Raw genomic sequence first — 54,509 nt, forward strand, 5'->3', positions numbered from 1 at the left:
GGGAGTCGTTTGTCGGCATCTTTTCCAAGGGAAAATCCGAGTCGCTCCGGCAAGAGCGGATGCGAACGGCCAATATCGACGACAAATTGCAGGACCTGATCGCCAAATCCGATGTGATCGTGAAGCTGTTGCAAGGGCAGCTGACTGTGCTGGAAGAGCAACGCGTAAAGGTCGAGGATAACCTGACAGGCACGCTGGACGATCGCGAGGCAACCGTGGCCGAACTGGAAGCACTGCGGGCCGAGATCCAGGGCATGGACCCGGCGATTATCACGCTGGAAAACAAGATCAGTGTCGAACAGGACGCCGCCGCGCGCACCCAGCTGGAAACTCAGCTGGCCGAGCTGAACAAGCAATACAACGCCAAGGTTCAGGAAGAGCAGGTCAAGTTGGCCAAGTCTCAGACGCTGGAGCGTTATATCGAAAAGGGTAAGACCTGGGTCGATTCACTGCAGAACCAGGCGGCGACGCAGATGGTGCTGATCAACAAGCTGCAGACAGACACGCAGCAGCGCGTGGTGCTGTATGACGCCCTGACCAAATCGCTGAAAACCGCGCAGCAGCAGGACGTGGCCCACCGCATCAACGAGATCGGTGTGCAGACGGACCAAGAGGCGCAGACGGCGATGGCCGCCATCGGCACCGCGACCAACCAGAAGATGGCCGACATGCTTGAGGCACACGAGGACCACATGGTCTTTGCTCGCGACGTGCTGGAGAAAAAGGCCAAGGCGGATGAACGCTTTGCCCGCCGGTTTGCCTCGATTGTCGAGAAGCATGACAAGAATTTGTATGGCGGATGAGGTGGTTCAACCTCTAATCTCGGAAGTTCTTCTTTTGCCTTGGCGGTTTCAGCAATGCCGCACAAACGGGTGTAATAAATCTGCCAATGAGTAACCCCACCAAAGACCATGTTGGCCTGACCGACACTTTCGCCTCGCGCCGGTATTTCCGCAAATTCGAGGTGATCACCGTCCACCTGTTGCGCGTGGCGGCGACGATGGAGGCCGAGGGCGCGATTAGCAAGCAAGAGGTGCGGATCGTGTCGCGCTACCTCTCGGGGCTGCTCTACACCTTTCGCGCGCTTAGCATGAAATACCTGCTGGTTGGGCGCGATACGGGGCGGTTCTTTGGCAGCCTCGCCATGGACAAGCGCGACAGCGGGTTTCCGGTGGCTGCCGAGTTGCTGACCATGGCCAATGACGCGCAACAGGCGCAGGTGCATTTGGCGAATATGCCCTCGGAAGATGACCTGAAAACCGACATGGTCCGCACGATCATTGGCGACCGGGAAATTCCAACCAAGCTGCAATTTGCGCTGTCGCAAAGGCTTTATTACGAAGAGTTGCTTAAGGGTCAGTTGTTCTGGGCCCGCAACGATCCCGAATGTCACTGGATCGGGAATGAGGGCGAGCGGCGCAAGTTCTTGATCCACTGGGCGGTCTATGACAGTCAGGTCAACCTGCCCGTCATCTATCTGATGCAGCTGGAGGACACAGGCAAAACCGCCCTGCCCAAGGACCAACGCCGCTGGCCCGAGGTGCAGGCACATCTGATGGCGCAATCGCTGGGCGGTCTGAAATTGGTGACCATCGCCAAGGGCTTTGATCAAGATTTCGATGACCTGCATCCCAAACACCTTCGTCGAATCCATGTGGGGCCGATGTATTCCTCGGCCTATACCGAACAATCCGGCCCTTTGCGGCAGGTGTTGGAGGATGCGCAATCTCCGCAAGGGCAGGATTGGGCGCTGGCCTGGACAACCGAAGAGCTGCACAGCGAAGAGGTCATCGAGGAGCGCGCGGGCTGGTTTTCAACTGTCGAGCGCGAGGTCTTTGCGCTGGATCCTTTCGGCGGGCAGGGGGCCGAAACCGGCGCCACCCGCACCCAACGGTCGATCATCCTGCCACAGCGCCCGTTTCAGGTGCTGGCCGAACGTAACCCGCCGGGGTTTGCAGATGTGCGCAAGTTCGTCGTCAGCAATGCCGGGCAGGTATTGAGGTACTAATTTTCGCCTTCGGCGAGAGTATTTTTGAAAAGATGAAGCAAGGGCGGTTTGTTAGATGAGTTTGACGTCAGATCAGATGGAATTGCGCGAAGACGACATTCGCAAGCATTATCCGGCAGCGACCGCTTTGCTGAACGGGTTCGAACACGCGCCGCGGATCGCCAAAGCCGTGGAATCTACCGTTGAACGCTCACCAGGTGTTTCGACTGGTCGGCGGTTTCGCTCGACGACACCGGGGTTGGTGACACGCCGGACCGTGCGCGCAGACGGGGTGCATCTGGTTGAGAGGATCGAAGCCTCGGACGATGGTGACGCCTTGGTTTCGCCGCCGCAGGCAACTGCACAACAGGCGATCCGCCGCGCCATCGCAATCGCTTTGGCCGTGGCCGACACTTATGCGGAACAGACCCCGCTTGCGGATCTGAAACGCGCAAACCTTGCCGGGGATCTGCCCGCCGCGCGGAAGACCGAGTTTTCGGAGGTTCTGACAGCCGAAGCGCTGATCACGATGCACACGTTCGGCAATGCGCTGGCCTATCTGTTGTCCTCGCATCTGGGTGAGACCACGGTTGATATTGGTGAGATCGAAGAGGTCCTGACAGACAACGGCCAACTTGCCCTGCACGGCGCGTTGTGGGAACTGGACCAGACGCTGGCCAAATACGCCTCGGACGATGCCCACCTGATCGCCGCCACCAGTGCCTATGCCGAGCAACTGATGGAGAAGTCAGCCCTGCGCGCAGGGTCCGCAGGTTACCTGGCCCCGTTCCAGAACGCAGCCTGGCATATCGAGGCCGATGATCTGACGATCCGGGGGTTCGAGCCGGCCTCCAAGGCCAAATCCACCACCTTGACCATGACGTTCAAGAAGCCGAACGAAGTGGTCGGCAACCATATCGCCAAATATCAGGCGATGAAGCTGGCCAAGATGGTGATGGCCTATGATTTCGACCGCCGCCTGAACCCGTTTGCGGAACTTGGCGGGTTCATCTTCACCTTCATGGGTGACGGCAAACCGGGCACCGGCAAGACCACGCTGATCCAGATGATGGCCGGGCTGATCAACGAGTATTGCCAGAACGCGGGCTATCCGTTCCGCTATCAGAACCTGAGCACCGACAATATCGACAGCTATCAGGGCAAATCCGGCCAGAACGCCAAGGCGTTTATCAACACGATCATCGACCCGTCGGTCATCGGGTTCGGCACCATCGACGATATCGACCAGCTGGCGGGTAAGCGCGGTGACCGTCAGTCGTCAGCCGGGCAACTGGAAATCACCGCCGTTCTGATGGAGAGCTTTGCCGGTGCCAACACCGTCGTGCGCGGCAACTGCACCTTTGGCATGTTCTCGAACTACCCTGAGAATGTGGACGACGCCCTGCGCCAGCGGGCGGGCGCGCGGTTTCTGGTGGACGGGCCGCAAACGCGTGAGGATTACATCGACATCCTGCACCTGCTGATGGGTCGCAACCACGACATCCCGCTGGGCGAACACGAGGCTTACGCCGCGCAGGAAATCAAAAAGGCCGTCGCCGCCAGTTTCGAAAGCCATTCCCGCCCGCATGAGGATGCTTTGTTGCAGGTCTATGACCGGGTCTCGGGCGAGATCGGTCAGATGGACACAATCGCCAAGCTGGGTACCTACCTCAAGGCGATCCAACAGGCGGATGAACGGTTCACCGGCCGTGCGATCAAGAACATCACCGACGCGGTCAAGGTCCGCGCGATGGATTTCGAACTGCCCGACGAGTGGATGGAAAACCCCGACCTGTTTCTGTTCCGCGACTATGACACCAAGAAAGCGATGATCGAGGACCTGCGCCAGCCGATCACGGTGGACATGGTGATACAGGAGATCAACCGCTACGCCGACAGCGAATTCCGCTATGCCGACAAGAGCGACGAGGTCGCCATCGAAAACGCGGTGCGCGAGATGGGCCGGATGGAAGAAGCCAAGCGGCGGTATTTGGAGGGGAAGGGGTGACGAAAGAACGTCCTCAAAAAGTCCAAAACACCATTAGCAATCCAGTTTTTTGGGGAGTATCAACTAGCGCGCTGCTATTGCTAGTTGTTGTAGGGCTGAGTTTCTCACCTGCTTGCTCTCAAGTTGTTGAACACGCCGCCACATGCCCGACAAAATGGCAATACCTAGTTCAAGCACCCCCAAACGAACTGGGCGATGCACTTGCTGGAATAGCTGGAACTTTAGCGTTTGTCTGGATAATTGTGACCGTCTCGCTTCAATCGAGGGAACTTCGACACCAAAGATCAGAGCTAGCTTTGATGCGACAAGAATACGAAAAAACCTCTGGTGCTTTGGAGTTGCAAGCAGCAATTATGCAAAAAGAGGGCAAGGTTGTTCAGGAACAACGTCACGATGCATTAGCAGAGTCTCTAATTGCTAAATTCAAGACTGACTTGCCAGCGATGCCTTCAGTTTTCGTCACGTGGATTTTCACAAAAAGGAATTCAAATGACAATCAGGAGACAAAGGTTAAAATTTTTGACTTCCAAAATTTAGAAGTCACTGACGAAGACGTGAGAAAGATCTCCGTTTCTTGTAACCTTGTTAGAATGTACTGTTTTTCGGAGCAAATGGACAAACCGGAAGAGCAACACGTTTGCCTAGTGAAGCCTAAACTTACTCCTCTTCACCACACCCTACTGGCAGCAGTCGGACGAATTCTTGAAGAAGAGCCGAATTGTTCTGCTGCGATGCGCGTCAGAATACGAGGTTTAAGGCTGCCAGAATTGAAAGAGTCATTGCAGCGATTGGTAGACTACAAAGATTATTGGAGTGATGAAGTGTTCTTCGACGAGGACACAGACCAATGATCCGCCTCATCAAAAAAGGCCTGATGTTTGGCAACCTCATCCACATCTCCAGCCCGGCTCTGGTCGAGCGGTATAACCGCGCATTGCAGCATCTGGCGGGCAAGACCACGGCGCTGACGGATTTTCATGTCGATATCTCGGGCTATTCGCCGGAGGTGGGGATTGAGCTGGAGGACGATCTCTACCTCAACCCCAACGGGGTCAACCGGCAGTTCATCCTGCTGACGACCGAGCAGAAACGCGCGCCTTTGCTGAACGTCAAATTCTCGACCTCGCGCGATATCCTGCGCGAATTCATCGAGATGAACGAGGCACAGCTGTTTGCCCTGACCGCCACTGATGCGGTGGCCGGAGAGCTGGTGAATTCGGTCTTCAAACTTAGCAGTCCCCGCGATCTGTTCAATCTGCGCAAGATCGAGATTGAGGCCGACACCGCAGGCGGCACCTTGCGCAAGGCGCAGCAGCTGGCGGGCATGATCGAACAATTCAAAACCGCCGAGGACGCCTGGTTCGACGATGTGCTGATCGCGAAGATGATAGAAACGGCCAAGGAAACCGGCGACGTCACGCGCAACCCCGTCCATCTGCGCCACACGGATTTTGAGCAACGCAATTTCTGGACGGCGCATTTCGGCGGGCTGTACCTGTTCCCGGATCTGGACCACCCGGCGGCGATCTGCATGGGTGACAAGCCTGACGATTTGCCGATCAAATACGTTTTTGACCCGTCGCAGCGGAACCAGATTGCAAAGTTTCTGGATTACAATGATCTGGTCGAACCCATCGTTAAGGCGCGCGGCGTGGATGAGGCCGCGATCCTGCAGCAGAAGATGGATTTCCTGACTGTCGACGCGGCAGCGGATGCAGATGTCGACCTGACCGGACTGGACCGAAGCGATATGCGGCGGTTGGCGCGCAATCACTCGGATCGCTTGCCCAAAGCCTATCACGGCCTTGCGCAACTGCTGCGCTGGGCAAGCGATGGGGGGCCGTGGCCGCGTATCACGTCGGATCATCCGGCTTATTTCTACACTTTGCGCGCCGCTGACACGCCGAACCGTGATCTGGTGAACATGCTGCTGGCCGAACTGGCCCCGCTGGACCCGCGCCAGATGTTCATTTGCCACAAAGAGCTGTTCTATAGCACCTATTCCAGATGGCCCGAGAGCAAGAAAGCCTATGTTGCCGACTTCCTCGCGCGCGAGTATCAGGTGGACAAGCAAGGGGCCCGTGCCGCGCTGTTCGGCCATGAGCCGGATATGAGCGGAGAAGACCGGGTCAGCGATGACATAATCGCGCGTGTTGGTCCGTGGGGTTCGGTAAGGAAAGGCTGAAATGTTCGGGTTATTGCGCCTTTTGCTGATCTTGTTGGTGATCCAGTCGATCGCCTATGTCGCGCTGTCTTTCTACTCGCGCGGGATACGCCGTCGCAAACTGGAAAGCTGGTGGGATGAGAAGGGCAAGACAGGCAACAAGGACGCTTTTGTCGAACGCGGATTGCATCTGTATGACAATTCGTTCCGGCGCAAACTGATCCTGGGTGTCTATATTGTGCCATGGGTGGCGATTGGCGCGCTGATCTACATCGTGAATTACATGTGAGGGTTTAGGCATGGCCTACGTGAAATGGGCGTTCATCATCATCTTCTGGGGAACGATCGCGGCGGTCCTGCAATACTCGCTGCCGCAACATGATGTTGTGCGTATCGTAAACACCTACGAAGAGCGGCAGGATCTGAACGACTGGACACGGATTTTCTGGTCCGAACCCGAAGACCAATCCACCAGCCTGTCCAACCGGGATGTGCAATTCATTCAGGCTGTGCGCGAAAATGGCAAGCCGATCGTGTACCGAAACGAAGACACCGGGTGGGGGTGGCCACCCTACTTCAAGTTCGACACAGCGAACCTTTACACCGAAGCCAATGATGCGAAATCGACCAAGGAAAACCCGAAATGGGTGGTCGTGACCCATTACGGGTGGCGCAACGAGTTCATGTCGATCTTTCCCAACGCCATTTTCATCAAACATGTGGAAGGGCCGGATGTGCAGGTCATTCCCTGGTTCAACATCATTTTCCTGACAATTTTCGCCGCGCTGGTCTGGGCGGTTTGGGTGCGCTGGCGCAGGTTCCGAAAGGCCCGAATTGATCCGATGATCGAGAATGTGGAAGACGGCTTTTATGCGGCCGGTGACGCGATTGAAGAACGCCGAAACAGATTTCAGCGCTGGCTGGACAGCTGGAAATCGAAATAGGCCTTAACGTCACGGGCGTGTTTGTGGCACGCCCATTGGACCAAAGATATCGGCTACCTGACAACAAATTCTGCGTGCAAGGCGCCCGCCGCTTTGATGGTTTTCAAAATGTCGATCATATCCTGGGGTGATACCCCCAGCGCGTTCAGACCTGCGACAACCTCGGACAGGGTCGTTGCTTCGGGGATTTCGGCAAGGCCGGTTCCTTCTTCCTCTTCGATGCCTGCAATAGTGCGCGGAACGACCACTGTTTCGCCCCTGGCAAACGGATTGGGTTGCACGGCAATCGGTGCTTCCTGAACTGTCAGGGTCAGATTACCCTGAGAGACAGCCACACGCGATATCCGAACCTCTTGTCCCATAACAATGGTGCCAGACCGCTGATCGACTACCACACGCGCCTTTGCTTCCGGCTCGACCAGAATATTCTCGATACGCCCGATGGCATGGGCCGTTGACACTGCCTGAGTTGCAGCAATGTTGAGTTCAACCGTGCCTGAATCGCGCATGATTGCCACAGCTCTGTTGAACTCGGTGTTTATGGCAAACTCAATTCGCGCGGCCGTGGTGAAATCAGGCTCTCTCAATGCCAGGCGCATTTGGGTCAGAGTTGACAAGTCGAACTCAATTTCACGCTCAACACGCGCGCCGGACGGGATCACACCCGAAGTCGGCACCCCACGCACGACCGACGCGGCCTCTCCTTCAGCGGAAACGCCACCTGCAAGGATTGTACCCTGTGCAACCGCATAGATTTGCCCGTCTGCTGCGTTCAGTGGGGTCATAACCAGCGTCCCCCCCAACAGGCTGTTTGAATCGCCTATCGCCGAAACCGTTACATCAATTTGGCCGCCGACTCTGGCAAAAGGCGGCAGACTGGCTGTCACCAGAACGGCTGCCACATTCTTGGGCCGGAAATCCTCGCCCGTTACGTTGACACCCAAACGCTCCAGGATGTTGGACATGATCTCTTCGGTGAAAGGAGAGTTGCGCAATCCGTCACCGGTTCCGTTCAAACCGACAACCAGGCCATAACCAACAAGATCATTACCTCGGACACCGTCGAAATCGACGAGGTCCTTGAGGCGGATTGCCCCCGCCCAGGCCATACCGGGGAGAAGTATCAGGAGAAGTATCAGCACCCTCATCTCAGGAAATTCACCAGCGAAAGGTTCGCATTGCGAACGGTTACCGAATAGAGACTTTCCAACTGAAACTGCACCGTTTGCAATTTCGCCGCTGTTTCATAAGGATCGACCGCGATCAGTTCGTTCCGGCTGAATTCCAGACTGGTTCGGGCCATCGAATTTCGCGTAGCGGCTTGTTCGATGCGGCCCTCGGCGCTGCCGACCTGGGCCCGCAAGTTTACTGTGGCATCCTGTGCGTTCGCCAGATCGACACCCAGCTGGGTGAACAGGGCGGTGCGCTGGTCGGAAGAAAGAGCCAACGTATTGTCGGTGGCTAATGCCGCTATTGCAACATCCCTCAGGGCCGCCTTGAATGCCGGGTCGGTTGCCGTGAGTGGCAGCGTAACGCTTTCATTTTCCGAGATCTGCATAGGAGAGAGTGTGGTGCTCGCGCCCTGATAAATCATGGCGTCAAACCCCGCAGGGCTGTTGAACCATGTGTCGGCAGCCAAGCGTATGTCGGCGACGGTCACAGCCCCCGTCAGTTGTGTCTTCAACGCAGCCAACAGCGTGTCAGTCGAGGGCAGTGGCGAGACATCCGTGGCTGTACCCGAAAACAGACTGCGCCCACCAACTCGCGTGTTGAGCGCCGATACCATCGTGTCGAGCTCATTCCTGGCATGATCTGACGCCTGCGCATGATTTACCGGCTGATTGGCCGTTCCGTAGGCCAACAGAGACGCGGTCATTTCGCCAACCGAATCTCCAAATGTCTTCAGGCTCAACTGCATGGCATCCGTGAACAGGGCCGCTTCGGCTGTGGCGATGCCAAAGGCGTCAAGCCTGGCAAGCGAACGGTCCAGATCCAGGATCTGAGAGTAATCTCCGCCAAGCCGACCAGATATATCCTGCACTTTGCCGGTGGACATCTCGTAAGAGAGAGTTTCAATCTGTGTTTTGATTTCAGTGGCGCGGGTGCGAAGGGTCATACCGCGCGCCAGATCGCCGATGGCAGTCAAGTTCATGCTCATAACCTCAGAAGCGTTTCCATAAGCTCATCGACGACCGAGATGACACGCGCGTTTGCTGCGTATGTCTGTTCGATCTGCATGAGGCGCTGTAATTCCTGATCCGTATCGACGCCTTGTTCGGCCTCAATCTGTGACATTTGTTGTTGGCTGTTGCTGGCAAAAGCCTTCCGCTGCTCCGCAGCGTGAGATTGCGCCCCGGCTTTCGACATAAGCGCCTCGGTCAACTCGGCGGCGCGCATGTTTCCAGTGCCAAACAGCCCGCCAGGTACGGCGCGCGCGTCATTCAGAATGGCACCGAAAGCACGCAGTTGCGACGCTTGCCCGGGATCGCCCGGTGTTGCGGCACCCAGCCCCGCGCGGAGCTTCCAGCTGTCGCCGCTGTTGTCGGGGTCCGCAACCGAATTCAGCGAAATGCGCGATGACAGCCCGACAAAGGTAGTCGGGTCGAACCGATTTCCGTTATCTGTGAACAGACCGGGATCTGTCGCAAGTGCTGTGGGATCCAAGCCTGGCGTTTCAAATCGTTCGAAAAGATCGCGGGCAACGGTATCAAGCTGCAACTGTGCTTCAACAGTCAATTCATCACGGACCAAAAACTGGGCTGCCAATGCGCCACCGCGGATTTGCGCAGTGTCCCCGCTGGTGCGCACCGGATTGCCGTTCATAGCCAATCCGGACAGCAGACCATTTGCGACCGTCATGTGGGGTTTCGTCTCACCGGTCGTGGAAAAGGTGAACTCGGACGCTTTGCCTTCCAGAAGTATCAACCCGCCGTCTGAATAGAGGGACACCTGATCGTTGGCACGTGGCACAACGTTGACCGGGATCAAAGTATTGACCTGATCGATCAGGACTTGCCGTTGATCCAACAAGGCCCCGATATCGCCGCCGGAATTTTGAATGGCCGGAATCTTTGCGTTCAGAACTTCGATATCTTTCAGAACCAGGTTCAGGCTTTCGATCTGAGCGCCTATCTTGCGGTCCGCGTTCGAGCGTGCCTGTCGCACGCCCTCAGAAACCGCATTCAGCTCTGCCGCAAGATCGCTCGCCGCGCGCGCCACTTGATCAAGTCTTTCGATCGAGTCGGGGAGACTGGCTGCGGTGATGAAGCTGTTTTCCAAGGCAGACATACGGCTGGCAAGGGATGGAGTGCTGTCTGCTGTTCCCAAATAGTTTTCGAACCGTGAACGGAAATCCGAAATGGTGGACTGAAAGGCAAGCTCGGCGTCTGAAGACCGTCTGTCGGCCGTCAGAACCGGATCCTGATGCCGGATTACCCCAACCGCACGCACGCCATTGCCAGATATGGGACTTGTCGCCAGTTCAAGGGACCTGCGCGCATAGCCCGGTGTCAGGGCATTCGCGATATTCCCCGACACTACAGCGGCCCCGCGACTGGCCGCTGTCAGCCCGCCCAATGCGTTATTGAGTGCCGTCGACATATTCATGAGGCCGCTCCTTTCCTTTGGTCAGTGCCTGGATCAGCGCTTCAGGTTGGTCGTTTCCTGAAGCATCTCGTCCACCGTCTGGATCACCGTGGCGCTGGATGAATAGGCGCGTTGTGTCTGGATCAGGGATGTCAGCTCGGTTGCCACATCCGTGGTGGATTCTTCGCGTGCGAAGGAAACGATATCACCGGTTGGGCCTTCGCCCGCGTTCCACAGAAAGAACGTGCCGCTTTCGCGGGATGGCGCGTAGGTTTGACTGTCCAGTGCCGTCAGGCCATTGGGGTTAGGAACATCGGCCAGCGGGATCTGGAACATTCGGCGGCTGACGCCGGTATCGTAGAATGCATAGACATAGCCACTTTCATCGACCTGAACGCCGGTCATCGTACCAACGGCAGAGCCATCCCGCGTGATTGAAACTGGCGCGAAGGTGTCGGACAGCTGAGTAATGCCATCGGAATCGCCGATCAGTCCGATATTGACCTCCATCGGGCCGCCAGCGACATTGACCATGACACTGCCGGTTACCGGATCGTAAGCGCCACCGGATACAGGAGTGACGCTGGCCAGCGTACCACCAGCCGTTCGATTATCGGTAAAGGTCAAAGTGTATTCCCCGATAATCGCGCCACCGGATGCTGAATCGCGCAGAACCATGGTCCATTCATTGCTGCTGCCAGTTGCGGGAACGGTCGGGATCAGCTGAATATCAATACTTTCGGATTTCCCAAGATTGTCGAAATACTCGACCGATAAAGGCTGTGTGTCGCCCGGCGCACTCGCATCTGTTGCCGTTGCGGGAAGGTTCATACGCAGGTTCATCTTTGTCGTTGGGGCACCGGACAACTGATTGACGCTCAACTGAATTGGTTCAAGCGCGGCGGGCGTGTCGCGTGGAACGGGCGGGATGGACCCGTCTGCCGCAGCACGCCATCCCAAAAGAACAAGGCCGGATTCGGTCACCAGATATCCTTCGTCGTTGGTCCGGAAGGAACCCGTGGTCGTCAGCAACATCTCGTTCGAATTTGCGCCGACCTGCGAGCTGGATCGTACCGGCAACATGCCGCGTCCGCGCACTGCAAGATCGGTAGAGTTGCTGGTGGTCACCAGTGATCCGCGCTGATCAATCATGCGCTGGCTGGTCGTGCGCACGCCCCCTGCCGAGTAACTGCCACCCTGGCCAGACGTGACCATCGAATGAAAGTCAGTTTCCACTCGTTTGTATCCGTAGGTCGAAGAGTTTGCGATGTTGTCGGAAATCGTTGCCAACCTGTTGGCGTTGGCCTTCAACGCCGCCACACCGGCATTCAGCGAAGAGGAAATTGTCATTGGCGCGCCCTTCTGTTGCGTCAAGCTTCGATGCAACAGGTAACGCGCTGCCCCTTAACAGCGCGCTAACAGGTAAAATGCGTTCTATCCTTTAGGGTCGCCGCAGAAATATCACTTCGATTCTGTTGTTCCGAACCGCCATCGGATTGTCGGTGAAGAGTTTTCGGTCAGCATGACCTGTGACGCGATCCATCCGGCTTGCCGCTACGCCTTTGTCCTGTAACAGCTGGCGGACTGATTGCGCCCGGGCAGTGGACAGTTCCCAGGCGGTATTGCGAACCTGCACAACAGGAGATGCGCTGACATGGCCTGTGACAGCAATCGGGTTGGTCACGAGATCCGAAGAACGCGCTATGATCAAAGCAAGCGCCCGCAAGATCCCGGTTGGTTTCCCTGAACCGGGGTCGAACAGTGGCTGGGTGTCCGTATCGAATAGCTCAACAACGAATCCTTCGTCGGTGACGCGTGTCACGATATGCCTGAGAAGCTTGTCCGACACCTCGCTTTCACCGGTTCGCCCCAAAAGCTGAGCTTCAAGCGTCGAGAAGTCTTCGGTGTCACCTTTGCCACCACCGATGGCATCCAAACCGGTTGACCCGCGTGCCTGACGGGATTCAGTTGCGTGTTTGGTGCTGGCCCCGGCACCATCCCGCAGCAATGTCTTTTCCGACAACATGCTGTCGCCGCCAAAAGCACCGTCTCCGCCGCCGGATTCGGGGCTCAGGGGGATTGTCGGGGCGAAGTAATCCGCCAACCCTTTGCGTTGCTGTTCAGTTGTCGCGTTCAGCAGCCACATCAACATGAAGAAGGCCATCATGGCCGTGACAAAGTCGGCATATGCAACTTTCCACGCACCGCCGTGGTGACCATCACCACCCGACACACGCTTCTTCTTGATGATGATTGGCGCCGCATTGGTCTGCGCACCCATCTCCACCACCTATATTATCACCCGACTTTTTGCCTAGCAGCGCAGGTCTTAAGGTGGCCTTAATACTTAAAACTGTTTGGAATTCTGCCTAGCGTGGCAAGCTGATCGATGCACGACGCAGTATCAATGACAAGCGGTTAAAGCTGTTTTCGATTCCCTCAGCTTCCGGTTTGGCAAAAAAGGCGTCCAATTCCTCGTGAACGCGAACGGCCTGATCCAGCAGCGGATCAGACCCTTCGGCGTATAGCCCGGCCTTGATCATCACTTCTGACTGCTCGTAACTGCCCACGAGTTTTCGGGTTTCTGTGATCATCTGGTTCTCGGCCTCGGATGCGGCTCCCGGCAGGCTCCGCGACACAGATCTGCTGACGTCAATGGCCGGGAAACGCCCCCGTTCGGCGATGTCGCGGCTGAGTACAATGTGCCCGTCCAAAACGCCGCGCAGAATGTCAGCGATGGGTTCATCCATGTCCGAGCCGGCCACCAAAACGCTGAATACCGCGGTAATATCCCCCTGTTCCTGCGTTCCGGGACCTGCGCGTTCGCAAAGACTGGCGATCAGGGGGGTGACAGAGGGTGGATATCCCCGCAAAGACGGGGATTCCCCCATAGAAACAGCGATTTCACGATGCGCCTCGGCGAAGCGGGTCACGGAATCAGCCAGAAAAAGAACGTTCAAACCCAGATCCCGCAGATACTCGGCTGTCGACATGGCCGACCAGGCACACCGCCTGCGCGCCAATGCCGACTGGTCAGAGGTGGCGGCCACCACGATTGTGCGTTTCATGGCTTCGGGGCCAATGGCCTGCGCGACAAATTCATTCACCTCGCGTCCGCGCTCGCCAATCAGAGCGACTACGACGACATCGGCCTGCATGGACCGGGCCAGTGTGGAAAGCAGGGTCGACTTACCGACACCCGACCCGGCAAACAACCCCACCCGCTGCCCGCGTACGACGGGCAACACAGTGTTGAGAACCGACAAGCCGGTGGCCATCCTCTGCCCCAAAGGTTTGCGTGCCACGGCTGGTGGAGGGGCCTGCATGATATCGCGCGTCTGCGATCCGCTCAGCAACGGTTTTCCATCCAAGGGTCTGCCAAAGGGGTCGATTACCCGTCCAAGCCAGTGCAATCCTGGTGCAAAATCTGGTGATGGGTCAAGGTAGACGCGATCCCCCAGGCTCACGCCGTCGGGCGCCGCATTGGGAAGCATTTTGATATGGCCAGAACCGACATGAAGCACCTCGCCCGCAAGATCGGACCCGACGCGCCGCCGCAATGTCAGCAAATCCCCGACCCGGGCATGCGTGTTCAAACCACCGATTTCGATCAGACCCTGTGCGACGCCGGTAACCAGCCCCACGTGACGGACTGCGGTCATCCTGTCGAGTTCGTGTTTCAGAAGTACCGGGTCGAGATCAGACATCGTGGAGTCTCCAACTGAGTTCTGAAAACGGTTTCTAAAGGAATCAGGGTTAAGCCTTGATTGAAATTGATCGAGGGAGAAGCCCCGATGTTCTATGACCTGAACGTCTTTAAGACAGCGTACGCAATGGCAACCCATGCCGGGCAACGGCAAGCGGTCATTGCACGCAACATGGCCAATGCGGATACGCCGGGCTATCAGCCGCGCGATATCGAGGCCTTTCAGAAAGCTTTCGAAACCACCGGGCATGACGTGACCATGGACGCCACGCGGCCGGGCCATCTGCATGGCAGTATCGGTGCGCAAAACTGGGCTGAGGTTGAAGCTGTCCCATCAGGTGATCCCAATGGCAATGGTGTGTCGCTTGAGGAAGAGATGCTTAAATCGGTCGAGGTCAAACGACAGCACGACCGAGCGCTGGCGATCTACAAATCCTCAATGGACATTCTGCGCACCAGTTTGGGTCGCGGATAAGGGGCGGCAGGTATGAGCGATTTTTCCCATTCCCTTGTTGCGTCAGCCAGTGCTTTGCGCGCGCAATCCGCGCGGTTGCGGCATGTGTCCGAAAACATCTCGAACGCGGACACGCCCGGCTATCGACGCAAAACCGTACCGTTTGAAACCGTGCAGAAAAACGGTGGGGACATGGTGCAGGCTGGCCGTGTGACGCTTGACCAGCGTTCGCTGAGCCGCATCTACGACCCCGGTCATCCGTTGGCAGATGAAAGTGGTCACTACCAGGGCTCAAACGTCGATTTGATGATTGAAATCGCGGACGCCCGGGAAGCCCAGCGCAGTTATGAGGCCAACCTAAAGATGTTTGATCAGACGCGGCAGATGTCGTCGTCGCTGATGGAATTGCTCAGAAAATAAGGACTGCCAGAATGGATATCCGATCACTCAACGCCGCGCAGAATTATGCCGGCGCACGCTCTGCCACACAGGCCGATCCCGATCATGGCGGGGCGGCACAAGGATTGAGGGCGACCTTTCAGGACTTTGCAGCCACGCTCAGACACAGCGAACAGATGTCTCAGTCTGCTATGGTCGGTCAGGCTGATCCCCATGCACTGGTTCAGGCGCTGGCCCAGACCGAACTGGCGGTAGAAACCGCAGTGATCGTCCGCAACAAAGTGGTCGAAGCCTATCAGGAAATCCTGAGAATGCCGGTCTGACCCGATGCTCAGCGAAGGGCTTTTTTATGACATCGTTCGTCAGGCGTTGTGGGTTGCGGTCATTACATCCGTCCCGATCCTTGCCGTGGCTCTGGTTTCTGGCCTGATTGTCGGTCTGTTCCAGGCGCTGACCTCGATACAAGAGATGACCCTGACCTTCGTTCCCAAATTGATCGCCATTGTCATCGTGTTCTGGATTTCGATGGGGTTCATGACTCAGACCCTTGTTACGTTTTTTACCGGAACGCTTGTTCCCTTGATTGCAGGAGGCCGCTGATGGACACGGCTTACGTCACCCTGTCCCGCCAGTCCGGGCTGATGAATGAAATGCGGCTGGTGGCGAATAACATCGCAAACGCAAACACGACCGGATATCGACAGCAGGGGCTGGTGTTTTCGGAATACGTGCGCGACATTCCGAACAATCCGTCCCTCTCCATGAGCCGGGCCGAGGCGCGCAACACATCGTTGCAACAAGGTGTGCTTACGAAAACCGGAGGGCAGTTTGATTTCGCCATCGAAGGGGACGGGTTTTTCATGGTTGAAACCCCGGATGGCAACCGGCTGACGCGTGCGGGCAGCTTCTCGCCAAATGCCGAAGGCGATCTGGTTGCGATGGATGGTGCGCGTGTTCTGGATGCCAACGGTGCCCCGGTCTTTATCCCACCCGATGCAGCTACGATTGATGTCGGCAGTGATGGGACGTTGAGTGTCAACGGCCAATTTCTGGGCCAGTTGGGCGTTTTCAATGTCGCTGATCCGCAGGAGCTGATCCGCGAAGGAAATACGCGGTTTCGTGCCAATGGTGCGATAAACCCGGTTGATGAACCCGTTGTTTTGCATCGCTTTCTCGAAGGTTCAAACGTCAATGCCATTCAGCAGGTGACCCGCTTGGTGGAAATCCAGCGCGCCTATGAGCTGGGACAAAGCTTTCTTGACAGCGAAGACGAACGCGTGCGCGGGGCGCTCAAGGCGCTGATGCGCTGAACGGTAAAAGGAGAGTTTGACATGCGAGCCCTGAAAATTGCCGCCACCGGAATGACCGCGCAACAGATGCGGGTCGAAACGATTTCGAACAACCTGGCAAACATGAACACCACCGGCTACAATGCCCGTCGGGCCGAATTTGCCGATTTGCATTATCAACAGATGGCGCGCGCCGGAACCGTAAACGCCTCGGACGGAACAGTATTGCCGACGGGTATTCAACTTGGTCTGGGTGTGCGGCCCGCAGCTGTTACCGTGCAACTGGAACAAGGTGCTTTGTCAGCCACCGGCAGTGATCTGGACGTGGCGATTGAGGGGCGCGGATATCTGGAAGTCACGCTGCCCAGCGGTCAGTCCGCGTATACGCGTGACGGCAGCCTCAAGCGGTCGGCAGAGGGTCTGATTGTAACCTCCGATGGTTATGCGGTTTCGCCGGAACTCACCGTTCCCGACGACGCACGGTCAATTTCGATCAATGCCGCGGGTGAGGTCTATGCTTATTTCGACGACTCTCCCGAGGGGCAGTTGCTGGGTGAGTTTGTCCTTGCCAGCTTTTCGAACGCCAAGGGGCTGGAAGCCATTGGCAGCAATCTGTTCAAGGAGACCGAGGCGTCGGGTGCCCCGGTGCTGGGAACTCCGGGAAGTGATGGGCTGGGCACATTGCGGCAGGGTTATCTGGAAGACAGCTCGGTCGACGCAGTGCGCGAGGTAACCGAACTTATCGAGGCGCAGCGCGGCTATGAGATGAATGCCAAAGTCATCTCGGCTGTGGATCAAATGATGAGCGCGACAACGCAGGTGCGATGATGCGAGGGATCGGCATATGTTTGGCACTACTGGCTCCAATCACAGCACAGGCTGACATTGTGGTTCCAACCCGCACGATCCGGGCCAAGGAAATCATTTCTGCAACTGACTTGAAAACAAGCCCGACGGATGTCTTAGGCGCGGTGACTGACCCTGATTTTCTGATCGGGCAAGAGGCGCGGGTGGCACTGTATCCCGGCAGGCCGGTCCGAGAAGTTGATGTAGGCCCTCCCGCCATCGTTGACCGCAACGATCTGGTCGTCCTGATATTCGACCGCCAAGCCTTGTCGATAACCGCGGAAGGCCGCGCCTTGGGGCGTGGCGCTGCTGGGGATCGCATCCGGGTCATGAACCTGTCGTCCAGAACAACTGTAACCGGCCAAATCCGCGCGGATGGCCAAGTCGAGGTTAAGTAATGACCGGACTGTCGAAAACTCTCCTTCTTATAGCTTTGTCCTTGGCCGCGTGTGGTCGTCTGGATCATCTTGGCAAGCCCCCGAGTTTTACACCAAACGAAGAATCTCCCGAGCAGGTTGCCATGCTGTGGCCGGGTCTGCCTTTGCACACGCAACCACAACGCACCGTTGACCGCTCATCTCTTTGGAGCGGAGGGCAGCAATCGTTGCTGGGCGACCAGCGGGCGATCAAGAAAGGTGACATACTAACAGTTGTCATCGAGCTGGATGAAAAAGCTGAGATATCAAACAACACCAGACGGTCCAGATCAGGCTCGGAAAACCTTGAGGTTCCTGGCCTCTTTGGTTTGCCCCAGCGCGTGCAAAAACACTTACCTGACGGGGCATCGCTGGATGAAGCCGTGTCCATCGAAGCGGATTCCACAAGTTCCGGACGGGGATCTGTGAGGCGAAACGAGAAACTAACCCTGCGTGTCGCCGCGACGGTTCTGGATGTTCTGCCGAACGGGGTTCTTTCGATTTCCGGCTCGCAGGAGTTGCGGGTCAACTTTGAGCTGCGCGAGCTTTTGGTGGCCGGGTATGTCCGCCCTCAGGATATCTCGCGACAAAACGAAGTCACCTACGACAAGATCGCCTCGGCGCGGGTGTCTTATGGTGGAAGAGGTCAGATTACAGATGTCCAGCAACCCCGATACGGCCAGCAAGTTCTTGACTCACTCTTGCCGTTCTGAGGTGCGACCGTGATTGCAAAACTGGTTCCAGTCGTTTTCCTGATTGCCGGCCTGGGTGCGGGTGTCGGTGCCGGGCTATTTCTGTCACCTTCGGGCAAGCCCGACAAAACAGCCGCCGAAAAAGAAGTGGCAAAAGAAGAGAAGGCCGGTCACGAGAAGTCTGAAAAGTCCAAGGAAAAAAAGCCGGCCTATGGGTATCTAAAGTTGACCAAACATTTTGTCGTTCCGGTGGTTGGGGATGACGAAATCGAAGCGATGGTCACTTTGTCCCTCAGCCTTGAGGCGAACACAGCAATTCAAGAAACTTTTTATTCCATTGAGCCCAAGTTGCGGGATGGCTTTCTTCAGGTTCTGTTTGATCACGCAAATACCGGGGGATTTAATGGGACGTTCACAGAATCCCGGAATCTGGATGTCTTGCGTAAGTCCTTGTTGGAAGTGGCGAAAAAAGAACTGGGCGAAGATGTTTCAAAAGTGCTGATCATGAGCGTGAACCGTCAAGATACCTGACGAAGGTCGCTTCACGGTACAGATCCGGTCAGCATTAACGGGTTTGCTTTCGGGCAACGGCCTGCCGATGGCTTTTCAGCTGCTGCTCCCGCAGGGTTGCGACGGCTTGTTTGCGGCCAAACGCAATTCTGAGCGCCTCCAGACCGGCCAGTTTCTGAGCGCGCGTTTGGGCAAGTCGCATGTTCAACGCGCGGCGCGTGGCAGATTCCCAGCTATTCCAAAGAATGTCGGCCCCGGATATCCGATATCCTTCTGTCCAACCGCTGGCTTTGCGCACCTGGTCAAGCTGATGATCCAGTTTCGCCAATTGGTTCTGAATTCTGGCCTCGGCCTCGAGGATTGGGCGGAGTGTCTGAAAATGCTTCTGGAAAGCGACGTCGGCTATTTTGTCCAGCCCGCTTAACTGAGTGTCCTTCATCGGATCTGCTCCTTTGCACGTTTCCGCATCGCTTCGGCGAACCTGATTGCAGCGGCAACGGGGCGAAAATGTTCTTCGGTGATCTCCTGCCCGATGTCGACAGTTGCGTGAAGCGCACGCGCCGTCGGAGGATCCGAGCGGATCGGAACGCCGGCCTGAGCCGCAGCGGAACGGATGGAAACGGCTACTGCATCCACACCTTTGGCGACACAAACAGGTGCGCTGCCAGTAGCCCTGGTCCACTTCAGTGCAACGGCAAAATGGGTGGGGTTTACGATAACAACATCCGCGCCCGGAACATCTGCCATCATCTGGCTGGAGGCGATCTCCTGTGCACGTTGACGGCGGTGTTGCTTTACATACGGGTCGCCTTCGGCGTCCTTAGTTTCATCCTGGATCTCTTTGCGCGACATGCGGTTCTTGCGCATGTGCTCGGCGTATTGCCACAGAAAGTCGATAACGCCGATGCCGAGTGCGATGGCAACCACAATGAACAGGAAGCGAAACAACAGGTTCATCATCAGCAGTATGGATGACTTTGCCGGGGCCGCGCTGGCAGACAGAATTTCGGCCAGATTCGACTTGATGAACAGTGCGAGGCACAGGCTGTAGATCGCCAGTTTGGTTGCACTCTTGGCGAACTCGAACAAGCCACCGCGCCCGAACTTGTTTTTGGCATTCGAAACAAGGGAAATCCGCGAAAGCTTTGGTTTCAGTTTGCTGGGGGCGAACACCAGCGTGCGTTGGGCAATCAGGTTTAGCAGAACGGCCACCGCGGGCAGGCAGAAAAGCACGGCAATGGGTGGTAACGCGCCACTCAGAATTTCGGCAACCGTCGCTGTCGCAGGTCCCATGTTCAGAAGGTTCGCGATCTGGTCGGATTGGTCGATCAGGACCATGAACAGAGTTCCCAATTGCGCGACGGCGTACTGACCTGCTGCCAACAATGCGATCAGCAGTCCGGTATATGCCGCGACTACCGACAAGTCGCTGGACTTGGGAACCTCTCCCTTTTCACGGGCTTTCTGGAGCTTTTGCGGCGTCGGCTCGTATGACTTGTCGCTGTCGTCATCGGCACCGCTCATCGCTGGCCTCCGATCGGGTTCATGAAGAAGGCAATCAGCGCGTCAGACCAAACAGAGAGGATCAATGGTGCGCCCGCAAACAGCAAAAACAGCCCAGCAAACGTTATTGCTGGCGCGCCCACGAAGGCGACCATCAATTGCGGCATGGCCCGGTTGATAACCCCAAGTGCAAGATTGTAGATCAACGAGGCGATGACGAATGGCGTTGCCAGTGAGAAGGCCAACCCAAAGCTGCGTGAGATTTGTCGCACACCCCAATGGGACAAATCTGCCGAGCTTGGCACCAACCCTATGGGGAATAGGGCATAACTCTGGATCAGGAATTGCGCGGCCCGTACGTGCAAGCCCATGATGACGGCAAGCGTCAACCCCGCGATCGTTAGCAGATATCCCATCGCCGGAACAGGATCAGCGGCCGCCGCGCCAAGCAATTGTGACAATGACGTGGATTGTGCGGCAATGGATCCGGCTGTTTGCAGCGCCAAAACAAACAGCCGCAGCCCTGTTCCAAGCGCCAGTCCAATCAGGATTTCTGTCCCAACCAACCGCCCCAGCGTCCACAGGCTGGGAGACAGGTCCAGAGGTTGGGTTGCCGGAAAAATGATCAGGGTAAAGGCGACGGAAATCCCCAGTTTCATCCGTGTTGGAATGCTGCGTTCACCGAATGCGGGCAGCAGTGAAACCAGAGCAGAGACGCGCAGAAACACCGCAACGGCCGGCCAGAGCGGTTCGGCCAGCTGCGTCAACAATTCTGGCGGCAACGCGATCACGCGGGAACAGTTCCTACCAGCGCGGGTTTGGCTTCCAATCCGATTTCCTCAAAGGACAGAACCGGGTTTGAAACGCCGCGCGCATACATAATCGTACGCAACAATCGGCGTCGCCGGGACGAGGTCACGACCGCAGGAAACAGACCGTTATCCGCAGATCTGGCGATGCTGCTGACCATGCCATCGGCCAGCTTGTTAAAAAGGTTAGGCGGTAGCGCGACATCCAACCCGGCACTGGGCGCGTCGACCTGGTAGGTGGTGAACGTTTCCTCCCATTCGGGGGCCAGTTGGATTAGCGGAATCGAGCCATCCTCACGCTTCATGTCTGCGACCAGTTGAAAGCCGAGACGCTGGCGAACCAATTCGCAGATGCCTTCAGGTTGGGTGGTTGTCAGCCGCGCTTCGGCCACGCTTTCGAGGATCAGAACCATGTTCCGGATCGAAACCCGTTCCTCAAGAAGCAGTCGCAGAACGGCGTGCAATGTGTCGATTGGCACTTTGTCGGGGATCAATTCATCCAGCAATTTGCGGTTTGCTGCAGCCCGAACTGGGTCGCTCAGACGGGTCATTTCGGTCAGCAGGCGGCGCAGGGATTTCAAGGTCAGCAGGCGTGAGAAGTTCTGTTTGATGATCTCAAGCAGGTGCGTGGCCAGAATCTCAGGCGGTGAGACTATGGTGGCCCCGTTCAACGTTGCGTCCTCCTGATGTTTGGGCAGGATCCAGCGGGCAGGCGCGCCGTAAACCGGCTCGGTCACGTCATTGCCTTCGGGCAACAGATCGAACCCGTCCTGAACCAGAGCCAGAACCAGATCGGGGTTCAGAACACCGCGCGCCTGTTCGACCCCCTGAACCTTGATCACATAGGTTCCGGTTGGCAGGTCGGCTCGATCAGTCAAACGAATTTCGGGCAGGATCAAACCAAAGGTGGACGCCACGTAGGTGCGCATATTGGCGATGCGGGCATCCAATCCGGTTCCGGGATTCAAAACCAAGCTTACCAGATCGGGTGCGAATTCAAGGTGCACGTCATCCAGATCCAGAATATCTCCAATAGCCTGCGAGACCGGCACCTCGGTTTCGGTCGCCTGCGACTGCAATGACGGGTCCGTTTTTTTCTGCTTTTTCCGAATTGTGTAGGCCGCGTATCCAAGCACAGCTGCACCGAGGATGAACGGCAGGAAAGGCAGGCCGGGCACCAGCGCAAACAGGACCATCAGAACCGCCACGGTAGACAGCGCAGCCGGATGCCGCCCGAGTTGCGAGAAAATGGCATTGTCGGTGGCACCCTGTGTTCCGCCGCGCGCCAGCAGCAATGCAGAGGCAATTGAGATGATAACGGCGGGGATCTGCGAGACCAGACCATCACCGACCGTCAGGATTGCATATGTCTCGAACGCCGAAGCCACCGGCATTCCGTGCACGATCACCCCCATGACCAAACCCATAACAAGGTTCAGAAGAGTGATCAGAAGACCGGCAACGGCATCGCCTTTTACAAATTTCGACGCACCGTCGAGCGAGCCGAAAAACGTTGTTTCCTGCTGTTCGCGTTCCCGCCGTTCCTTGGCTTGCTGATGGTCGATGGCCCCGGCTGACATGTCGCTGTCGATGGCAAGCTGCTTGCCCGGCATCCCGTCCAAGGCAAAGCGCGCGCCGACCTCGGCCATACGGGCGGCCCCTTTGGTGATGACCATGAAGTTCACGATCAGAAGCACGCCAAAAACCACAAGGCCCAGAAAGATGCTGCCGCCCATGACGAAATTGGCGAACCCTTCAATTACGTCACCCGCTGCGTTGGGTCCGGTATGCCCTTGACCGATGATCAGTTTGGTCGAAGAGACGTTCAGCGACAGGCGCAGCATCAGCGATGCCAGCAGGATCGTTGGGAAGGACGAGAAATCCAGTGGACGTTCGATGAATAGCGTCAGAGTGAAAATCAGGATGGCCAGCGCGAAAGAGGCGGCTAGCCCAACGTCCAGCACCCCGGCGGGCATGGGCAGGATCATCATGACGATGACGGTCATCAGCGCCAGCGCCAGCAGGACAGTGGGTGAAAACAGGGACCGGATGTCAAACTGGGGCACGCAGGTTTCCTAGTTGAAAGGGATGAAGGCAGTAACTGTGCCGTTGGTCGGCACCAGAGAGCCCAGGGCAGTGGTGGCGGGTGTGGCCACTAGCATCGGAATCAAGGGCGCTCCGGCTCTTGTGAACGGATTGCGTGACATACCAGAAAACCCCTGTGAGGGCGGGTTATCCAACTGGGCCATCACTGTCTGGAACCGACCACGATAAGCCTCGGCCAGAGCATTCGTGCGGGAATGATACGCCCCGGCCGCAGCAGGCCACGAACCAAGCTCGAAATAAAGGTCTTTCAGGAAGCGGGCGGCGTAGGTTGCGTTCGCATCCGGATCGAACATCGCATCGATCGAGCGGAAGGCCTTGCCATGCCAGCGATAATTGACCTGGAAACACCCGACGTCAAAGCTGCGAGAGCCCGCTTTGAAAATTTTGAAAACATAGGCCTTGGCCTCGGCCTCGGACTTGAACCAATACCCGTGACCTTCGGCATTTATCGCCCAAGGCCAGGGCTGCAACTGCCCGTCTATCTGTCGACCGGTTTCGACGCGGGTTATGGCGCGCAGCACGTCCAGTGGAACATCTTCGGACAGTGCCGCACGGCGCGCGGCCTGATCACAAAGCCCGCCTGTTTGTGCTGCGTGCATGGCGGAACCCGCCTGCGCCAACAGCACATGCAGTATCATGAAAGCAATCGGTATTCTGTGAATTGGCATTCTGCCGGTCCGGGATTCTGGTGTTCCCGGCCAAGCTAGACACCGATCGGTTTACAGAGGGTTATCGCAGCCTCAGTTTCGGTCGATCCTGCGCCCGAAAACAACGCTTGTATTGGTGCGCAGGACGCCGGGGATCTTCGCCAGATCGTCCACCAGAATGTCCAGATCCTCCAGCCTCGGGGCATCTGCGGTCAGCATCAGATCGAATTCGCCATTGATCGACAGACACAGTTTGACCTCGGGATAGGCCTCGAGCCGTTTAAGGATCCGGTTGGTTTCCTTCTGCTGCACTTCCAGCATGACGATGACCTGCACTTTGGGCGTGTCTTCTGTGGACCCAAGGCGCACGGTGTATCCCGTGATTACGCCGCGATGTTCCAGACGACTGATCCGTTCATGCACGGTCGTGCGGGCCACACCCAGCGATGCCGCGATCTGCGTGGTCGAGGCACGTGCATTGGCTTGCAGGGCGGCGATGATGCGGCGGTCAAGCTGGTCCATTGGGGCTCCGGTTTGCGTCAAGTCCGGGTTTAGATCAGATGGACATCCTTTCTCAAGGCTCACGCGGCATGCGTGGGTGCAGGTCGTCGATAATGATCGGGTGCGCGTGCGGGCCCGCCCCGGCCAGATGCGGGTGATTTGGTGGTAGATCGGGGTGATTGTGAACAACCGGTTCCTGATCGTCACGCGGCCAAAGGCTGACTGCCACAACCACGCCTGCCATGGACAGAACAGACATACTGCCGAGCGCGACAGTCGGCCCATAGACGGTCATTATCCACCCAGCCAGCGGATACAGCACCAACCAGCAACCGTGTGACAGAGTAAACTGTGCGGCAAAGACGGCGGGGCGGTCTTCGGGATGGGCCGAACGGGTCAACAAACGACCCGAAGGCGTAAGGGTTGTAGAATACCCAAATCCGGTAAAGGCCCAAAAAACGGCAAGGACACCCAGCGTAAGTGGGATCGTCGCGGTCAGAACCGAGGCGACGGCCATAGCGCCCGACGCAAGAATGGCTCCGGACAGCATAACCTTGCGATCCTCAATCCGATCCAGCAGGCGGGGCAGAGTAAACGCCGCCAGCATCGACCCGCCGCCAAATCCGGCCAGTGCAATGGCCACGGCGCTTTCTGACAGGCCAAGGGTGGCCCGCACGATGACCACTGTGTTGACGATTACCATCGAACTCAGCGCTGCGGCGCTCCAGTTAAGCGCAAGCAGCCCCCTCAGCCGGGGCGTTTTCAGGTAGATGCGAATTCCGCGTGTCGTGCGGTCATAGATTCCGCGTGGTTTGCTGGGCTTGGGCGAGGGCAGGACGACCGAGACCACCAGCAATGCCGAAGCAACAAACCCCAGCGCCGTGCCCCAGAACAGGCTGTTGAAGCTGACCAGCAACAGAAGGGCCGCGGCAAACATCGGGCTCAGCAGGCTTTCCATGTCGTAGGCAAGACGTGACAGCGACAAAGCGCGGGTATATTCGTTTTCGTCCGGCAAGACGTCAGGGATCGTTGCCTGAAAGGCGGGCGTAAAGCCTGCCGAGGCGGATTGTAGCACGAAGATCAGCACATAGATTTGCCAGACCTCGGTCACGAAAGGCAGGCATACAGCGACTGCGGCGCGGATCAGGTCCAGAAGAACCAGCATTTTCCGACGGTCCAGCCGCTCGGCAAATGCAGCGGCCAGGGGGGCCACGGTGACATAGGCCACCATCTTGATCGTTAGCGCGGTGCCCAGCACAAGGCCAGCAGCGTCCCCGGCCAGATCAAAGGCCAGCAGCCCAAGCGCGACTGTGGCCAGCCCGGTTCCGGTCAGGGCGACGATCTGGGCAGCAAACAGGTGGCGGTAGGTCCGGTTTTTTAGAATGCTCAGCATGGTTCAGAGGTATTTCGTAATGGCTTTGAAATCCTCGATCCCGCCGCTATCGCCATCGGAAGACAGGCAATGGTCGATGTGATCATGGATCAAGGCGCGCTTGGCGTTGGTGACCGCTTTTTCAACGGCAAACAGCTGTTGGGCGATGTCAGAACAGGGCGCCTGACCTTCAAGCATGGCAATGACCTTTGCCAGATGCCCGTGGGCCCGTTTCAGCCTTGCCGTGATATGCGGATGCGACTCGCGGGGTACATTTGTCATGATGTATCCTTATCCCCCCCATGAGGATATTGTCAATCTTGTTGCGGGGATTTGCCCGTGACTTTTGGACGGCGTTGAGTTTATGGACCAAACCGCCTATCTCGGAGGCGATATCGCACAAAGGAATAGTCGGGTGGCGAACCATTTGTACAAAAACGACCTGCCGGACGGGCTGGATCTGGGCCTTGTTGTGGCCATTGACTGTGAAACCATGGGTCTGAACCCACATCGGGACCGCTTGTGCGTGATTCAGATGTCGGGTGGTGACGGCAACAGCCATATCGTGCAGGTGGAAAAAGGCCAGACTGAGGCGCCGAACCTATGTGCCATGCTGGAAAACCCTGACATTCTGAAGCTGTTCCATTTCGGGCGCTTCGACATCGCCGCCATGTACCATACATTTGGTGCTCTGGCCGCGCCGGTCTATTGCACCAAGATCGCCAGCCGCCTGGTGCGGACCTATACGGACCGGCATGGGCTCAAGAACCTGTGCCAGGAACTCATCAGTGTCGATATTTCCAAACAGCAACAAATGAGCGACTGGGGCGCAGTCTCACTTACGGACGCTCAATTGGATTATGCTGCGTCTGACGTTCTTTATCTGCATCAGCTGCGCGATGCGCTAAACATTCGGCTGGCTCGCGAGGACCGGACTGAAATGGCGCAGGCCTGTTTTGACTTCCTGCCGATGCGTGCGAAACTGGACCTCGCCGGTTGGCCCGAAACGGATATCTTTGCGCACTCATGACCGATACCGAAGCATTCCTGAAAACCGCCCGTCAGGTGGTGACTGACGAAGCCCGCGCGCTGGACGTACTTGCCGACAGTCTGGACGCGCATTTTGCTGAAGCCGTGCAGCTGATCCTTCAGGCCACCGGGCGCATCATCATCAGCGGTATCGGCAAGTCAGGCCACATAGGTCACAAGATCGCGGCCACGCTGGCCAGCACCGGAACGCCTGCCTATTTCGTGCATCCGGCCGAGGCCAGCCATGGTGATCTTGGCATGGTCTCCAAGGGTGATGTGGTTCTGGCGATTTCGAATTCGGGCGAGGCACCGGAACTTGCCAATCTGCTGGCCTTTACGCGCCGCTTTGGCATTCCGCTGATTGGATTGTCCAGCAAACCTGACAGCACATTGATGAAACAGGCCGACGTACATCTTCTGATCCCGTCGATGGGCGAGGCCTGCGGTTTTGGTATGGTGCCGTCGATCTCGACGACGCTGACCCTTGCCATGGGGGATGCACTGGCGATTGCCCTCATGAAATACCGCGATTTCCGGCCCGAGGATTTCCGTGCCTTCCATCCCGGTGGCAAACTGGGTGCGCAGTTGAGTACGGTGCGCGACCTGATGCACTCGGATATACCGGTGGTTCAATCAGGCACTCCAATGGGTGAAGCATTGTTGGTAATGAGCCAAAAGGGCTTTGGTGTGGTTGGTGTCACAGGTGAAAGCGGGCAATTGTTGGGTATTGTCACTGACGGCGACCTCAGGCGTCATATGCAAGGTTTGCTGGATCTTAGCGTGGATCAGGTCATGACCCTAAACCCTCGCACGATCGGGCCTGATGAACTGGCGGAACGGGCAGTTGCGTTGATGACGATGCAAACACCCAAGATCACGTGTCTTTTTGTTGTGGACCCTGACACCGGCGGCAAGGCCCAAGGTATCTTGCACATCCACGACTGCCTGCGTATCGGTCTGGGCTGAGGGAGGCTGAGGTGGACAGATATTCCCGCATGGTACAGTTCCTGAAGGTTCTGTTGCCGCTCGCGGCTATTGTGATGTTGTCCACGGTATTCCTGCTGTCCCGCAGCATCGAAACAAACGTTTCCGTGCCCTTCGCGCAAAAAGACATTGATGAGAGACTGGCGCAACAGGTAGTAACGCGACCGGATTACCGCGGAACGACCCGCAAGGGAGAGACCGTGCATATCGAGGCTGTGCAAGCCACGCAGGGCACCGAGGCGTCGGTTCCGACAGCATCCGAGTTTCGCGGCCGCTTTGGTCTGCTCAATGGCGGAACAATTACGCTGGATTCGAATTCCGGCCTGATCCGTCCGGATAATGGAACAGCAACCTTTGTTGGTGACGTGGTCATCACCACGGCGGATGGGCTCAAGGTCACGACGGATCTGCTCAATACCTCGTTGGACGAAATCCGGGGCGACACGCCGGGGCAGGTGAACGGAACCGGTCCGATCGGTAATTTTTCCGCGGGGCGCATGACCTTTGGCACTGAAAAAACGGACGGGCCGGTCCATATTGTTTTTACAGACGGTGTGAAGCTGGTATACGAGCCTGAAAAAGCAGAAAGATAACTTGTGTTCGATTTTCGATTTGTTCCTTTGTGCCTCGCCTTGATCGCGGGCGCCGTGCCCGTGACCGCGCAAGAGGCGCAGGTGGCTTTTGGGTCCGCGAATGCCGATCCGAGCCTGCCGGTCGAGGTGACATCGGAAACCCTGAACGTCAATCAAGAGGACGGATCGGCAGAATTCATCGGAAATGTCATCGTCGTTCAGGGTGAAATGCGCCTGACTGCCGAACGCGTGCTTGTTATCTACAATCAGGAACGCTCGGCGATCGAGCGAATGGAAGCGACCGAGAATGTGGTTCTGGTCAGCCCGCCGGATGCAGCGGAAGGCGACTGGGCTGAATACAAGATCGGCTCGGGTGAGATTGTCATGAAAGGCAACGTCCTGCTGACACAAGGCCCAAGCATCATCAGTGGCGATCAGATGAACGCCAACCTGACATCCGGTACGGCGACCATGACCGGGCGGGTCAAAACGATCTTGCAGCAGGGAAACAACTGATGGCGCTTCCCGACCTGAAACTGACCGAGGGCAGTTCCGGGCTGCGCATCGAGAAACTGCGGAAGTCCTATCGAAAAAAGACGGTGATCCGCGATGTCTCGATGACGCTGGGCCGGTCCGAAGTGGTGGCGCTGCTGGGGCCGAACGGGTCAGGTAAGACCACAACGTTCTATTCAGTTGCGGGGCTTGTGTTCCCCGAAGCGGGAAAAGTCACGATAGACGGCCAGAATGTAACTACGTTACCCATGTATCGGCGCGCGCGTCTCGGGATCGGGTATTTGCCACAGGAGATGTCGATCTTTCGCGGCATGAGCGTCGAGGACAACATTGCTGCCGTTCTGGATATCACGGTTTCTCATGCACATAAGCGCAAAGAGCGTTTGGAAGAGCTGTTGTCTGACTTCTCGATCGAACACTTGCGCAGGGCCCCGGCTCTGGCGTTGTCAGGCGGCGAGCGCCGCCGGGTCGAGATCGCGCGCTGTTTGGCCGCAGACCCCAAATACCTGCTGCTGGATGAACCGTTTGCAGGCGTTGACCCGATCAGTGTCGGGGATATTCGCCATCTGGTCGCGGATCTGAAAAAACGCGGTATTGGTGTGCTGATCACCGATCACAACGTCCGGGAAACGCTGGAAATTGTCGACCGGGCCTATATCCTGCATGACGGTCAGGTTTTGATGTCCGGCACACCTGATGAGGTTGTCGAAAACGAGAATGTGCGCCGCGTCTATCTGGGCGAGAATTTCCGCATTTCATAACCTTGCGCGGAGTTGTGCCAATTGCATGGTGGAAATCGCGTATATACACATCTGTTTTGATTGACTCTTCCCTCGTCTCTTGCCTCAATTGGCTTATGGCATTTACCCGGTTCCAGTCTGGATCTCGATGTCCCTTCTTCGAAGGGCTGGAAACAAGGCAACCGCGGAAAATGTCTCGACCCCCCACCCGATAAAAACAAGCCCGCCGCGTTCCGCGGCGTCAGAATGGGTGTGAATTGTGAAGGAGATCACATGCGTTACCAAATCAGCGGAAAACAGATCGACATCGGTTCGGCATTGCAGACACACGTGCAGACCGAACTGAATGAGGTCGTGGGCAAGTATGCGCAGCGGCCTACGGATGCCAACGTCGTCTTTTCCCGTTCGGCGCATGAATATGTATGCGAAACAACGGTGCACCTTTCCACTGGCCTGACGGCTCAGGCCAAGGCCCATGCAACCGAGATCTACGCGGCGTTTGAGGCGTGCTGCGGTAAAATGGAGAAACAGTTGCGTCGCTACAAGCGCCGCCTGAAGGACCACCACAAGGATCGGGTTGAACCGGTTGAACTCTTTGGGGCGTCCTCTTATATCCTCGCTTCAAACGAATCGGAGTCGGCCGATGAACCCGAATCGCTACAGCCCATGATTGTGGCCGAGATGGAAACAAAAATCCCATCTTTGAGCGTTGGAGAGGCCGTTATGCAAATGGAACTTGCCGGTGCGCCAGTGCTGGTGTTCAGAAATGAAAACAAGGACGGATTGAATGTCGTTTATCGTCGCGAAGACGGTAATATCGGCTGGATTGATCCGTAACAGGCAAGGATACGGGGCTGCACCCGCTGATGCGGGTGCGTGCCATGGAGCGTGATCATGGAGCTTTCGAGCATACTGAAGCCCGAAGCGGTGCGTGTATTGTCCGCGGCTTCCAGCAAGAAGCGGCTGTTTCAGGAAATCGGTGACGTCGCTGCAGCGACGCTGGGTATCGATCCTCAGGAAGCGGTTGATTTCCTGCTGGAACGGGAAAGCCTTGGGCCTACCGGAGTCGGCCATGGTGTGGCGCTGCCGCACGCGCGCCTGCCCGAGCTTGATTCGGTTTCAGGTGTTTTTGTCATGCTTGAGAAGCCCATCGATTTCGGTTCGGTTGATCGCCAGCCTGTGGACATTGCCTTCGCGCTGTTTGCACCGGAAGAGGCGGGTGTTGATCACCTCAAAGCTCTGGCGCTGGTGTCTCGCACATTGCGGGATACTTCGGTTTGCACCAAGCTCCGGGCGAACCCTGATCCGGTAAAGCTCTATGCGATCCTGACTGAGGCGCAGTCTATGCAAGCCGCCTGATTAACAAAAAAAGCCCCCGAAAACCGGGGGCTTTTTTCTTTTCATTTGACCGGATCAACCACCGGTTCCCATTTCCAGCGTCCACCAGATTTTACCACCGCCTTCCTGATGCCAGGCGAATCCCATTTGGGTGGCTTTGGCGTCCATGATGACAGACCTTGGTCCAGGTTCCTGCATCCATGCGGCAAGTGTTTCCGTCTCGGTCTCGTAGGTTTCGGAAATGGCTTCCCCCAGGAACGTTCCGAAATAGCCGACACGCGCTGCCCGGTCGATTGGTGATGAACCGTCTGACCCAAAATGCCAGGGCCGGTTCTGCCGCGACATATCCTTCGAATGTGTCGCTGCCGCTGCGTTCAGCTGCGCGTTCAGCTGTACGGGCTGCAACCCCTGAGCCTGACGCAAAGCATTGACCGAATCAAGCATGCGGAACTGCAGCTTTTCCGGATTGCCGCGGATCTTGTACACGGTCGGCAATGGGCGACCATCAGATCCCAGAGTGGTTGAGCCAGTGTTGGTACATGCCGCAAGTGCGACAAAGCAAATCAACAGTAAAGAAACGATGCGCGTCATGTTCGACCTGATTATTGTATCACAACAGGGCATAGCGCGCCTGCTTGTTCTGAGCAAACGCGCAATGGCCACAACTTGCGTGATTCTGCCGGTTTGGTTTGCGACTGAAGCATTCTGGCAATAGAATGCCTCTGATTTCAGACCTCACCTAAACACAGGACCCGTCGTCATGGTCAAAAAGCGCATTCATTCGCCCACCCGCAGGGGGTTTCTGGCAGGGGCTACCGCCACTCTGGCTACACCGGCACTGGCGCAATATATCCCGGGCGACCCGCTGCGCCCTGCACCCGAAACCGAACCGGCAGTTCGACGCAACGTATCCGGGTTCCGGGCATTGGATTGGCAACCGTATTTTTCGAACACCAGAAATGGCGCCATACTGGTCGACACCGTCTCAAGAGCGCTGCATTACTGGTCGGATGACCAAACAGTCTATAAATTGTACCCGTCGTCGGTTCCGCTGACCGAAGAACTCACCCGGCGCGGGCGCACCAGTGTGATCCGCAAGGTCGAAGGCCCAAGCTGGTCTCCGACGCCGTCGATGAAGAAGAGAAATCCGGAATGGCCGGACTACATTCCTCCGGGTCCTGATAACCCATTGGGAACACACGCTTTATACCTAAGCTGGAAGTATTATCGCATTCACGGGACGCACGATACACGCAAAATCGGCCGAAGATCTTCGAACGGCTGCATCGGCCTTTTCAACGAAGACATCGCCGAGCTGTTTTTGATGGCGAAGGTTGGCACGCAAGTGTTGCTAATTTGACGACATTTTCGTGTACGAACCCGCTCACCGGTCAAGTTGCAATTGCATTCCCGCTCTAATGCTGATTAGAAAAAACTACGAGGTAAGTCTTAGATGTGCGGCTCCGGATATTGGAACCGTGCAAATTCTGGAGGTTAATATGAAGAAACTCGTTCTCGCCGCAGCTCTGACTGCAGCAGCTTCGACTGCATATGCTGGCAACCTGGAAGAGCCGGTTGTTGAAGCACCAGTTGTTGTTGAAGAAACTCAGGGTTCGTCGCAGGGCATTCTGCTGCCGCTGATCCTGCTGGTCGTTGTTGCTGCTGCTGTTGCTGCAAGCTAATCCGACACGGAATTCATGAAAAAGGCGGTGGAGCAATCCACCGCCTTTTTTAATTCCAACAGGTCTTCAAGCCTGTTGCGCGCCGGGGGGATACTGACAGGCCAGTATCAAGCCGAGCTTGACGTTCTCATAGGAAATGCGGGTTGCGTTCTGGAAACGCTTTACGCCAGCCACCCGCACAAATTATCTTCGATCACCTTTCCAAGTGCCGCGATATGGGCGCCGTCATCGTTAAGGCATGGAATATAGGTAAACGTCTCGCCGCCTGCTTCTTCGAAGCTCTCTTTGATTTCTTCGTTAATCTCTTCCAGCGTTTCGATGCAGTCCGCAGAAAACGCCGGGGCAATAACAGCAATGTTCTTTTTGCCTAGCTTCGCCAGGTCGGCCACGTGATCCACAGTGTAAGGTTTCAACCATTCTTCGGGGCCAAAGCGCGACTGGAAGGTCGATACCAATTGATCATCCGTCCAGCCCAATCGCTCCTTTAACAGCCTCGTCGTTTTAGCACACTGACAGTGATAGGGATCGCCCTGCTGCAAATACCGCTCGGGCATCCCATGATATGAGCAGACCAGAATGTCGGGTTTTGTTTCCATAGCCTCGTATGCACGTTCAACTGACTGTGCCAGCGCATCGATATAAATAGGTTCATCGAAATAGGCCGGAACGGTTCGCGTGGCGGGCTGCCAGGCTTCGTCCATCAGCGCGCGAAAGAACTGGTCGTTGGCGGTGGCCGTCGTTGCGCCAGCGTATTGAGGGTAAAGCGGAAAGAACAAGATGCGATCGCACCCTGCCGCTACCATCTCGCGCACTTTGGATTTGGTCGACGGGTTGCCGTAACGCATACAGAAATCGACCATGACCTGATCACCGTATCGTGCGTGCATCGCCTGGCTCAGCTTGGCGGTCTGGTCCTTGGTGATGGTCATCAGCGGGCTTTCGCCTTTTTCCTGGTTCCAGATCGATTTGTAAGCCTCGCCGGAACTGAAAGGTCGCTTGGTCAGGATGATCGCCTGTAGAATCGGTTGCCATTTCCACTTTGGATAATCGATGACACGCTGGTCCGACAAAAACTCATTCAGATATCGGCGCATCGGCCAATATGTGTAGTCGTCCGGCGTGCCCAGATTGGCCAGCAATATGCCGACGCGCCCCATCCTGATCTTGGGGTGATCCGTAGGAGCGTGAGCGGGTCGCGTGGCATCAAACATATGAGGCTTCCTGAATTTCTTGCGTTAGGGCCTGAAATAAGGGGATTTGGTCGCGCGTCAATCGGGCAGTTTGCCCTCGTCCGTGCGCAAGGCGTCAGCCAAACGTGCTTGCGCTGACCCAGGACGCAGTGGTTTGGGTTGACTTTCGTGGGGGGACCATCCGGTCAGGCAGATCAGTTCAAACGTGGCTGCCAGACGTCCCGATGCTGTGGTGAAATGAGACGCGTAAATGTTTTGCGCGGCCTCAAATACTGCGCCTTTGGTCGGGTGTTTCAGTCGCCCGGATAGCGCATTGGCCTCACCCATATGCCGCAGATCGTGCATCAGGTGCCAGATGTCACGGTACTCAGCCGTGAGCGGCACCGAGTCTGCGACTGGCAAGGCCAGACCGGCCCGCTGCAACAAACCGCCGAAGTCTCGCAACCCGGCCATCGGGGCGATGCGGGGGCTGAGGCCACCGGTAACGTCAATCTCGGCCTGACCCAACGCCGCGCGCAATTCGTGCAACGTTTCGCCGCCCAGACAAACAACCAGCAACAACCCGTCGGGTTTCAGCGCGCGGTGGCATTGGATTAACTGACCCACCGGATCGTTTGCGCAGTGCAGTGTCATGGCGTGGATAACAAGGTCATGGGCGCCGGGTTGCAGTGCCAGCACGTCGTCATCCGCAATGATCGAGGCTTCGGGAAACGCGTCCGTCCAAAGCTGCGGGTATGCGGTCACGATCGCTGCCGCCGTAAAGGTTTTGTTAACCATGGAGAGCCGATCCTGAACCTCGTCCATCGCGGCGCGGTGCAGAAAAAGGGCGTCATCCTGCACGCGGCTGCGATGACGCAGAATGGCGGCACGGTCAAAAAGTGAGGGTGCAATGGGTTCGGGCAGTTTCATAGCTGGCAAGTATCGCATCGCGCAACGGATTCAAACCGCACTTGCGCTGATTTATCCACCACGTTGCATGGGGTGCGGCGACCTGACCGAGTCCGATTTTGGCCTGTGTGGCCCATGTTGGCGGGAAACGCCATTCATTGGCGGCACGGTCTGTGAAAGTTGCGGTCTGCCCCTGATCGGGGGGCAGGACGAGTTTCGGACCGAGTGCGATGATTGCCTGAAGACCGCGCGCCCCTGGAGGGCAGGACGCGCCGCGCTTTTGTATGACGGCAAGGCGCGGTCACTGATCCTGGCGTTGAAACATGGTGATCGGCCCGAACTGGCCCGCCCTGCCGCGCAGTGGATGGTGCAGGCAGGGCGCCCATTGTTGCGACCGGATATGGTGATTGTTCCGGTTCCATTGCATTGGTCTCGGTTGCTGAAAAGGCGATACAACCAGTCAGCACTGTTGGCGCAGAACCTGGGGCGCGAGACAGGATTGGAATGTGTGCCCGATCTGTTGATTCGCAAAAACAAGACGCCGGTACTGGACGGCAAAACAGCTGCCGAGCGGGCACAGATTTTGGGCGACGCGATATGCCTTCACCCCCGAAAAGCCCGCCATCTGACGGGCCGGAACGTTTTGCTGGTAGACGATGTGATGACGTCCGGGGCAACACTGGCCGCATGCACTCGTGCCTGTCAGGCGGCGGGGGCAAATCATATTTTCGTGTTGGCTCTGGCGCGCGTTGCCAAGGATGCCTAATTCGCCCAAGATTGCGCGAAATCCGAAGGGAACGGAAAATGAAGTCGGTAGAGATCTATACATCGCCACTGTGCGGGTATTGTCATGCAGCCAAACGCCTGCTGAAGCAGAAAGGTGTCGAGTTCAAGGAGATCGACGTGCTGATGCACCCCAAACGCAAACCTGAAATGATTCAACGTGCCGGAGGCAAACGCACGGTCCCCCAGATTTTCATCGGCGCTACGCATGTCGGCGGTTGCGATGATTTGTACGAGTTGGAGCGTCAGGGCAAGCTTGACCGTCTGCTTGCGGCCTGATGAAAACCGCGCTGCTGCAAATCACCTCGTCGGACGATCCGGCAGAAAACCTCGGGATGGTCCGAGGCATGATGGCCAAAGCGGCAGAACAGGGCGCCCGCTTTGTTCTGACGCCAGAGGTTACGAATTGCGTTTCGACCAGCACCACACGGCAGCGCGCGGTTTTACAACATGAAGAAGATGACATCACCTTGGCGGGCCTGCGCGAACAGGCTGCTGATCTGGGTGTTTGGCTTCTGATCGGCTCGTTGGGGCTCAAGACTCATGACAATGACGGTCGTTTTGCCAATCGTTGCTTTATGATCGGACCGCAAGGTCAGATCGTGGCGCGGTATGACAAAATCCATATGTTCGATGTGCAGGTCACTGAGACCGAGACGTTCCGCGAATCAAAGAATTACCGCCCAGGCGAAAAAGCGGTTATCGCAGAAACGGATTTCGGCAAGGTTGGTCTGACCATCTGTTACGATATCCGCTTTCCATATTTGCACGCGGCACTGGCGCAGGCGGGCGTGCGCATTCTGACCGTCCCGGCCGCGTTCTCGCCGGTCACAGGTGCCGCGCATTGGGAAGCCTTGCTGCGCGCACGTGCAATCGAAACCGGGTGTTGGGTGCTGGCCCCGGCCCAAACAGGGGAACATCCAAAAACCGGCGGTAAAACACGCTATACTCACGGTCACAGCATGGTCGTCGACCCGTGGGGAAAGGTGCTGATCGACGCAGGGACCGATCCAGGCATTCACATTTTCGATTTGGATGATAGTTCTGTGACTGAGGCACGGCGACGTGTCCCTTCACTGCACCACCGCCGTTCCTTCGACGGACCCTGACAGAACGGAACAATGACAGACGACACCAATGCCCTTGCGGTCACGCTGTTCAGCGAGATCCTGACCGCCGACCAGCTATTGCGGAACCGGCTTAGCCGGGTGCTGCCCAAGGGCATGGAAATCTCGCATTTCTCGGTTCTGAACCACCTGGCTTTTGTCGCGGATGAGCGTAGCCCGGCGCAGCTGGCCAACACGTTCCACGTGACCCGAGGGGCGATGACCAACACCTTGGCCAAGCTGGAATGGGCTGGATACATCCACATCCGACCCGATTGGGACGATGCCCGCCGCAAGATGGTCGCGATCAGCCCCGCCGGTAAACGCGCGCGGGATCAGGCGATTTCCTCGATTGCTCCGTTGATCAACCGCGTGGTCGGAGAGTTGGGGGACGACCGTGTTCGGTCGACATTGCCAGTGCTGCGCGATCTGAGAAAACAGCTGGAAGGGGAATAACCCTCAGCCCGGCTTCACACTCGCCGTCACATAGTTCACGCTTAGATCCCGGTCCGAGATCGACCAACTCCAGAGGATCGGGTTGAAGACGAACCCCTTGCGGTCCACCGGGTCCATCCCCGCCTGACGCAGCAGGTCGAACAACTCATCAGGGGTGATGAACTTGTTCCACTCATGCGTGCCGCGCGGCAGCCAGCGCATGACGACCTCGGCCCCGAAAATGGCCATGGCATAGGATTTCGGGTTGCGGTTGATGGTTGAGCAGATCAGCAGCCCACCCGGCTTGAGCAATTGTTGCGAGGCGGTCAGGAAACCCTGTGGGTCGGCCACATGCTCGACCACTTCCATGTTCAGGACCACGTCGAACTGCTCACCTGCGGCGGCCATGTCTTCGGCTGTGGTGTGGCGATAGTCGATCTCCAAACCGGATTGCTCGGCATGGATACGCGCAACAGGCAGGTTGCCTCCGGCGGCATCGGCCCCGACGACCTCGGCCCCCAGACGTGCCATGGGTTCGCTTAGCAGACCACCGCCACAACCGATATCCAGCAGGCGCAGCCCTTCGAACGGATTTCGCGCTTTCAGATCACGGTCGAATTCACCGGCAATCTGCTGTGTGATATAATCCAAACGGCAAGGATTCAGCATGTGCAACGGTTTGAATTTCCCATGAGGATCCCACCATTCCGCCGCCATCGCTTCGAATTTTGCGATCTCGGATGGATCCACCGTGTTCGGATGCGCTTGCATTCCTGTCTCCGTATGCTCTTTTACGCTTAAGGACTATATAGGGCCATAATGGACAAGTACCCGGACCAAAAGCGCGCAGTTCAATATCTGTACCCGCCGATCGATCCGTTCGACCAGCGTATGGTCGATATGGGCGACGGGCACCGTATCTATGTGGAACAATGCGGTAACCCCGAAGGCATACCGGTGGTGATCCTGCATGGCGGCCCAGGCGGTGGCTGCAGCCCCGCAATGCGGCGTTATTTTGATCCACAGGCCTACAGGGTGATTCTATTTGATCAGCGTGGGTGTGGCCGGTCTCGCCCCACGGCTTCGGTTGAAAACAACACGACATGGCATTTGGTGGCCGATATTGAACGGTTGCGCGACCTGTTCGAGATTGATGAATGGATTGTTTTTGGCGGCAGCTGGGGCGCGACCCTTGCGTTGATCTACGCGCAGTCGCATCCAGACCGGGTCAGCCGATTGGTGCTGCGCGGTGTGTTCCTGGCAACTGACGCTGAACTTGACTGGTTTTATGGCGGCGGAGCGGGACGTTTCTGGCCGGAACAGTGGCAGAAATTTACCTCACTGTTGCCCGAGGTGGAGCTGAAGGACACCATCACCGCCTACAATAAACGCCTGTTCTCGGGGGACCGCGCGACCGAGACCCTGTATGCGCGGGCATGGTCGCACTGGGAAAATGCGCTGGCGTCGATCCACACGAACGGATCAGTGGGCGAAAGCCCCGGCGAATACGCCCGTACATTTGCCCGGCTCGAGAATCACTATTTCTACAATAAGGCGTTCCTGGAAACGGATGGGCAGATTCTAGATCAAATGGACCGGATTGCTCATATCCCGGGTCACATCGTGCAGGGGCGATACGACATGATTTGCCCGCCGCAGGCCGCCTGGTCGCTGAGCGAACGCTGGCCGAATGCCGAGATCAAGATGGTACGTCAGGCCGGTCATGCGCTTTCTGAACCCGGGATCAGCGCAGAACTCATCCGGATCATGGATCGCGTGGCGGAGGGTTTGGCATGACTCGCATCGACCGCCGTGCCTTGTTTGCCTCGGGTGCCGCCGCCGCGCTGCTTGCCGCGACAGGCGCGTCCCTGGCGGACAGACCTGAGAAAGGCGGCACGCTGCGATTGGCCGTACCGCGCGACGACAGTCTTGAGCAGGTGGCGCGCGGTGCGGTTTTCGACACGCTGACCGAGATCGCCCCGGATGGCACTTTGCGGGGCGAGCTTGCGACGGGCTGGCAAACCGACGCCGATGCGAGGGTCTGGAGCTTTGATCTGCGCAACGATGCGGTGTTCCACGACGGCGCGTCTTTGGACATCGCAGATGTTGCGGCCGTATTGGCCGAGGTCGGGCATACCGAGGCATTGACCGCCAACCGTTTGCGGCTGGAACTGGCCGAGGCAAATCCGGGCCTTCCATTCCTTTTGGCAGAAAGTCGTTTTATCATTGCCCGCAATGGCGAAGGCGTCACGCCGCTACACAACGCCAATGGCACGGGTTGTTATCGTGTCGAACGCGCCGAAGACGGGCGGCATTTCCTGGGTCGCCGTGTTTTGGGACATTACAAGGACGGTCAGGCCGGTTGGGTCGATGCATTCGAAGTGATCGTTATTCCCGATGCCCGTGTCCGCGCCGAGGCATTGCGTGATGGCTATGTCGATGTCGCCGCCTTCCCCGATTCGTCAGAGATCCGCGGTACGCGCGGTCTTCGCTATTATCCTTCCGAGACCGATATGGCGCTGGCCGTCTCTGGGGCGGTGGGATTGCCGCGGCAGATTGCAGGACGCACGGTTCTGGACGACGGTCGTATCGCTGAACGGTGGTGGATCGTGTAATTCCGGGTGACACTTCTGTCGGGGGTTGCAGACTCGGATCATCCTGCGTATATGCAGTTTCAACAGCGGCGCGTTGGACTTCCGGTCCAAGGCTCCACCGGAAAATTCGACGGGCCGCGCGCCCGTTTTTTTGTGCCCGATTGACAGGGTAGAGAACCTGATGACAAACGACCTGATAGCCAAAGCTGCCATTGACCGGCGACTTGCCGAGATCATCACCCCGGTGATCGAAGATTTGGGGTATGAGCTGGTCCGTGTCCGGCTGATGAGTGGCAAGCAGACCACGCTGCAAATCATGGCTGACAAACCCGAAGGCGGCATCGAAGTGGATGACTGCGCCGAGATTTCGAATGCGGTCAGCGCCACCCTGGATGTCGAGGACCCGATCCTCGACGCCTATACGCTTGAGGTGTCCAGCCCCGGTATCGACCGCCCCCTGACGCGCCTCAAGGATTTTGAGACTTTTGAGGGGTATGAGGCCAAGATCGAAACCTCTGAACTGATCGATGGCCGCCGCCGGTTCAAAGGGGAACTGGCCGGGATCGAAGGAGAAGAGGTTCTGATCAATATTCCCGAAGGGTCCGAGACGATCACAATCGGCCTGCAATTCGACTGGCTGAGTGATGCCAAGCTGGTCCTGACCGATGATCTGATTAAGGAAATGCTGCGCCAGCGCAAAGATGCGGGCGCCCTGAACGAAAAAGCTTTCGACGAGATTGAGACCGAAGGGTCCGAAGAGGAGACGAACTGATGGCAATTACCTCAGCCAACCAGCTGGAGCTGCTGCAGACTGCCGAGGCCGTGGCCCGCGAAAAGATGATCGACCCCGGTCTGGTTGTCGAAGCGATGGAGGAATCGCTCGCCCGCGCTGCCAAGAGCCGCTACGGCGCCGAGATGGACATTCGCGTGTCGATCGACCGCAAGACCGGCAAGGCGACATTCACCCGTGTGCGCACCGTGGTCGAGGATGACGAGCTTGAGAACTATCAGGCCGAATTCACCGTCGAACAAGCCAAACAGTACATGGAAGACCCGCAGGTCGGTGACGTTTTTGTTGAAGAAGTGCCGCCGGTCGAAATGGGCCGGATTGCGGCGCAGTCCGCCAAGCAAGTGATCCTGCAAAAGGTCCGCGAAGCCGAGCGTGATCGTCAGTATGAGGAATTCAAGGATCGTGCGGGCACCATCATCAACGGTGCCGTCAAGCGCGAAGAATTCGGCAATGTCATCGTCGATCTCGGCGGTGCCGAGGCTGTTCTGCGCCGCAATGACAAGATCGGTCGCGAAAGCTATCGCCCGAATGATCGTGTGCGCGCGTATATCAAGGAAGTCCGCCGCGAAGTGCGTGGCCACCAGATCTTCCTGTCGCGTACCGCGCCAGAGTTCATGGCCGAGCTGTTCAAGATGGAAGTGCCGGAAATCTATGACGGTATCATCGAGGTCAAGGCCGTGGCCCGTGACCCCGGTTCTCGCGCCAAAATCGCCGTGATCTCGTATGACGGCTCGATCGACCCTGTTGGCGCCTGCGTTGGTATGCGCGGCAGCCGCGTGCAGGCCGTTGTGAACGAACTGCAGGGTGAGAAGATTGACATCATCCCGTGGAACGAAGACCAACCGACCTTCCTGGTGAACGCGCTGCAACCTGCCGAGGTTTCGAAGGTTGTTCTGGACGAAGAAGCAGGCAAGATCGAGGTTGTCGTTCCGGAAGAGCAGTTGTCTCTTGCAATCGGTCGTCGCGGTCAGAACGTGCGTCTGGCAAGCCAACTGACCGGGCTGGATATCGACATCATGACCGAAGCTGAAGAATCGGCGCGTCGTCAGAAGGAATTCGAATCTCGTACCAAACTGTTCATGGACAGTCTGGATCTGGACGAGTTCTTTGCGCAACTGCTGGTTTCCGAAGGCTTCACCAACCTCGAAGAAGTTGCCTATGTCGAGATTGATGAACTTCTGGTCATTGACGGCGTCGACGAAGGCACTGCGCAGGAACTTCAGACCCGGGCGCGCGAGTTCCTGGAAGCCCAGGCCAAAGCCGCTCTGGATGCGGCGCGCGCACTGGGTGCCGAGGACAGCCTCATTGAATTCGAAGGCCTGACCCCCCAGATGGTAGAGGCGCTGGCCAAGGACGATGTGAAGACGCTGGAAGATTTCGCAACCTGTGCAGACTGGGAACTGGCCGGTGGCTGGACCACGGTCGACGGTGAACGCGTCAAGGATGATGGCGTGCTGGAGCCCTTTGGCGTCACGCTCGAAGAAGCACAAGACATGGTCATGACTGCGCGTATCCTGTTGGGTTGGGTTGATCCGGCCGAGTTGGAGCAGGCGGAAGAAGACATCGACGGCGACGCAGCAGACGAGGAGGTCGAGGCCTGATCTCAGGTCTCGGGTGGCGCGTATGGGTCGCGGTGGCGTCCATAAGGATCGGTCTGACGGACCCGAACGCAAGTGCATCGCCACAGGCGAGGTTCAGCCTAAATATGGCTTGATCCGCTTTGTGACGGGCCCGGACGGTCAGGTCTTTCCGGATGTCGCGGCAAAGTTGCCGGGACGGGGCGTTTATGTGGCGGCGGATCGTGCTGCGCTGGACAAGGCCATTGGTAAGAAACTGTTTGCGCGGGGGTTCAAGGCACAGGTGACTGTGCCTCAGAACCTCGCGACAGAAGTTGAAAAGCAGATCGCGCGCCGTGTGATTGAGTTGCTCAGTCTGGCGCGCAAGTCCGGCGACGCGGTTGCCGGGTATGAAAAGGTCAAGTCGTGGCTGGACCGGGAAGAGGCTCAGGTGCTGATTCAGGCCACTGATGGATCGGGGCGCGGCAAGTCGAAGCTCAGTACGCCGCACTTCGGAAAATACATCGGTTGGCTGACGGCAGACGAATTAGGGCAGGCATTTGGGCGCCAAACGGTGATTCATGCGGCCTTGGCCTCTGGCGGACTCGCCAAACGTGTTGTAGAGGAAGCGCAGCGCCTGCGTGGCTTGCGCGAAACGGATGACGGCGGCAAGGGCCGCGCGGAAGGGTAAGAAGCTTTATGAGCGATAGTGACGGCAAAAAGACATTGGGTCTTCGTGGCGGGGCACGCCCCGGAAATGTGAAACAGAGTTTCAGCCACGGACGCACCAAGAATGTCGTGGTGGAAACCAAACGCAAGCGCGTAGTGGTCCCCAAGCCGGGCGCGGCAAAGCCGGGTGGCGGTGCCGCCCCTTCGGGTGATCCGTCGCGTCGTCCCGCAGGTATTTCCGACGCGGAAATGGCGCGCCGTATGAAGGCTTTGCAGGCTGCCAAGGCCCGCGAGGTCGAAGAGGCCGCTGAACGCGAAGCCGCTGAAAAGGCACGCGAAGAAGAGCGCGTGCGCCGCCGTGCGGAACAGGAAGCGAAAGAGCGCGAGCAGCGTGAAGCCGAAGAGCGCGCGCGTCAGAAAGCCGAAGATGAAGAGCGCAAGCGCGTGGAGGCTGAAGAAGAAGCCAAGCGTGCCGCTGTTGCTGCTGCCGCTTCGCCGGCCCCTGAAGAAGCCAAAGCTGCACGCAGCCCGGCCAGCAAACCTGCGCCTGCTGCCGCACCTCGCAAGCAGGATCGCGAACGCGAACAGCGCGGTCGTGGCAAGGGTCGTGAAGACAACCGTCGTTCGGGTAAGCTGACATTGGGTCAGGCCACCGGTGACGAAGGCAGCCGCCAGCGGTCGATGGCAGCGATGAAGCGCAAGCAGGAACGCGCCCGTCAGAAAGCCATGGGCGGTTCGGTCGAGCGGGAAAAGGTGATCCGCGACGTACAACTGCCTGAGGCGATCATGGTCTCGGAACTGGCCAACCGTATGGCCGAGCGCGTGGCTGACGTGGTCAAATCACTGATGCAGATGGGCATGATGGTCACGCAGAACCAGACCATCGACGCTGATACTGCCGAGCTGATTATCGAAGAGTTTGGCCATAAGGTCACCCGCGTCTCTGATTCGGATGTTGAGGACGTCATCAAAGAGGTCGAAGACAGCGAAGCCGATCTGAAGCCTCGTCCGCCCGTCATCACCATCATGGGTCACGTCGACCACGGGAAAACATCGCTGCTGGATGCAATCCGCGATGCGCGTGTTGTGGCTGGTGAGGCCGGTGGCATCACCCAGCATATCGGCGCCTATCAGGTGAAAACCGATGGCGGCTCGACGCTGACCTTCCTGGATACTCCCGGACACGCGGCCTTCACCTCGATGCGCTCGCGTGGTGCCCAGGTGACCGACATCGTGGTTCTGGTCGTCGCTGCCGATGACGCGGTCATGCCGCAGACAATTGAGGCGATCAATCACGCGAAGGCAGCCAAGGTGCCGATGATCGTGGCGATCAACAAGATCGACAAGCATGATGCAAATCCGGACAAGGTGCGCACCGATCTGCTGCAACACGAAGTGATCGTCGAGAAAATGTCGGGTGAGGTTCAGGACGTAGAAGTGTCTGCCATCACCGGTCAGGGTCTGGACGAGTTGCTGGAAGCCATCGCATTGCAGGCCGAGATTCTGGAACTGAAAGCCAACCCTGATCGCGCTGCCCAAGGTGCCGTGATCGAGGCACAGCTGGACGTGGGCCGCGGCCCGGTCGCAACGGTTCTGGTTCAGAACGGTACATTGCGTCAGGGCGATATCTTTGTCGTGGGTGAGCAGTATGGTAAGGTCCGTGCTCTGATCAACGACAAGGGTGAGCGCGTCAAGGAAGCTGGACCGTCGGTTCCCGTTGAGGTTCTTGGTCTGAACGGTACGCCTGAAGCAGGCGATGTTCTGAACGTGACCGAGACCGAAGCACAAGCCCGTGAAATCGCCGCCTACCGTGAACAGGCTGCCAAGGACAAACGCGCTGCCGCTGGTGCCGCAACGACCCTTGAACAGTTGATGCAGAAGGCCAAGGAAGACGAAAATGTCACCGAGTTGCCCATTCTGATGAAAGCAGACGTTCAGGGTTCGGCGGAAGCCATCGTTCAGGCAATGGAGAAGATCGGCAACGAAGAAGTACGCGTGCGCGTTCTGCATTCGGGTGTTGGTGCCATTACCGAAACGGATGTCGGTCTGGCCGAAGCGTCTGGAGCTCCGATCTTTGGCTTCAACGTTCGGGCAAATGCCTCGGCACGGAATACCGCAAACCAGAAGGGCGTCGAGATTCGCTATTACTCGGTGATCTATGACCTCGTAGACGACGTGAAAGCAGCCGCATCCGGCCTGTTGAGCGCCGAAATTCGCGAGAAGTTCATCGGCTACGCCGAAATCCGTGAAGTCTTTAAGGTCACCGGCGTTGGCAAGGTTGCTGGCTGTCTGGTCACCGAAGGCGTGGCGCGTCGTTCCGCTGGTGTCCGCTTGCTGCGCGACAACGTGGTGATTCACGAAGGAACGCTGAAGACGCTGAAGCGTTTCAAGGATGAAGTGGCCGAGGTTCAGTCGGGTCAGGAATGTGGTATGGCATTCGAGAACTACGATGACATTCGCGCAGGCGACGTGATCGAAATCTTCGAGCGCGAAGAAGTCACCCGCACGCTGGACTAACCCCGGCAAAAGATGATTACGAAAAACAGCGGCCCCCTCAGGCCGCTGTTTTCTTTTGACGAAGCTCTTATTTTGTCCGACGCAGAAATGTAGCTGAATGCATGATGATATCGAAATGATGCATTCCTTGCGCGAGCGTAAAACTAACCGGGTGTCCGGCCTTTCGCAGCCTTTCGGCATAGTCGCGGCTTTGGCGAATGAACTCACCCGTATCACGTTCGGCTACCGAAACGTGGTATCGAGGACCGGGCCGGGGCAGATTGCGGATAGGTGACAGATCGTTGACCTCGACCGGCGTCAATTGCAGCGGATCGTTCACCGACATCAGGCTGATCGGTTCCAGGTCGTATATACCGCTGATCAAAATCACATCCCGCACCCGAAGCCCCGCTTTGGCAAGGGCATCTGATGAGGTTGCCATCACCATCGCCGCCAGATGCGCGCCTGCACTGTGACCTGACAGGGTGATCCGCGACGGATCGAATCCCAGCTCCTCCGCCTGGGCCGCCAGCCAAAGCAACGCGTCACGGCATTCATCGATCATGCCACCAATCCGGACATCGGGTGCCAGCGTATAGTTCACAGTCGCAAAAGCTTGCCCGTGTTCTACCAGACCCGGTGCCATCAGAGACGATTCATTCTGGCTGAGCGCCTGCCAGTACCCGCCGTGAATGAAGACGTGCAGAGGTGCCTTGTCATCGCGAGCGGGAAAGAAATCCAGAACTTGTGCGGGGCTATCACCATAAGCCAAGTTTTCCTGTACCGGAAAGTCGGCCCGCGCCTGAGCGCTCAGTGCTTTATAACTGGCAAGATAAGGGCTCAGGTTGCCACCGATCATTGTGCTGGGGGAATACTCCCGCTCCAGATCGGATTGCGAAAATCCTCGATACAGCATGTCTTAGGTCTGCCCGCTATACATCAAATCCGTACGCACGTCGTAAAGGTCGTGGAAAAACCGCAGCTCAAGCGCCTTTCGCAAAAAGGCCACGCCGCTTGAGCCACCAGTGCCAGGTTGCATCCCGATCACGCGCTCAACTGCGGTGGCATGATCAAAGCGCCAGCGTTGAAACAGGCTTTCCACATCCATCAGTTTTTCGGCCAAAGCATAAAGGTCCCAGTATTTTTCAGTGTTGCGGAATACCTCGACCCAGATTTTTACCACGCGCGAATCGCCGGAATAGGGTTGGGCGTAATCGCGTTCGATCAGATCCTTGGGCACGTCGAACCCTTGACGGGCCAGCATGTGCAACACTTCGTCATAAAGTGACGGTTTGGTCAGTGCGGCATTCAGCATCTCCATCACCTCTGGGTCATGCGCATGGACCTTCAGTGTTGAGGCATCCTTGTTGCCAAGGATGAATTCGATTTGCCGGTAGCCGTAGCTCTGAAACCCTGACGAGTTGCCGAGAGCCTGCCGGAACGTCATATAGTCGGCAGGTGTCATTGTCAGCAGGGTTTCCCAAGCCGCAATCAACTGCCGTTGAATGGCCTTGATGCGGTCGAGGTTTTTCATGGCTGGGCCAAACTCGTCCTGTTGCAGAAAACGGCGCACCTCGACCAGTTGGTGGTGCATCAGTTTCAGCCACAGTTCGCTGACCTGATGGATGATAATGAACAGCATCTCGTCTGGCTGCGCGGGGTCCTGAAAAGTCTTTTGCAGATTCAGCAGTGTTTTGAGTTGCAGAAAATCTCCATAGCTTTTGCGATGTGTCTCGGCGAAATCAGTGACCAGAGTGTCTTCGACACCTCTTTGCAATAGACGATCGTCTTTGTTCTCGCCCATCTCATGCCTCCCTTGTGCGATCCTTGCACCTGTCTAGGCGTTGAGTTCGTAACTTTCCAGCGGGTTAGGTCCAGTCAAGGACAACCTTGCCAGAGAGGCCGGATTTCATCGCGGCAAATCCATCCGCAAAATCATCAACCGCAAAGCGATGCGTGATCACGCGGGACACATCCAAACCGTTTTGCAGCATGGCGATCATCTTGTACCAGGTCTCGAACATCTCGCGACCATAGACACCCTTAATTGTGATCGCCTTGAAAACGATACGCGACCAGTCGACCGGAGATTTCCCCGGCGGTATCCCCAGCAGGGCGATTTTCCCACCCATCACAAGCGCCTCGACCATCTGGTCAAGCGCGGCTTGTGAGCCGGACATTTCAAGCCCCACATCAAAGCCTTCTTTCATTCCAAGCTGTGCGATGACATCGTGCAAATCTTGTTTGGAAACATCAACGGTCCGCACCGATGGCACCACATGTTCCGCCAGTTTCAACCGTTCGGCGTTAATGTCGGTAATCACAACATTGCGGGCACCTGCATGGCGGGCAACGGCGGCGGCCATGATGCCGATGGGTCCTGCGCCGGTGATCAGGACGTCCTCGCCCAGAAGGTCAAAGCTTAGCGCGGTGTGCACCGCATTGCCCAGCGGATCAAGGATTGCCCCGATCTCATCCGGGATATCGTCCGGCAGGGGAACAACGTTGAAGGCGGGCAATTTCAGGTATTGCGCAAACGCGCCCTGTTCATTCACCCCGATCCCGCGCGTACCGGGGTCGAGGTGAAATTTGCCTGCGCGGCTTTGACGGCTTTCAGTGCCGATCAGATGCCCTTCGCCGGAACAGCGCTGCCCAACATCCAGGCCGGTGACGTTGCTCCCAATCTCGACGATTTCCCCGGCGAACTCATGACCAGTGATCATCGGAACCGGAACGGTGTGAGAGGCCCACTCATCCCAGTTCCAGATGTGAATGTCGGTACCGCAAATTCCGGTCTTGTTGATCTTGATCAGTACCTCATCAGGCCCGATTTCAGGGACCGGGGCCTGTACCATCCACAACCCTTCTTCAGGTTTCGACTTTTCCAGCGCTTTCATCGTGTTGGGTCGCATCAGATCACCCCCAGTTCCTTGCCGACCTTGCCAAAGGCCGCCAGCGCGCGGTCCAGTTCGTCCCGCGTCAGGGCAGCGTTCATCTGCGTTCTGATCCGCGCCTGTCCGCGGGGAACAACAGGAAAGAAGAAGCCCGAGACATACACGCCCTCGTCAAACAGCTTGGCGGCCATCTCTTGTGCCAGCGTTGCATCGCCCAGCATGACAGGGATGATCGGATGTTCACCGGGCAAAAGGTCAAAGCCAAGCTTTTCCAGACCAGCACGCCAGTACTTTGCGTTTCCGAATAACTGCGCGCGTAGAATGTCGCCTTCTTCGACCAGGCGGATTGCCTCAAGTCCTGCGGCGACGATGGATGGCGGCAGCGAGTTCGAGAACAGATAGGGCCGCGCCCGCTGCCGCAGCAGGTCGATCACTGGCTGCGGCCCGGCGATGTAGCCGCCGATTGCCCCCCCAAGTGCCTTGCCCAAAGTTCCTGTCAGAATGTCGACATCAACACCAAAGTGATCCGGTGTTCCGGCGCCGCGCGGGCCCATGAAGCCGGTTGCATGGCAATCATCGACCATGACGATGGCATCGTATTTATCAGCCAGTTCGCGAATTTTCGGCAAGTTGGCCAAATAGCCATCCATCGAGAACACGCCATCGGTTGCGATCATGATATGACGCGCGCCATCCTCGCGCGCCTGCTTCAGCCACGCTTCCAAGTCGTTCATGTCATTGTTCAGATAGCGATAGCGCTTGGCCTTGCACAGCCGCACCCCGTCAATGATAGAGGCGTGGTTCAGACTGTCCGAAATGATGGCATCTTCAGGCCCCAGCAACGGTTCGAACAGCCCGCCATTGGCATCAAAACAGGCCGCGAACAGGATCGCATCGTCCTTGTTTAGGAACTTGGCCAACCGCTGTTCCAGTTCACGGTGAATATCCTGTGTTCCGCAAATGAACCGGACCGAGGCCATGCCGAAACCTTTCGGACCCATCGCATTGGTTGCGGCCTCGATCAGCGCGGGGTGATCCGCAAGACCCAGATAGTTGTTGGCGCACAGGTTGATCACCCGTTTGCCGCCCACCGTAATCTCACCGCCCTGAGGCGAAGTGATCATTCGTTCGCGCTTGTACAGCCCTTCGGATTCGATTTGTGCGAGTGTGTCCGTGATGTGGGACAGGAATGCATCTGCCATGGCGACCTCCGTTCAACTGAGTCGCACATCTAACATAGCGGATGAATTTCCCAAATAGGGGAATTTCAATATACAGGAAAAATTTCCGTGAAGGCGGAAAGTTGCTGATGTCAGGCGTTCTTTACGATCAAGAACACCCGCGCTGATTCTTTGGCCGAGATGGAATGCACGATATCCGCGGCATAGCGGGCGGTGTCCCCTTGGCTCAGTTCCGAAACGGCACTGCCCGATGTAACCTTGACGGTGCCTTCCAGCACTGTCAGCTGTTCGTGCGCGCCACGCGCATGGGGCTGACTGTTCAAGGCCCCGCCTGTGTCGAACTCGATATCATAAACCTCATGACCTCCGGCCTCTTCCGGTGGGGACAGGATGCGAATGCGACAGTTCTGCCCCATATTGTCGATGCTGGGCACCTCGGACGCGCGCAGCACCTCGATTTGATCGCTGGCTTTTGAACCTTCCAGAAGACCGGCAAAATCCACCTGTAGCGCACGTGTCAGGTTCCAGAGGGTCGAGATCGTTGGGCTGCTTTCCCCGCGTTCGATCTGGCTAACCATGGATCTGGATACGCCACTGAGGTTTGCGACTGCTTCCAGCGACAGTCCTTTGGCCCGTCGTGCTTCTTTCAGGCGGGCGGGCAAAAGGTTCAGGATATCGTCTGTGTTCTCCGTCATGACGGAATCCATGCGTATTGGGACCTCGCTTGTCAATTCCATCCGTGACGGCACGTCCTATAGGACAGAATAATGCTGCGTGTGCATACTGACGACGATTCCAAGAGGAGAAAGACATGACAGACATCGTATTGCTGGATGGTGCGCGCACCGCGATTGGAACTTTCGGTGGCGCACTTGCGTCATCCGCGCCCATTGATCTGGCGACGGTGGTCACCGAAGCCGCCTTGGAGCGGTCTGGGGTAGAAGGTGCTCAGATCGGGCATGTTGTATTTGGCCATGTCATCAACACCGAACCTCGGGACATGTACCTGTCGCGCGTGGCCGCGATGCAGGCCGGAATTCCGAACGGCACCCCTGCGATGAATGTAAATCGGCTGTGCGGTTCGGGGGCACAGGCGATCGTGTCAGCAGTGCAATCCTTGATGCTTGGCGATGCCGATTTCGCCGTGGCAGGTGGCGCAGAAAGCATGTCGCGCAGCCCTTACATTGTTCCACAGGCGCGCTGGGGCGCGAAAATGGGTGATGTCACATCGCTGGACATGATGCTGGGTGCATTGAACTGCCCCTTTGGCACAGGGCACATGGGCGTGACGGCCGAGAACGTTGCCGATGAACACCAGATCAGTCGTGAACAGATGGACGACTTCGCCCTGACTAGCCAGACCCGCGCGGCAGCTGCAATTGAAGCCGGATATTTCGAAAGCCAGATCGTGCCCGTTCAGGTGAAGGTCAAGCGTGACATGGTGGATTTCAAAGTTGATGAGCATCCAAAGGCGACGACAGCCGATGCGCTGGCCGGGTTGCGACCGGTGTTTAAAAAAGATGGGCGTGTGACGGCGGGCAATGCCTCGGGCATCAACGACGGCGCGGCGGCGATGGTTCTGGCAACGGCGGACGCGGCGGAAAAGGCCGGATTGAAGCCAAAAGCGCGTGTGATCGGATATGCACATGCTGGCGTGCGCCCCGAAATCATGGGTATTGGCCCGGTACCGGCCGTTCAGAACCTGTTCAAAAAGACGGGTTTGTCGGCGGAAGATTTCGAAGTGATCGAAAGCAACGAAGCATTTGCCGCGCAGGCGCTGGCCGTCAACCAGGAGCTTGGGTTGGATGCAGCGAAAGTGAACCCGAATGGAGGCGCGATAGCGCTGGGGCACCCTGTAGGCGCGACGGGCGCCATCATTACCATGAAGACGCTTTATGAGTTGGAGCGCACAGGCGGATCAAAAGGGTTGATCACCATGTGTATCGGTGGCGGTCAGGGGATCGCCATTGCCATCGAGCGGCTCTGATCCGGGTCTGGGCAAAGGGGGGCTGTCTGCCCCCCATCGCGCAAGGCGCGATTCCCCCCGAGGTTATTTTCAGCCAGATGAAGCTGCGGATCACAATCAACCGAGTGTGGCGATCAACAAAACAGCAGCTGCGCCGACAAAAGCGCCGATAGCGGCGGGCAATACTTTTTGCATCAGTCCGGGATTATCCGGCTCATCTTTGTGTGTCTGCGCAATCAATGCATCTTCGACCAGTGTCGGCAGTCGTGGGCCAAAGCGCGCCAGAACCAAAGCTGTTTTGGCAAAGTCACGAAGCGCGGCGCGCGGGCCGATGGATTGTTTGATGTAATCTTCGACCACGGGGCGGGCAACTTCCCAGATATTGATGTGGTCATCCAGAGACCGGGCTACGCCTTCAACCACGACCATCGTGCGCTGAAGAAGGATCAGCTCGGTTCGGGTTTCCATGCCAAAACGCTCTGTCACTTCGAACAGATAGCTTAGCAAACGGCCCATCGAAATATGCGAGGCATCCATACCGAAGATGGGCTCACCAACCGCACGCAGGGCGCGGGCGAATTCATCGACGTCCTGGTGTGCAGGAACGTAACCGGCTTCGAAATGCACTTCGGCTACGCGCTTGTAGTCGCGGCGGATGAAACCGAACAGAATCTCGGCGTAGACCCGGCGCGTGTATTCGTCGATATGGCCCATGATACCGTAATCATAAGCGATGATATCACCGTTGGCGGCGACCTTGAGGTTGCCCTGATGCATATCGGCGTGGAAATAGCCGTCGCGCAGGGCGTGAAGAAGGAACAGGCGCAGCACACGTTCAGCCAGATCGCGGCGATCGTGGCCAGCGGCGTCCAGTGCGTCATTTTCACCCAATGGAACACCGTCGGCCCAGCTGAGTGTCATCACGCGCCGTGCCGACAGTGACCACAATATAGGCGGCAGCCAGAACCCTTTGTCGTCTTTTGTGTTGGCCGCATATTCCGAGGCAGCAGCGCTTTCCAGACGCAGATCCAGTTCACCCCGTACAACGCCATCGAAATGTTCAATGACCTCCATCGGACGCAATCGGCGAGCACCGGGCGCAAACAAATCGACTATGCGAGCGGCGAAATAAAACGCGTCCACGTCCTTGCGAAATGCGCGCTCGATCCCTGGGCGCAGAACTTTGACGGCGACATCCTCGCCCGTGCTAACAAGTTTGGCTTTGTGGACCTGAGCAATGGACGCGGCTGCAATGGGTTCACTGAAATCGCAGAATATCTCGGCAACAGGCTGCCCCAGTTCCTTTTCCACTTCGGCCAAAGCCACGGCTTTCGAGAACGGCGGCAGCTTGTCCTGCAAAACACGAAGTTGCACAGCCAGTTCATCGCCTACTACATCCGGGCGCGTCGAAAGCACCTGACCAAACTTGATGTAGGCCGGGCCCAAAGCGGTGAGTGCACGTGTTGCAGGCGGCATTTCCGGGTCGCCCTTGTAACCCAGCCACCAAAACGGTTTGCCTAGAGCGTGGGCAAGAAACCGGATAGCCCTTGGCGCCTCGAACGCGTCGAGGACCACGTTCATGGCACCGGTGCGCTCAAGCGTTGCGCCTGTACGGATCAGGCGGATGATGTTGTGGGGACCACGCATGCGTCAGATCTTCCAGCCGGAATGCAGCGCGGCGATACCCATGCTGAGATTGCGGAATTTCGCGTTTTCGAAGCCAGCAGTTCGGACCATGTTCAGGAAGGTTTCCTGATCGGGGAACTTGCGGATCGACTCCACCAGATACTGATAGCTGTCGTAATCATTCGCGATCAGCTTTCCCATGCGTGGGATGACATTGAAGCTGTAGAGGTCATAGAGCTTCTGCAGCCCGTCATTGGGAAGCTGACTGAACTCCAGTACCATCAGGCGGCCACCGGGTTTCAGCACGCGAAAGGCTTCGTTCAGGGCCTCTTGCGGGCGGGTCACGTTCCGGATGCCGAAAGAAATCGTGTAGACGTCAAAGGTGTTGTCTTCGAATGGCAGGGCCATGGCATCGCCCACCACCCAGTTCAGGCTGTCGGCCATCTGGTCGGCTTCCGCGCGTTGTCGGCCTTCGATCAGCATGGGTTCTGTCAGATCAAGAACTGTGGCATGGCCATAGCCTGCACGTTTCAGAAAGCGAAAGGAAATGTCACCGGTTCCGCCTGCAACATCCAGCAAACGCTGACCGGGGCGTGGTGCCAGCCAGTCCATCATCGCGTCTTTCCAGACCCGGTGGATACCCATCGACATGACATCGTTCATCACGTCATATTTCGAGGCGACAGAGTTGAACACGCCCTGCACGCGCCCGGCCTTGTCAGCCTCGCGTACGGTTTCGAACCCGAAATGAGTGGTGTTGTCGCTGTTGTCGGACATAAGCCTTGCCGTTTGTCGAATTTCGCTTCTGTTATAGGGCTCTGGAAGCGGGGCACAATGCGGCCCTTTGGAATAGGAGCCCTGTAATGCCAGAATTGCCCGAGGTCGAGACAGTAAGACGGGGTCTTGCTCCCGCGATGGAGGGCATGGTGATAGAACGCGCCGATGTGAACCGCCCGGATCTTCGCTGGCCATTTCCCGAACGCATGGCAGAAAGACTGACCGGGCAGCGGGTGGATCGGTTAAGGCGGCGATCAAAATACATCCTGGCCGATCTCAGCAGTGGCGAGACCTTGTTGATACATCTGGGGATGTCGGGGCGAATGACGGTGTCAGGGGACCCACTGGGTCATTTCCTGCGCGAACATCCTGCCGCTGAGAAACATGACCATGTTGTTATTCACATGGCCAACGGGGCGCGTATCACCTTTAACGACCCACGCCGGTTCGGGGCGATGGACCTACTGCCTACAGCCACGGCCGAAGATCACAAGCTTCTGGCGGTTCTGGGACCAGAGCCCTTGGGTAATGATTTCCATGAGCAACACCTGATTGAAGCATTCAAAGGCAAGAATACCCCTGTCAAATCAGCTCTGCTGGATCAGGGAATCGTTGCCGGATTGGGGAATATCTATGTTTGCGAAGCGCTTTATCGCGGCAAGGTGTCGCCACGTCGCAAAGCAGGGCAAATATCTGCGGCACGTGTCGCATCGCTGGTTCCCATCATTCGGAGGGTGTTGCACGACGCGATCGAAGCAGGCG

62 protein-coding genes (2 of these 62 cut by a window edge) are annotated in these 54,509 nt (G+C 57.3%); 37 read left to right on the plus strand and 25 right to left on the minus strand.

Features of this window, described 5'->3' with window-relative positions; genetic code table 11:
• The 7 genes from ACR0BZ_RS11525 to ACR0BZ_RS11555 form a co-directional block, all read left to right on the plus strand.
• Positions 1-803: the 3' portion of a coiled-coil domain-containing protein gene (locus ACR0BZ_RS11525; RefSeq protein ID WP_267365200.1), read on the plus strand. 277 nt of this gene lie to the left of the window's left edge; the window shows 803 of its 1,080 coding nt (coding positions 278-1,080); its start codon lies beyond the left edge, outside the window; the stop codon is at positions 801-803.
• An 86-nt stretch (positions 804-889) separates the two neighbouring features.
• Positions 890-2,008 carry a hypothetical protein gene (locus ACR0BZ_RS11530; RefSeq protein WP_480773968.1) on the plus strand — a complete coding sequence of 373 codons (1,119 nt, stop codon included), beginning with the start codon at positions 890-892 and terminating at the stop codon, positions 2,006-2,008.
• A 55-nt stretch (positions 2,009-2,063) separates the two neighbouring features.
• Positions 2,064-3,995: an AAA family ATPase gene (locus ACR0BZ_RS11535; protein ID WP_480920250.1), complete on the plus strand. Its 1,932-nt coding sequence runs from the start codon at positions 2,064-2,066 to the stop codon at positions 3,993-3,995.
• On the plus strand, positions 3,992-4,846 hold the full coding sequence (locus ACR0BZ_RS11540) for a hypothetical protein (RefSeq protein ID WP_480920251.1): 855 nt from the start codon (positions 3,992-3,994) through the stop codon (positions 4,844-4,846). Before ACR0BZ_RS11535 ends, ACR0BZ_RS11540 begins: the two co-directional genes overlap by 4 nt.
• Entirely contained in the window at positions 4,843-6,180 is a 1,338-nt protein-coding gene (locus ACR0BZ_RS11545) for a DUF6638 family protein (RefSeq protein WP_480920252.1), read from the plus strand. The genes ACR0BZ_RS11540 and ACR0BZ_RS11545 overlap by 4 nt, the downstream gene beginning before the upstream one ends.
• A gap of 1 nt (position 6,181) precedes the next feature.
• A complete protein-coding gene (locus ACR0BZ_RS11550) occupies positions 6,182-6,448 on the plus strand; it encodes a hypothetical protein (protein WP_480920253.1) in 267 nt (88 codons plus the stop codon).
• A gap of 10 nt (positions 6,449-6,458) precedes the next feature.
• Positions 6,459-7,103 (plus strand): DUF1523 family protein, encoded by a 645-nt coding sequence (locus tag ACR0BZ_RS11555; protein ID WP_480488151.1) that lies wholly within the window; start codon positions 6,459-6,461, stop codon positions 7,101-7,103.
• A gap of 53 nt (positions 7,104-7,156) precedes the next feature.
• On the opposite strand, the gene ACR0BZ_RS11560 is transcribed toward ACR0BZ_RS11555, so the two are convergent.
• The 6 genes from ACR0BZ_RS11560 to ACR0BZ_RS11585 form a co-directional block, all read right to left on the minus strand.
• The gene (locus ACR0BZ_RS11560) at positions 7,157-8,251 is read right to left on the minus strand and encodes a flagellar basal body P-ring protein FlgI (protein ID WP_480507170.1); all 1,095 of its coding nucleotides are present in this window, start codon (positions 8,249-8,251) and stop codon (positions 7,157-7,159) included.
• Positions 8,248-9,255: a flagellin gene (locus ACR0BZ_RS11565; protein WP_480920254.1), complete on the minus strand. Its 1,008-nt coding sequence runs from the start codon at positions 9,253-9,255 to the stop codon at positions 8,248-8,250. The genes ACR0BZ_RS11560 and ACR0BZ_RS11565 overlap by 4 nt, the downstream gene beginning before the upstream one ends.
• Before the next feature lie 2 nt (positions 9,256-9,257).
• Entirely contained in the window at positions 9,258-10,709 is a 1,452-nt protein-coding gene (flgK, locus tag ACR0BZ_RS11570) for a flagellar hook-associated protein FlgK (protein WP_480920255.1), read from the minus strand.
• A 33-nt stretch (positions 10,710-10,742) separates the two neighbouring features.
• A complete protein-coding gene (locus ACR0BZ_RS11575; protein ID WP_480920256.1) occupies positions 10,743-12,038 on the minus strand; it encodes a flagellar hook protein FlgE in 1,296 nt (431 codons plus the stop codon).
• Positions 12,039-12,129: 91 nt separating this feature from the next.
• Positions 12,130-12,969 carry a flagellar motor protein MotB gene (locus ACR0BZ_RS11580; protein WP_480483908.1) on the minus strand — a complete coding sequence of 280 codons (840 nt, stop codon included), beginning with the start codon at positions 12,967-12,969 and terminating at the stop codon, positions 12,130-12,132.
• Between the two features lie 88 nt (positions 12,970-13,057).
• Positions 13,058-14,395, minus strand: coding sequence for a FliI/YscN family ATPase (locus tag ACR0BZ_RS11585; RefSeq protein ID WP_480488147.1), 1,338 nt, complete (start codon positions 14,393-14,395; stop codon positions 13,058-13,060).
• Between the two features lie 87 nt (positions 14,396-14,482).
• Here ACR0BZ_RS11585 and ACR0BZ_RS11590 point away from each other — a divergent pair, with 87 nt between their 5' ends.
• From ACR0BZ_RS11590 to ACR0BZ_RS11630, 9 genes are read left to right on the plus strand one after another with little or no spacing between them, the layout of a single operon-like run.
• Positions 14,483-14,869: a FlgB family protein gene (locus ACR0BZ_RS11590; RefSeq protein WP_480488145.1), complete on the plus strand. Its 387-nt coding sequence runs from the start codon at positions 14,483-14,485 to the stop codon at positions 14,867-14,869.
• 12 nt (positions 14,870-14,881) lie between these two features.
• Entirely contained in the window at positions 14,882-15,268 is a 387-nt protein-coding gene (gene flgC / locus ACR0BZ_RS11595; RefSeq protein WP_480483911.1) for a flagellar basal body rod protein FlgC, read from the plus strand.
• A gap of 11 nt (positions 15,269-15,279) precedes the next feature.
• Complete coding sequence (gene fliE, locus ACR0BZ_RS11600; RefSeq protein WP_480483912.1) at positions 15,280-15,570, plus strand: flagellar hook-basal body complex protein FliE; 291 nt, start codon at positions 15,280-15,282, stop codon at positions 15,568-15,570.
• A 4-nt stretch (positions 15,571-15,574) separates the two neighbouring features.
• On the plus strand, positions 15,575-15,847 hold the full coding sequence (locus ACR0BZ_RS11605; protein WP_480488141.1) for a flagellar biosynthetic protein FliQ: 273 nt from the start codon (positions 15,575-15,577) through the stop codon (positions 15,845-15,847).
• On the plus strand, positions 15,847-16,557 hold the full coding sequence (locus ACR0BZ_RS11610; protein WP_480773977.1) for a flagellar hook-basal body complex protein: 711 nt from the start codon (positions 15,847-15,849) through the stop codon (positions 16,555-16,557). Before ACR0BZ_RS11605 ends, ACR0BZ_RS11610 begins: the two co-directional genes overlap by 1 nt.
• 21 nt (positions 16,558-16,578) lie before the next feature.
• Entirely contained in the window at positions 16,579-17,364 is a 786-nt protein-coding gene (flgG, locus tag ACR0BZ_RS11615) for a flagellar basal-body rod protein FlgG (protein WP_480483915.1), read from the plus strand.
• Positions 17,364-17,780: a flagellar basal body P-ring formation chaperone FlgA gene (gene flgA / locus ACR0BZ_RS11620; RefSeq protein WP_480483964.1), complete on the plus strand. Its 417-nt coding sequence runs from the start codon at positions 17,364-17,366 to the stop codon at positions 17,778-17,780. The genes flgG and flgA overlap by 1 nt, the downstream gene beginning before the upstream one ends.
• A complete protein-coding gene (flgH, locus tag ACR0BZ_RS11625) occupies positions 17,780-18,511 on the plus strand; it encodes a flagellar basal body L-ring protein FlgH (RefSeq protein ID WP_480483916.1) in 732 nt (243 codons plus the stop codon). Before flgA ends, flgH begins: the two co-directional genes overlap by 1 nt.
• 9 nt (positions 18,512-18,520) lie before the next feature.
• Positions 18,521-19,021, plus strand: a complete 501-nt coding sequence (locus ACR0BZ_RS11630; protein ID WP_480920257.1) for a flagellar basal body-associated protein FliL — start codon at positions 18,521-18,523, stop codon at positions 19,019-19,021.
• A gap of 34 nt (positions 19,022-19,055) precedes the next feature.
• On the opposite strand, the gene ACR0BZ_RS11635 is transcribed toward ACR0BZ_RS11630, so the two are convergent.
• The 8 genes from ACR0BZ_RS11635 to ACR0BZ_RS11670 form a co-directional block, all read right to left on the minus strand.
• Positions 19,056-19,439, minus strand: coding sequence for a hypothetical protein (locus tag ACR0BZ_RS11635; RefSeq protein WP_480920258.1), 384 nt, complete (start codon positions 19,437-19,439; stop codon positions 19,056-19,058).
• The gene (locus ACR0BZ_RS11640; RefSeq protein ID WP_480920259.1) at positions 19,436-20,524 is read right to left on the minus strand and encodes an EscU/YscU/HrcU family type III secretion system export apparatus switch protein; all 1,089 of its coding nucleotides are present in this window, start codon (positions 20,522-20,524) and stop codon (positions 19,436-19,438) included. Before ACR0BZ_RS11640 ends, ACR0BZ_RS11635 begins: the two co-directional genes overlap by 4 nt.
• The gene (locus tag ACR0BZ_RS11645; protein WP_480920260.1) at positions 20,521-21,294 is read right to left on the minus strand and encodes a flagellar biosynthetic protein FliR; all 774 of its coding nucleotides are present in this window, start codon (positions 21,292-21,294) and stop codon (positions 20,521-20,523) included. Before ACR0BZ_RS11645 ends, ACR0BZ_RS11640 begins: the two co-directional genes overlap by 4 nt.
• The gene (gene flhA, locus ACR0BZ_RS11650) at positions 21,291-23,318 is read right to left on the minus strand and encodes a flagellar biosynthesis protein FlhA (protein WP_480920290.1); all 2,028 of its coding nucleotides are present in this window, start codon (positions 23,316-23,318) and stop codon (positions 21,291-21,293) included. Before flhA ends, ACR0BZ_RS11645 begins: the two co-directional genes overlap by 4 nt.
• Before the next feature lie 69 nt (positions 23,319-23,387).
• On the minus strand, positions 23,388-24,056 hold the full coding sequence (locus ACR0BZ_RS11655; protein WP_480920261.1) for a transglycosylase SLT domain-containing protein: 669 nt from the start codon (positions 24,054-24,056) through the stop codon (positions 23,388-23,390).
• A gap of 102 nt (positions 24,057-24,158) precedes the next feature.
• On the minus strand, positions 24,159-24,587 hold the full coding sequence (locus tag ACR0BZ_RS11660; protein ID WP_480474766.1) for an Lrp/AsnC family transcriptional regulator: 429 nt from the start codon (positions 24,585-24,587) through the stop codon (positions 24,159-24,161).
• A 52-nt stretch (positions 24,588-24,639) separates the two neighbouring features.
• The gene (locus tag ACR0BZ_RS11665; protein ID WP_480920262.1) at positions 24,640-25,959 is read right to left on the minus strand and encodes an MFS transporter; all 1,320 of its coding nucleotides are present in this window, start codon (positions 25,957-25,959) and stop codon (positions 24,640-24,642) included.
• Between the two features lie 3 nt (positions 25,960-25,962).
• Positions 25,963-26,220, minus strand: coding sequence for a metal-sensing transcriptional repressor (locus ACR0BZ_RS11670; RefSeq protein ID WP_480546232.1), 258 nt, complete (start codon positions 26,218-26,220; stop codon positions 25,963-25,965).
• Between the two features lie 133 nt (positions 26,221-26,353).
• Here ACR0BZ_RS11670 and ACR0BZ_RS11675 point away from each other — a divergent pair, with 133 nt between their 5' ends.
• The 7 genes from ACR0BZ_RS11675 to ACR0BZ_RS11705 all read left to right on the plus strand — a co-directional run bounded on the left by ACR0BZ_RS11675 (position 26,354) and on the right by ACR0BZ_RS11705 (position 31,135).
• The gene (locus ACR0BZ_RS11675; RefSeq protein WP_480920263.1) at positions 26,354-26,968 is read left to right on the plus strand and encodes a ribonuclease D; all 615 of its coding nucleotides are present in this window, start codon (positions 26,354-26,356) and stop codon (positions 26,966-26,968) included.
• Positions 26,965-27,933 carry a KpsF/GutQ family sugar-phosphate isomerase gene (locus ACR0BZ_RS11680; protein WP_480920264.1) on the plus strand — a complete coding sequence of 323 codons (969 nt, stop codon included), beginning with the start codon at positions 26,965-26,967 and terminating at the stop codon, positions 27,931-27,933. The genes ACR0BZ_RS11675 and ACR0BZ_RS11680 overlap by 4 nt, the downstream gene beginning before the upstream one ends.
• 11 nt (positions 27,934-27,944) lie before the next feature.
• Positions 27,945-28,544, plus strand: a complete 600-nt coding sequence (lptC, locus tag ACR0BZ_RS11685) for an LPS export ABC transporter periplasmic protein LptC (protein WP_209599207.1) — start codon at positions 27,945-27,947, stop codon at positions 28,542-28,544.
• Between the two features lie 3 nt (positions 28,545-28,547).
• Positions 28,548-29,039: an LptA/OstA family protein gene (locus ACR0BZ_RS11690; RefSeq protein ID WP_209507207.1), complete on the plus strand. Its 492-nt coding sequence runs from the start codon at positions 28,548-28,550 to the stop codon at positions 29,037-29,039.
• Positions 29,039-29,797 carry an LPS export ABC transporter ATP-binding protein gene (gene lptB / locus ACR0BZ_RS11695; protein ID WP_480507210.1) on the plus strand — a complete coding sequence of 253 codons (759 nt, stop codon included), beginning with the start codon at positions 29,039-29,041 and terminating at the stop codon, positions 29,795-29,797. Before ACR0BZ_RS11690 ends, lptB begins: the two co-directional genes overlap by 1 nt.
• A gap of 252 nt (positions 29,798-30,049) precedes the next feature.
• Complete coding sequence (hpf, locus tag ACR0BZ_RS11700; protein WP_209507274.1) at positions 30,050-30,613, plus strand: ribosome hibernation-promoting factor, HPF/YfiA family; 564 nt, start codon at positions 30,050-30,052, stop codon at positions 30,611-30,613.
• 57 nt (positions 30,614-30,670) lie between these two features.
• Positions 30,671-31,135 (plus strand): PTS sugar transporter subunit IIA, encoded by a 465-nt coding sequence (locus tag ACR0BZ_RS11705; protein WP_480920265.1) that lies wholly within the window; start codon positions 30,671-30,673, stop codon positions 31,133-31,135.
• 54 nt (positions 31,136-31,189) lie between these two features.
• Here the strand turns inward: ACR0BZ_RS11705 and dalA are convergent, their stop codons facing one another.
• Complete coding sequence (gene dalA / locus ACR0BZ_RS11710; protein ID WP_267363096.1) at positions 31,190-31,705, minus strand: divisome-associated lipoprotein DalA; 516 nt, start codon at positions 31,703-31,705, stop codon at positions 31,190-31,192.
• A gap of 169 nt (positions 31,706-31,874) precedes the next feature.
• Between dalA and ACR0BZ_RS11715 the strand changes: the two genes are divergently transcribed.
• Together ACR0BZ_RS11715 and ACR0BZ_RS11720 are read left to right on the plus strand one after the other, a co-directional pair.
• Positions 31,875-32,474 (plus strand): L,D-transpeptidase, encoded by a 600-nt coding sequence (locus ACR0BZ_RS11715; RefSeq protein ID WP_480920266.1) that lies wholly within the window; start codon positions 31,875-31,877, stop codon positions 32,472-32,474.
• Positions 32,475-32,613: 139 nt separating this feature from the next.
• Positions 32,614-32,796, plus strand: a complete 183-nt coding sequence (locus ACR0BZ_RS11720; RefSeq protein ID WP_117870963.1) for a hypothetical protein — start codon at positions 32,614-32,616, stop codon at positions 32,794-32,796.
• Positions 32,797-32,957: 161 nt separating this feature from the next.
• Here ACR0BZ_RS11720 and hemH read toward each other — a convergent pair whose 3' ends face one another.
• A complete protein-coding gene (gene hemH, locus ACR0BZ_RS11725) occupies positions 32,958-34,007 on the minus strand; it encodes a ferrochelatase (RefSeq protein WP_480920267.1) in 1,050 nt (349 codons plus the stop codon).
• Positions 34,008-34,064: 57 nt separating this feature from the next.
• Positions 34,065-34,895 carry a methyltransferase domain-containing protein gene (locus ACR0BZ_RS11730; protein ID WP_480920268.1) on the minus strand — a complete coding sequence of 277 codons (831 nt, stop codon included), beginning with the start codon at positions 34,893-34,895 and terminating at the stop codon, positions 34,065-34,067.
• Here ACR0BZ_RS11730 and ACR0BZ_RS11735 point away from each other — a divergent pair.
• From ACR0BZ_RS11735 to ACR0BZ_RS11750, 4 genes are read left to right on the plus strand one after another with little or no spacing between them, the layout of a single operon-like run.
• Positions 34,876-35,640, plus strand: coding sequence for a double zinc ribbon domain-containing protein (locus ACR0BZ_RS11735; RefSeq protein ID WP_480920269.1), 765 nt, complete (start codon positions 34,876-34,878; stop codon positions 35,638-35,640). The two genes, ACR0BZ_RS11730 and ACR0BZ_RS11735, sit on opposite strands and share 20 nt — an antisense overlap.
• Before the next feature lie 38 nt (positions 35,641-35,678).
• A complete protein-coding gene (gene grxC, locus ACR0BZ_RS11740; RefSeq protein ID WP_480483930.1) occupies positions 35,679-35,936 on the plus strand; it encodes a glutaredoxin 3 in 258 nt (85 codons plus the stop codon).
• On the plus strand, positions 35,936-36,766 hold the full coding sequence (locus ACR0BZ_RS11745; protein ID WP_480920270.1) for a carbon-nitrogen hydrolase family protein: 831 nt from the start codon (positions 35,936-35,938) through the stop codon (positions 36,764-36,766). The genes grxC and ACR0BZ_RS11745 overlap by 1 nt, the downstream gene beginning before the upstream one ends.
• 12 nt (positions 36,767-36,778) lie before the next feature.
• Positions 36,779-37,219, plus strand: a complete 441-nt coding sequence (locus tag ACR0BZ_RS11750) for a MarR family winged helix-turn-helix transcriptional regulator (protein ID WP_267363106.1) — start codon at positions 36,779-36,781, stop codon at positions 37,217-37,219.
• A 3-nt stretch (positions 37,220-37,222) separates the two neighbouring features.
• On the opposite strand, the gene ubiG is transcribed toward ACR0BZ_RS11750, so the two are convergent.
• A complete protein-coding gene (gene ubiG, locus ACR0BZ_RS11755) occupies positions 37,223-37,969 on the minus strand; it encodes a bifunctional 2-polyprenyl-6-hydroxyphenol methylase/3-demethylubiquinol 3-O-methyltransferase UbiG (protein WP_480832885.1) in 747 nt (248 codons plus the stop codon).
• Positions 37,970-38,017: 48 nt separating this feature from the next.
• Here ubiG and pip point away from each other — a divergent pair, with 48 nt between their 5' ends.
• The 6 genes from pip to infB all read left to right on the plus strand — a co-directional run bounded on the left by pip (position 38,018) and on the right by infB (position 45,324).
• Entirely contained in the window at positions 38,018-38,995 is a 978-nt protein-coding gene (gene pip, locus ACR0BZ_RS11760) for a prolyl aminopeptidase (protein WP_480832887.1), read from the plus strand.
• Entirely contained in the window at positions 38,992-39,813 is an 822-nt protein-coding gene (locus tag ACR0BZ_RS11765) for an ABC transporter substrate-binding protein (RefSeq protein WP_480920271.1), read from the plus strand. Before pip ends, ACR0BZ_RS11765 begins: the two co-directional genes overlap by 4 nt.
• Positions 39,814-39,973: 160 nt before the next feature.
• Positions 39,974-40,564: a ribosome maturation factor RimP gene (gene rimP, locus ACR0BZ_RS11770; RefSeq protein WP_480474795.1), complete on the plus strand. Its 591-nt coding sequence runs from the start codon at positions 39,974-39,976 to the stop codon at positions 40,562-40,564.
• On the plus strand, positions 40,564-42,183 hold the full coding sequence (gene nusA, locus ACR0BZ_RS11775; protein ID WP_480474797.1) for a transcription termination factor NusA: 1,620 nt from the start codon (positions 40,564-40,566) through the stop codon (positions 42,181-42,183). Before rimP ends, nusA begins: the two co-directional genes overlap by 1 nt.
• A 22-nt stretch (positions 42,184-42,205) precedes the next feature.
• Positions 42,206-42,829, plus strand: a complete 624-nt coding sequence (locus tag ACR0BZ_RS11780) for an RNA-binding protein (RefSeq protein WP_480488113.1) — start codon at positions 42,206-42,208, stop codon at positions 42,827-42,829.
• A gap of 8 nt (positions 42,830-42,837) precedes the next feature.
• Entirely contained in the window at positions 42,838-45,324 is a 2,487-nt protein-coding gene (gene infB, locus ACR0BZ_RS11785; RefSeq protein WP_480488111.1) for a translation initiation factor IF-2, read from the plus strand.
• A 67-nt stretch (positions 45,325-45,391) separates the two neighbouring features.
• Here infB and ACR0BZ_RS11790 read toward each other — a convergent pair whose 3' ends face one another.
• The 5 genes from ACR0BZ_RS11790 to ACR0BZ_RS11810 form a co-directional block, all read right to left on the minus strand.
• Complete coding sequence (locus tag ACR0BZ_RS11790; protein WP_480920272.1) at positions 45,392-46,219, minus strand: alpha/beta hydrolase; 828 nt, start codon at positions 46,217-46,219, stop codon at positions 45,392-45,394.
• Positions 46,220-46,222: 3 nt separating this feature from the next.
• The gene (locus ACR0BZ_RS11795) at positions 46,223-47,107 is read right to left on the minus strand and encodes a tryptophan 2,3-dioxygenase (protein WP_480920273.1); all 885 of its coding nucleotides are present in this window, start codon (positions 47,105-47,107) and stop codon (positions 46,223-46,225) included.
• A 64-nt stretch (positions 47,108-47,171) separates the two neighbouring features.
• Positions 47,172-48,200 carry an L-threonine 3-dehydrogenase gene (gene tdh, locus ACR0BZ_RS11800; RefSeq protein ID WP_480920291.1) on the minus strand — a complete coding sequence of 343 codons (1,029 nt, stop codon included), beginning with the start codon at positions 48,198-48,200 and terminating at the stop codon, positions 47,172-47,174.
• Positions 48,201-48,214: 14 nt separating this feature from the next.
• A complete protein-coding gene (locus tag ACR0BZ_RS11805; protein ID WP_480832896.1) occupies positions 48,215-49,399 on the minus strand; it encodes a glycine C-acetyltransferase in 1,185 nt (394 codons plus the stop codon).
• Between the two features lie 110 nt (positions 49,400-49,509).
• Entirely contained in the window at positions 49,510-50,073 is a 564-nt protein-coding gene (locus ACR0BZ_RS11810) for a helix-turn-helix domain-containing protein (RefSeq protein WP_480507233.1), read from the minus strand.
• A gap of 116 nt (positions 50,074-50,189) precedes the next feature.
• Between ACR0BZ_RS11810 and ACR0BZ_RS11815 the strand changes: the two genes are divergently transcribed.
• Positions 50,190-51,365, plus strand: a complete 1,176-nt coding sequence (locus ACR0BZ_RS11815; RefSeq protein WP_480920274.1) for an acetyl-CoA C-acyltransferase family protein — start codon at positions 50,190-50,192, stop codon at positions 51,363-51,365.
• 96 nt (positions 51,366-51,461) lie between these two features.
• Here the strand turns inward: ACR0BZ_RS11815 and ubiB are convergent, their stop codons facing one another.
• Both ubiB and ubiE read right to left on the minus strand, forming a co-directional pair.
• Positions 51,462-52,991 carry a 2-polyprenylphenol 6-hydroxylase gene (gene ubiB / locus ACR0BZ_RS11820; protein WP_480920275.1) on the minus strand — a complete coding sequence of 510 codons (1,530 nt, stop codon included), beginning with the start codon at positions 52,989-52,991 and terminating at the stop codon, positions 51,462-51,464.
• 3 nt (positions 52,992-52,994) lie between these two features.
• Entirely contained in the window at positions 52,995-53,747 is a 753-nt protein-coding gene (gene ubiE, locus ACR0BZ_RS11825; RefSeq protein WP_480900015.1) for a bifunctional demethylmenaquinone methyltransferase/2-methoxy-6-polyprenyl-1,4-benzoquinol methylase UbiE, read from the minus strand.
• A gap of 86 nt (positions 53,748-53,833) precedes the next feature.
• On the opposite strand from ubiE, the gene mutM reads away from it, so the two are divergent.
• Positions 53,834-54,509, plus strand: the 5' portion of a protein-coding gene (gene mutM / locus ACR0BZ_RS11830; RefSeq protein ID WP_480832902.1) for a bifunctional DNA-formamidopyrimidine glycosylase/DNA-(apurinic or apyrimidinic site) lyase. Its footprint extends 176 nt past the window's final position; the window shows 676 of its 852 coding nt (coding positions 1-676); it begins with the start codon at positions 53,834-53,836; its stop codon lies off the right edge, out of view.

Source organism: Ruegeria sp. P8 (assembly GCF_056534665.1).

Excerpts from the sequence above, each read along its gene's own strand:
- ACR0BZ_RS11635 (WP_480920258.1), bottom strand. The coding sequence starts at position 19,439 with ATGAAGGACACTCAGTTAAGCGGGCTGGACAAAATAGCCGACGTCGCT.
- ACR0BZ_RS11530 (WP_480773968.1), top strand. The coding sequence starts at position 890 with ATGAGTAACCCCACCAAAGACCATGTTGGCCTGACCGACACTTTCGCC.
- ACR0BZ_RS11590 (WP_480488145.1), top strand. The coding sequence starts at position 14,483 with ATGTTCTATGACCTGAACGTCTTTAAGACAGCGTACGCAATGGCAACC.
- ACR0BZ_RS11555 (WP_480488151.1), top strand. The coding sequence starts at position 6,459 with ATGGCCTACGTGAAATGGGCGTTCATCATCATCTTCTGGGGAACGATC.
- ACR0BZ_RS11550 (WP_480920253.1), top strand. The coding sequence starts at position 6,182 with ATGTTCGGGTTATTGCGCCTTTTGCTGATCTTGTTGGTGATCCAGTCG.
- ACR0BZ_RS11545 (WP_480920252.1), top strand. The coding sequence starts at position 4,843 with ATGATCCGCCTCATCAAAAAAGGCCTGATGTTTGGCAACCTCATCCAC.
- ACR0BZ_RS11605 (WP_480488141.1), top strand. The coding sequence starts at position 15,575 with ATGCTCAGCGAAGGGCTTTTTTATGACATCGTTCGTCAGGCGTTGTGG.
- ACR0BZ_RS11790 (WP_480920272.1), bottom strand. The coding sequence starts at position 46,219 with ATGCTGTATCGAGGATTTTCGCAATCCGATCTGGAGCGGGAGTATTCC.
- ACR0BZ_RS11705 (WP_480920265.1), top strand. The coding sequence starts at position 30,671 with ATGGAGCTTTCGAGCATACTGAAGCCCGAAGCGGTGCGTGTATTGTCC.
- ACR0BZ_RS11610 (WP_480773977.1), top strand. The coding sequence starts at position 15,847 with ATGGACACGGCTTACGTCACCCTGTCCCGCCAGTCCGGGCTGATGAAT.
- flgC (WP_480483911.1), top strand. The coding sequence starts at position 14,882 with ATGAGCGATTTTTCCCATTCCCTTGTTGCGTCAGCCAGTGCTTTGCGC.
- nusA (WP_480474797.1), top strand. The coding sequence starts at position 40,564 with ATGGCAATTACCTCAGCCAACCAGCTGGAGCTGCTGCAGACTGCCGAG.
- flgH (WP_480483916.1), top strand. The coding sequence starts at position 17,780 with ATGACCGGACTGTCGAAAACTCTCCTTCTTATAGCTTTGTCCTTGGCC.
- ACR0BZ_RS11720 (WP_117870963.1), top strand. The coding sequence starts at position 32,614 with ATGAAGAAACTCGTTCTCGCCGCAGCTCTGACTGCAGCAGCTTCGACT.
- ubiE (WP_480900015.1), bottom strand. The coding sequence starts at position 53,747 with ATGTCCGACAACAGCGACAACACCACTCATTTCGGGTTCGAAACCGTA.
- ACR0BZ_RS11750 (WP_267363106.1), top strand. The coding sequence starts at position 36,779 with ATGACAGACGACACCAATGCCCTTGCGGTCACGCTGTTCAGCGAGATC.
- ACR0BZ_RS11660 (WP_480474766.1), bottom strand. The coding sequence starts at position 24,587 with ATGGACCAGCTTGACCGCCGCATCATCGCCGCCCTGCAAGCCAATGCA.
- hemH (WP_480920267.1), bottom strand. The coding sequence starts at position 34,007 with ATGTTTGATGCCACGCGACCCGCTCACGCTCCTACGGATCACCCCAAG.
- ACR0BZ_RS11640 (WP_480920259.1), bottom strand. The coding sequence starts at position 20,524 with ATGAGCGGTGCCGATGACGACAGCGACAAGTCATACGAGCCGACGCCG.
- infB (WP_480488111.1), top strand. The coding sequence starts at position 42,838 with ATGAGCGATAGTGACGGCAAAAAGACATTGGGTCTTCGTGGCGGGGCA.
- ACR0BZ_RS11680 (WP_480920264.1), top strand. The coding sequence starts at position 26,965 with ATGACCGATACCGAAGCATTCCTGAAAACCGCCCGTCAGGTGGTGACT.
- ACR0BZ_RS11565 (WP_480920254.1), bottom strand. The coding sequence starts at position 9,255 with ATGAACTTGACTGCCATCGGCGATCTGGCGCGCGGTATGACCCTTCGC.
- ACR0BZ_RS11560 (WP_480507170.1), bottom strand. The coding sequence starts at position 8,251 with ATGAGGGTGCTGATACTTCTCCTGATACTTCTCCCCGGTATGGCCTGG.
- ACR0BZ_RS11585 (WP_480488147.1), bottom strand. The coding sequence starts at position 14,395 with ATGTCTGATCTCGACCCGGTACTTCTGAAACACGAACTCGACAGGATG.
- lptB (WP_480507210.1), top strand. The coding sequence starts at position 29,039 with ATGGCGCTTCCCGACCTGAAACTGACCGAGGGCAGTTCCGGGCTGCGC.
- flhA (WP_480920290.1), bottom strand. The coding sequence starts at position 23,318 with ATGACCGTCATCGTCATGATGATCCTGCCCATGCCCGCCGGGGTGCTG.
- ACR0BZ_RS11805 (WP_480832896.1), bottom strand. The coding sequence starts at position 49,399 with ATGGCAGATGCATTCCTGTCCCACATCACGGACACACTCGCACAAATC.
- rimP (WP_480474795.1), top strand. The coding sequence starts at position 39,974 with ATGACAAACGACCTGATAGCCAAAGCTGCCATTGACCGGCGACTTGCC.
- ACR0BZ_RS11810 (WP_480507233.1), bottom strand. The coding sequence starts at position 50,073 with ATGACGGAGAACACAGACGATATCCTGAACCTTTTGCCCGCCCGCCTG.
- ACR0BZ_RS11815 (WP_480920274.1), top strand. The coding sequence starts at position 50,190 with ATGACAGACATCGTATTGCTGGATGGTGCGCGCACCGCGATTGGAACT.
- pip (WP_480832887.1), top strand. The coding sequence starts at position 38,018 with ATGGACAAGTACCCGGACCAAAAGCGCGCAGTTCAATATCTGTACCCG.
- grxC (WP_480483930.1), top strand. The coding sequence starts at position 35,679 with ATGAAGTCGGTAGAGATCTATACATCGCCACTGTGCGGGTATTGTCAT.
- fliE (WP_480483912.1), top strand. The coding sequence starts at position 15,280 with ATGGATATCCGATCACTCAACGCCGCGCAGAATTATGCCGGCGCACGC.
- ACR0BZ_RS11670 (WP_480546232.1), bottom strand. The coding sequence starts at position 26,220 with ATGACAAATGTACCCCGCGAGTCGCATCCGCATATCACGGCAAGGCTG.
- ubiG (WP_480832885.1), bottom strand. The coding sequence starts at position 37,969 with ATGCAAGCGCATCCGAACACGGTGGATCCATCCGAGATCGCAAAATTC.
- ACR0BZ_RS11730 (WP_480920268.1), bottom strand. The coding sequence starts at position 34,895 with ATGAAACTGCCCGAACCCATTGCACCCTCACTTTTTGACCGTGCCGCC.
- ACR0BZ_RS11580 (WP_480483908.1), bottom strand. The coding sequence starts at position 12,969 with ATGGGTGCGCAGACCAATGCGGCGCCAATCATCATCAAGAAGAAGCGT.
- ACR0BZ_RS11715 (WP_480920266.1), top strand. The coding sequence starts at position 31,875 with ATGGTCAAAAAGCGCATTCATTCGCCCACCCGCAGGGGGTTTCTGGCA.
- ACR0BZ_RS11655 (WP_480920261.1), bottom strand. The coding sequence starts at position 24,056 with ATGATACTGCATGTGCTGTTGGCGCAGGCGGGTTCCGCCATGCACGCA.
- tdh (WP_480920291.1), bottom strand. The coding sequence starts at position 48,200 with ATGAAAGCGCTGGAAAAGTCGAAACCTGAAGAAGGGTTGTGGATGGTA.
- ubiB (WP_480920275.1), bottom strand. The coding sequence starts at position 52,991 with ATGCGTGGTCCCCACAACATCATCCGCCTGATCCGTACAGGCGCAACG.
- flgG (WP_480483915.1), top strand. The coding sequence starts at position 16,579 with ATGCGAGCCCTGAAAATTGCCGCCACCGGAATGACCGCGCAACAGATG.
- hpf (WP_209507274.1), top strand. The coding sequence starts at position 30,050 with ATGCGTTACCAAATCAGCGGAAAACAGATCGACATCGGTTCGGCATTG.
- ACR0BZ_RS11795 (WP_480920273.1), bottom strand. The coding sequence starts at position 47,107 with ATGGGCGAGAACAAAGACGATCGTCTATTGCAAAGAGGTGTCGAAGAC.
- flgA (WP_480483964.1), top strand. The coding sequence starts at position 17,364 with ATGCGAGGGATCGGCATATGTTTGGCACTACTGGCTCCAATCACAGCA.
- ACR0BZ_RS11780 (WP_480488113.1), top strand. The coding sequence starts at position 42,206 with ATGGGTCGCGGTGGCGTCCATAAGGATCGGTCTGACGGACCCGAACGC.
- ACR0BZ_RS11735 (WP_480920269.1), top strand. The coding sequence starts at position 34,876 with ATGGGTTCGGGCAGTTTCATAGCTGGCAAGTATCGCATCGCGCAACGG.
- ACR0BZ_RS11575 (WP_480920256.1), bottom strand. The coding sequence starts at position 12,038 with ATGACAATTTCCTCTTCGCTGAATGCCGGTGTGGCGGCGTTGAAGGCC.
- ACR0BZ_RS11745 (WP_480920270.1), top strand. The coding sequence starts at position 35,936 with ATGAAAACCGCGCTGCTGCAAATCACCTCGTCGGACGATCCGGCAGAA.
- flgK (WP_480920255.1), bottom strand. The coding sequence starts at position 10,709 with ATGAATATGTCGACGGCACTCAATAACGCATTGGGCGGGCTGACAGCG.
- ACR0BZ_RS11535 (WP_480920250.1), top strand. The coding sequence starts at position 2,064 with ATGAGTTTGACGTCAGATCAGATGGAATTGCGCGAAGACGACATTCGC.
- ACR0BZ_RS11665 (WP_480920262.1), bottom strand. The coding sequence starts at position 25,959 with ATGCTGAGCATTCTAAAAAACCGGACCTACCGCCACCTGTTTGCTGCC.
- dalA (WP_267363096.1), bottom strand. The coding sequence starts at position 31,705 with ATGACGCGCATCGTTTCTTTACTGTTGATTTGCTTTGTCGCACTTGCG.
- ACR0BZ_RS11765 (WP_480920271.1), top strand. The coding sequence starts at position 38,992 with ATGACTCGCATCGACCGCCGTGCCTTGTTTGCCTCGGGTGCCGCCGCC.